The sequence below is a fragment of the Rhizomonospora bruguierae genome (assembly GCF_018397995.1).
Taxonomy (GTDB): Bacteria; Actinomycetota; Actinomycetes; order Mycobacteriales; family Micromonosporaceae; genus Rhizomonospora; species Rhizomonospora bruguierae.
The window spans coordinates 1-55,931 of the sequence record NZ_BBQH01000020.1 but is presented as its reverse complement, the minus strand read 5'-3'; the positions used below and the strand labels follow the sequence as shown (position 1 = coordinate 55,931).

The following is a 55,931-nucleotide window of genomic DNA, read 5'->3' as shown; positions in this document are numbered from 1 at the left end:
AACCGGGCGCCGGTGGCCGGCCGGGTGGTCGACTTCTTCGTCGAGGACGGCGGCTTCGCCGCGGCGATGAAGCCGGCCGCGGAGCACAACGTCGCCGCGTACACGGTGCTGGACACCGCCCGCGGGCGGGTCGTGGTGGCGCAGCGGACCGGGTTGATCGCGCGCCGGATCGTGCAGCGGGCGCCGGCCGGCGCGGTGCTGGCCAAGGGCGAGCGGATGGGGTTGATCCGGTTCGGCTCGCGCACCGACGTGTACCTGCCCGCCGACGCGGCGGACGCGACCGTGGGGGCCGGCGACCGGGTGGTCGGCGGCAGCACGGTCATCGCCCACTGGCGCTGACTGGGCAAATACGAAAGGGGGCGCCCCGGGCGGGGCGCCCCCTTTGCGTATCCGTCTCAGGCGGTGCGGCGTTGGCGCAGCCAGAGCACCGGCCCGCTGGCCAGGTAGCCGGCGACCACCACCGCGAACGTGATCCGCACGTCCAGCAGGCCGCCGAGCAGCGGCGCCAGGTACAGCCAGCGCGGCAGCCGGGCCAGCCGGGCCAGCTTCGCGTACGGGAAGCTGGAGACCATCGCGAACGCCAGCAGCACCACGCCGGCCAGCAGGACGACGCCGGGGACCGGCATGCCGATCAGCACGGTGAGGGCGAGCACGGCGGCGGCCATCGTGGTGGGCACGCCGCAGAAGAAGCGCCCGTCCTTCGGCGAGACGTTGAACCGGGCCAGCCGGATCGCGGCGCAGCCGGCGACCAGGGCGCAGGCGACGGCCGCGGCGGCGGTGGGCACCGTGCCGGCCAGCGAGGCGTACACGACGATCGGCGCGGCCAGGCCGAACGAGCACATGTCCGCCAGCGAGTCCATCTGGGCGCCGAACGGGCTGGAGACGCCGAACCGGCGGGCGAGCGCGCCGTCCATCCCGTCGAACGCCACGCAGGCGATGAGGCAGCCGGCGGCGGTCTGGGTGTCGCCCCGCATGGCGAGCAGGATCGCCGCCAGGCCCAGCCCGAGACTGCTCAGGGTGCAGGCGTTGACCAGGGCGAACTTGACCCGGCGGGCCAGCGTGTGCGGACCGGGTAGCAGCGGGATCGGTGCCGGCGGGGCCTCGGCCTCGGCGACCGGCGCCGGGCCGGGGACCGGAAGCTGCGCGGGCAGCGGCGGGCTGATCGGTGCGATCAGGGACACGGGCGCTCCGCGGCCGTCACGGCCCGGGATGTGGTCGTAGCCGGGGTAGCTGCCGGACAGGGCCAGGGCCGAGCCGCGACCGGGCGCGCGCCGCCGACCGACGCGGATCAGCAGCACATCCCGGGCGAGCGATCCGCCGCGACGCAGCCGACCCCACGGACGAGCGCCGGGGCGGGGGCTGTCAGTTGTGCGGGGCCGACGCCATAGGGCTCTCGGCACGTGATCCCTCCATCAGGGGTCGGGCGGCCCGTCCGCGGGGGCCGTTTGTCGGCGAGGGGCGTGATGCGGCATACACCATCGCATAGGAGTCGGTGCCTTGGCGATAGCCGACTGTGCAACCTTACGGACCGACGGGCATCAACCGGTCGAGTGGGTCCGAAATTCGGATTTAATGGTTTACGGACGACCTTCCCATTATACCGGGTCGATCATTTCAGGCCGCCCGGTCGAGCGTCCGCACCCACTGGGCGGCCAGCCCGGTGAGCGGGAGGTCGGCGGCACCCTCCGGGGTGAGCCACCGGGCGTCGGCGGTGGAGCCGCCCACCTCGGTCACGCGCGGCGGTGTGGGCACCGCCACGAACACCCGGTAGACCACGCGGACGACGTGCCAGTCCCAGAACCGGCCCCGCCACAGCTCGGCCGGGTTGTGCCGGGAGTCGACGCCCAGCAGGTCGGCGACCCGGCCGACCTGGTCGGTCTCCTCCGCCAGCTCCCGCAGCAGGGCGGCCCGCGGCTGCTCGCCGTGGTCGGTGCCGCCACCGGGCAGGTGCCACTGCCCGCCACCGGGGTACCCGGGCGAGATCAGCGACAGCAGGACCCGGCCCTGCGGGTCGGTGGCGAGCGCGTACGCACCGAAGCGCTGGCCGAACGCCGGCGGCTCGGCGTCGGAGGCCGGCGGCTCCGGGGACGGCGCCTCGGGGGCCGGCCCGGCGTCGGAGGTGGACGGCCTTGGGGGCGGGGGCCCGGGGGCCGGCCCGGCGTCGGAGGTGGGCGGCGCCAGCGGGCTGGCCGGCAGCGGCGTGACGGGCAGCCCGAGGATCTCGGCGGTCATCGGCATCAGCCGCAGCCCCGGCAACTGCTCCGGGGCGAACCAGGCCGCCCGGTCGATGGTGCCCGCCGCCTCGTCCCGCAGCGTGCCGCCGGTCACCGTCAGCCGGTAGATGACCCGGTCGTGGTGCAGCGCCACCTCGTCGGTCCGGGCGTCGCCGGTGCGGTGGGTGACGTCCGCCACCACGTCGTGCACCGCCGCGACCGTCACCGCCAGGCCGGTCTCCTCTCCGACCTCCCGGACCACCGCGTCGGCCGGGTGCTCGCCCTGGCCGACGCCGCCGCCGGGCAACTGCCACACGCCGGGGAACTCGCACTGCGGCGAGCCGCGGGTGAGCAGCACCCGGTCGCCGTCGCGGATGATCCCGTAAGCGCCGATCCGGCGCAGCCGTAGCACCGCGCCAATCTAGCGGGCGCGGGTTCGGCCGCAGGCGGCCGGCACCACCCGCCCGACGGCACACCAGCGGCCGGCCGGCACCCAGCACAAGCGGGCTCAGCACAAGCGGCCCGCGCCACCGGCCCCGCGGCACCAGCCGCGGCCCAACGGAAGCGGGTTCAGCACAGGCGAGCGACGCCACCGGCCCCGCGGCACCAGCGGACGGCGCCAGCGGGTTCAGCGCAGGCGGGCGGCGCGGGTCGCCTCGGCGGTCACCTCGGTCAGCTCGTCCTCGCCGAGGGTGGCCAGCTCGGCGGTGCCGAACCAGTGCGCCTCGCTGGTCGAGCCGCCCTCGTCGTGCACCCGCGGCGCGGTCGGCTCGTCCACCGCGACCCGGTAGAACGCGCGCACGCCGTGCCAGTCGATCGGGTAGCCCTCGGGGCCGAGCGAGGCCGCGTCCCGGTGGCTGGCCACCCCGAGCAGCTCGACCAGCCGGCCACGCTGGCCGGTCTCCTCCAGCAGTTCGCGGATCAGCGCGGCGCCGGGCTGCTCGCCGTAGTCGGTGCCGCCGCCGGGCAGGTGCCAGCGCCCGGCGCCCGGGTACCCCGGCGCGATCCGGGTCAGCAGCACCCGGTTCGCCGGATCGCTGGCGACCGCGTACGCGGCGAACCGCTGGGCCCGGTGCAGCCCGTCCGGCCCCGGAACGGCGTAGAACGACGGGAACTCGGGCGGCTCCTCCGGCCGCAGGTCGATCGGGGCGGGCGGCAGGCCGAGCGCGGCCGCGGTGAACGGGCGCAGCGACAGGCGGGCCATCTCCGCCGGGTTCAGCCAGCGGGCCAGGTCCGTGGGCTGCCCGACCCGGTCGCAGAGTGTGCCGCCGCGCACGGTCACCTCGTACAGCAGGCGGTCGGTGTGGATGGTGACGCCGCGGTGCGGCATGGACCGCATGTCGGCCAACACGTCCCGCAGCCCCCGGACCGCCACCGAGAGCCCCGTCTCGGCGGCCGTCTCGCGGACCACCGTGTCGTTCGGGTTCTCGCCGTGCGCCACGGCGCCGCCGGGCAGCGACCAGACGCCCGGGGTCCCCGACCGGGGGGATGCCCGGACCAGGAGGTACCGGCCCTCGGGGTCGGTGCAGACGGCGTAGGCCGCGATGCGACGCAGCGGCTCCAGCGCGGGGGTCACGGCCCGGAGTCTGCCCGACATATGTGACATCTTTCCGTCGATTGTCGGATTCCTGACAAGACATGATCACCGAAACCGGTCCGGTGATCACCGTGTGCCGTCCGGCGGAAATCAGGGCCCCACTCGGGGCGGTCACCGAGGCCACCGGGGTACCCGGCGGGGACCGTTGGAGCCATGACCGAGACCTACCGCCGCCTCGCCCGCCCGCACACCGACCGGATGCTCGCCGGCGTGCTGGCCGGCGTCGCCCGCTACGTCGGCGCGGACGTCACCGCGATCCGCGTCATTTTCGCCGTCGGCGTCCTGCTCACCTGGGGCACGCTGGCGCTCGCCTACCCCATCGCCTGGCTGCTGATGCCGGAGGACCCGCCGCCGGCCGGCTCGTGAACGCCCTCCGTGGTGCTCACTCCCACTCGATGGTGCCCGGTGGCTTGCTCGTCACGTCCAGGACCACCCGGTTCACCTCCGGCACCTCGTTCGTGATCCGGGTGGAGATCCGGGCGATCAGGTCGTACGGCAGCCGGGACCAGTCGGCCGTCATCGCGTCCTCGCTGGCGACCGGGCGCAGCACCACCGGGTGGCCGTAGGTGCGCCCGTCGCCCTGCACCCCGACCGAGCGCACGTCCGCCAGCAGCACCACCGGGAACTGCCAGACCTCCCGGTCCAGCCCGGCGGCGGTCAGCTCGGTGCGGGCGATCAGGTCGGCGGCGCGCAGCAGCGCCAGCCGCTCCCGGGTCACCTCGCCGATGATCCGGATGGCCAGGCCGGGCCCGGGGAACGGATGCCGCCAGACCATCGCTTCGGGCAGCCCGAGCTGGGCGCCGACCGCCCGCACCTCGTCCTTGAACAGCGTCCGCAGCGGCTCGACCAGGTGGAACTGGAGATCCTCCGGGAGCCCGCCCACATTGTGGTGGGACTTGATGTTCGCGGTGCCCGACCCGCCGCCGCTCTCCACCACGTCCGGGTAGAGCGTCCCCTGGACCAGGAACTCCACGTCGCCGTGCGCGGCCAGCTCGCGGGCGGCGCCCTCGAAGGCGCGGATGAACTCCCGACCGATGATCTTCCGCTTGGCCTCCGGGTCGGTCACGCCCGCCAGGGCGGCGAGGAACGTCTCGGACGCGTCCACCACCTTCAGCCGGATGCCGGTGGCGGCGACGTAGTCCTTCTCGACCTGCTCGGCCTCGCCGGCGCGCAGCAGCCCGTGGTCGACGAACACGCAGGTGAGCTGGTCGCCGACGGCCCGGTGCACCAGGGCGGCGGCGACCGCGGAGTCCACACCGCCGGAGAGCCCGCAGATCACCTGCTTGTCGCCCACCCGGGCGCGGACCGCGGCGACCTGCTCCTCGATCATGTTGCCGGTGGTCCAGGTCGGCTCGATCCCGGCGATGTCGTACAGGAACCGGGTGAGCACGGTCTGGCCGTGCTCGGTGTGCGCCACCTCGGGGTGGAACTGCACCCCCGCGCGGCGCCCGGCCGTGTCCTCGAAGGCGGCCACCGGCGCGCCCGCGGAGCCCGCCGTGACGGCGAAGCCGGTCGGCGCCTCCGTGACGCAGTCCCCGTGGCTCATCCAGACCGGCAGCTCGCCGGGCAGGTCGCGCAGGAGCACGCCCGCCTCCGGGCGGGCGGTCAACCGGGTACCGCCGAACTCCCGCTGCCCGGTGTGCGCCACCGTCCCGCCCAGCGCCAGCGCCATCGCCTGGAACCCGTAGCAGATGCCGAACACGGGCACGCCGGTCTCGAACAGGCCCACGTCCACCCGGGGCGCCCCCGGCTCGTACACGCTGGAGGGGCCGCCGGAGAGGATGATCGCGGCCGGGTTCTTCGCCAGCATGTCGGCGACCGGCATGGTGTGCGGCACGATCTCCGAGTAGACCCGCGCCTCGCGCACCCGCCGGGCGATCAGCTGGGCGTACTGGGCACCGAAGTCGACCACCAGGACGGGACGGGGCAGGCTCATGTCCGCCAAGCCTACCGATCCGGTGCGTCACCGATTCGCAGGGCCGCCGGGGCGCCGGCCGGGACGGCGGGGTGTCGCGGCGGCACCGGGGCGACCCGGCGGTACGGCTCGCCCTGGGCGGGGCGCGGGTCGGGCTCGCCCCGGTTGGGCCACATCGACATCACGCGTTCCGCCTGGGCGGTGATGGTGAGCGACGGGTTGACGCCGAGGTTGGCCGAGACGGCGGCACCGTCCACCACGTGCAGGCCCGGGTACCCGTACACCCGGTGGTGCGGGTCGACCACGCCGGTCTCCGGGTCACCGCGCCGCCCGGCACGCCGCCGATCTCCTCGGCGAGCAGGCGCACCGCCCGGTTGCCGGCGGGGATCCAGGTGGGGTTGGGTGCGCCGTGCCCCCGGGTCGCCACCAGCCGCCGCCGGCCCAGCCAACCGCGCCGGTACCGGGTGGTGAGCGAGTTGTCGGCGGACTGCATGACCAGGGCGATCACGGTGCGGCGGGACCAGTCCCGCACCGACAGCAGCCGCAGGGAGGTCAGCGGGCGCCCGGCGAGGGTGCCGAGCCACCGCAGGACCCGGTGCGGCCCGCCGTCGGTGAGCGCGGACTGGAGCAGGCCCATCGCGTTGGCGCCGCGCCCGTACCGGACCGGCTCGATGTGGGTCTGCGGGTCGGGGTGGAAGGAACTGGTGATGGCGACGCCGCCGGTGAAGTCGAGACCGCGCCGGCGGGCGTCCGGGCGCGGCACGGCGGCGCCGAGGATGGCCAGCCGGCGCGCTCGGGGCCCGCGCCGCCGAAGTACGGGTCGGGCACGACCTCGCCTCGTCCGATGTGGGCTCCGACCGGGGCGCGGTGGACCGTGTGTCCCAGGCCCATCCGCTCGGCGACCGCGCGCATCGCCCGGTCCGCCTCGGTCTCCACCGGGTACGTGGTGACGCCGAGCGTCCGCTTCGCCCGGTCGTAGTGCGGGGCCAGTTCGGCGCACCAGTCCGTGATGTCCCGCCACTGCGGGTCGGCGTAGAACTCGGGCAGCGGCTCGTAGAGCGTGTTGGCGTAGACCAGCGAGCCGCCGCCGACGCCCGCGCCGGAGAGCACCAGCACCCCGGCGCCGCGCCCGCCGGCCCGCCGCCCCGCGGAGCGGAGCAGGTCGATGCGCTGGATGCCGTACCAGCCCAGCCGGGGCGCCCAGAGGAACCGGGGCAGCCGCCACGAGGTTCGCGGAAACTCCCCGTCCGCGTACCGCCGGCCCGCCTCCAGCACCGCGACCGAGTAGCCCTTCTCCACCAGTCGCAGCGCGGTGACCGCGCCGCCGAACCCGGAACCGACGACCACGACGTCGAACTCCATGACCGCATCATTACCGACCGGTAGCCCCCCGGCCACCACCCGATGGAGAGGGCGTGTCCCCCTCGCGCCATCGGCGTCCGTTACATTCGGCGCCACGCGAGAGGGGTTCAGCATGACGTGGACGCACCGGCGAGCCATCCTCCTGGCCGCGACGCTGGTCGCCGCGGTGGCGATCGGCGGCACGGCGGTGGCGGTGGCCGTGCACCGGTACGGCGTGCCGCAGGAGGACCTGCTCGGCGAGGCCGGCGCGACCCCGGCGGCCACCACGGCGAGCCCCACCCCCAGCCCGACCCCACCGCCCGGCGCGCGGATCACGGGTCCGCTGAACATCCTGCTCGTCGGGGTGGACACCCGGGAGAGCGTCCCCGGGTGGGAGCCACACTCGGACTCCGTCGTCGTCATGCACGTCGACGAGACCCTGGGCAGCGCGTACCTCACCTCGCTCCCCCGCGACCTGGTCGTCGACATCCCGGCGTTCCCGAAGGCCAACTTCCCCGGCGAACGCACCAAGCTGACGCACGCGATGAGCTACGGCAGCCGGGTGCCCGGCGACCGCCAGCACCCGAACACCGCGCAGGGCTTCCAGCTGCTGGCCAAGACCGTCAGCGCGTACACCGGGATCAAGACCTTCAACGCCGGCGCCGTGCTCACCTTCCGCGGGCTGCGCACCCTCGTCGACGCGGTCGACGGCATCGACCTGTACGTGGACCAGCGCACCCCGTCGATCCACCTGCAGCCGAACGGCAAGGGCCGGCCGCCGGGCGGCGACCACGGGTACAGCGGCCCGAAGATGGTGTACGAGAAGGGCAACCGGCACCTGGTCGGCTGGCAGGCGCTGGACTTCGCGCGGCAGCGGTACCTGCCCGGCGGCGACTACACCCGGCAGCGCCACCACCAGCAGGTCATCGCCGCGCTGATCCGCAAGATCTTCTCGTTCGACGTGGTGGCCAACCCGGTCAAGCTGGACGCCGTGCTGCACGCGATCAAGGCCGGGTTCACCTTCGACGGGCGCGGCTACACCGTCGCGGACTGGGCGTACGCGCTGCGGAACCTGCGACCGGAGAACCTGACCATGGTGGCGCTGCCCGGCGGCGGCGTCGGCTCGGGCGGCGGCTACCGGGGCGAACGGCTCGAACCGGTGGCCAAGGACTACTTCAAGGCGGTACGCGGCGATGCGGTGGCCGGCTTCGTCGCCACCCACCCGAAGCTGGTGGTAAAGCGTTAGGGGCGCGGCGGCCGGGCGGGCCGGTACAGCCAGGCGTCGAACAGCGGGCCGAGTTTCTTGCCGGACACCCGCTCGGCCAGGGCGACGAACTCCTGGGTGGCGCCGTTGCCGTCCCGCCGCTGCTCCAGCCAGGCCCGCACGATGCCGGAGAACGCCGCGTCGCCGACGGCCCTCCGCAGGGCGTGCACGGTCATCGCGCCGCGCTGGTACACGGCCCGGTCGAAGAGTCGCTCCGGGCCCGGGTCGCCGGGCGGCACGGCCCAACCGGCCCCGTCGTACGCGCGGTCGAACATCTGCTGCACGGTCGGGCCGCCGGTGTGCTCGGACCACAACCACTCGGCGTAGGTGGCGAAGCCCTCGTTCAGCCAGATGTCCCGCCAGCCGTGGATCGACACGCTGTCGCCGAACCACTGGTGGGCCAGTTCATGCGCCACCACCCCGAGCCCGTCGCCGCCACCGTCGAAGAACGACGCCGCGTAGACCGGCCGGGACTGCGTCTCCAGCGCGTACCGGATCCGATCGTCGTTGATCACGATGCCGCCGTACGCGTCGAACGGGTACGGGCCGAACTGGCTGCTCAGGTAGTCCACGACCAGCCCGGTCCGGGCCATCGCCCGGTCCGCCACGCCGCCCTCGGGCAGCGACTCGGCCACCGCGGTCACCATCGGCTTGCCGGCGTGCTCCCCGGTCGTCACCCGGTACCTCCCGATGACCGCCGTGACCAGGTAGCTGGCCATCGGCGCGGACTCCGACCACCGCCACGTGGTCCAGCCACCGGACCTGCTGGTGCCGGTCAGCACGCCGTTGCTGAGCGCGGCCAGTCCGTCCGGGACGGTGAGTTCCAGCCGGTACGTGGCCTTGTCCAGCGGGTGGTCATTCACCGGGAACCAGGTGCTCGCCGACTCGGGCTGGCCGAGCGCGATCGCGCCGTCCGCGGTGCGCTGGAAGCCGCCCGTGCCGAGGCTGGGGTTGGTGAAGGGGCGGGGCCGGCCGCCGTACCTGACCTCGGTGGTAAAGGTGGCGCCGGTGGGGATGCCCGCCGCCGGCGTGATGATCAGTTCGCCGGCCTCGGACCGGTGCGCCGCCGCCGCGCCGTCCACCGTCACCGCGGACACCGGCTGGTTGGACAGGTCCAGGTTGAAGCGGGACAGGTTCTGTGTCGCCGTGGCGGTGATCGTGGCGTCCCCGGCGAGGGTGTCCCGCGCCGGGTCGTACCGCACCTTCAGCAGGTAGCTGAGGACGTCGTACCCGCCGTTGCCGTAGGTGGGGAAGTACGGGTCGCCGATGCCGGCCGCCCCGGGCTTGAACTCCCGCCCGTCGCCGGCGGCGGACGAGGGCCCGCCGCCGGGCGTGCTGGCGGGCGCCTCCGTGCAGCCGGCGACGAGCACGACCACCGCGACCAGCGCCGCGAGGGCGCCCCGCCGGGCGGCCGGCAGGGCCGCCCGGGCGCCCCGATCAACGGTCAAGGACGAGGCCCACCCGCTGGAACTCCTTCAGGTCCCGGTAGCCGGTCTTAGCCATCGCCCGGCGCAGGCCGCCGAACAGGTTGAGCTGACCGTCCGGCTCGTCGGCCGGCCCGTACAGCAGCTTCTCCATCGGGCCCAGCGCCTCGCCCGCCACGCCGAACGCCCCGCGCGGCAGCTGCGGGTGGCTGGCCGCCGAATGCCACCACGCGCCGCCGGCCGGGGCCTCCGCGGCCAGCGACAGCGGCTCGCCCAGCATCACCGCGTCCGCGCCACAGCCCAGCGCCTTCGCGATGTCGCCGGAGGTCTGCACGTCGCCGTCCGCGATCAGGTGCACGTACCGGCCGCCGGTCTCGTCCAGGTAGTCCCGCCGGGCGGCGGCCGCGTCGGCGATCGCCGTCGCCATCGGCACCCGGATGCCGAGCACCGTCTCGGTCGTGGACCACTCGTCGCCGCCGATGCCGACGATCACGCCGGCCGCGCCGGTGCGCATCAGGTGCAGGGCGGTCTTGTAGTCCGTGCAGCCGCCGGCGACCACCGGCAGGTCCAGGTCCGCGATGAACTCCTTGAGGTTCAGCGGCTCGTCCGTGGTCGACACGTGCTCCGCGGAGACCAGCGTGCCCTGGATGACCAGGATGTCCACCCCGGCGTCCAGGATCACCGGGGCCAGCGCGAGGGTGTGCTGCGGGGAGACCCGCACCGCCACGGTCACGCCGCCCGCACGGATCTGCCGGACCCGCTCGCCGATCAGCTCCGGCTTGATCGGCTCGGCGTAGACCTCCTGGAGCCGCCGGGTCGCCGGCGCGTCCTCGTCCAGGGCGGCCAACTCCTCCAGGAGCTTGGTTGGGTCCTCGTACCGGGTCCACAGCCCCTCGACGTTGAGCACGCCGAGACCGCCGAGCCGGCCGAGCATGACCGCCGTCTCCGGGCTCATCGTGGCGTCCGACGGGTGCGCCACGCACGGGATCCGGAACGGGTACGCGTCGAGCTGCCAGGCGGTGGAGACGTCGTCCACGTCCCGGGTGCGCCGGCTCGGGACGATCGCGACGTCGTCCAGGTGGTACCCGCGCTGTGCGGTCTTGCCGAGGCCGATCTCGACCACGTCTCGCATCGGTTCTCCTCTTAGCGGGAGTGGTAGTTGGGCGCCTCGACGGTCATCTGGATGTCGTGCGGATGGCTCTCCTTGAGCCCCGCCGCGGTGATCCGGATCAGCCGGCCGCGGCGCTGCAGCTCGACGATCGACTCCGCGCCCACGTAGAACTGCGCCTGGCGCAGGCCACCGACCAGCTGGTGGGCCACGGAGGCGAGCGGTCCCCGGTACGGCACCTGGCCCTCGATCCCCTCCGGGATCAGCTTGTCGGCCTGGTGCACGTCCGCCTGGAAGTAGCGGTCCTTCGAGTACGACTGGGCCGCCGAGCCGCGGGCCAGCATGGCGCCCAGCGAACCCATCCCCCGGTACGACTTGTACTGCTTGCCGTTCATGAAGATCAGCTCGCCGGGGCTCTCCTCGCAGCCGGCGAGTAGCTGGCCGACCATGACGGTGTCGGCGCCCGCGACGATCGCCTTGGCGATGTCGCCCGAGTACTGGATCCCGCCGTCGGCGATGACCGGCACGCCAGCCGGGCGGCAGGCGCTGGCGGCCTCCATGATCGCGGTGATCTGCGGGACGCCCACCCCGGCGACCACCCGGGTGGTGCAGATGGCGCCCGGACCCACGCCCACCTTCACCGCGTCGACGCCGGCCTCGACGAGCACCTTCGCGCCCGCGTAGGTGGCCACGTTGCCGCCGACGAGCTGCACGCCGGTGTCCTTCTTCAGGCGCCGGATCAGCTCCGGCACCGCGCGGTTGTGGCCGTGCGCGGTGTCCACCATGATCACGTCCACGCCGGCGTCGACCAGCACGCGGGCCCGCTTGTACCCGTCCTCGCCCACGCCCACGGCGGCCGCGACCCGCAGCCGGCCGGCGTCGTCCTTGGCGGCGAGGGGGAACTGCTCGCTCTTGGCGAAGTCCTTGACCGTGATCAGGCCGCGCAGCCGGCCGGCCTCGTCCACCAGCGGCAGCTTCTCCACCTTGTGCCGCTGGAGCAGGGCCAGCGCCTCGTCCTTGGCGACCCCGACCGGCGCGGTCACCAGCGGCATCGGGGTCATCACGTCCCGGACCAGGGTGGACTGGTGGTCGGCGACGAAGCGCATGTCCCGGTTGGTGACGATGCCGACCAGGTACCCCTCCGCGTCGGTCACCGGCAGGCCGGAGATGCGGTACCGGCCGCACAGCGCGTCCACGTCCCGCAGCGAGTGCTCGGGCGAGCAGGTCACCGGGTGGGTGATCATGCCGGATTCGGAGCGCTTCACCAGGTCGACCTGGGCGGCCTGGTCCTCGACGGACAGGTTCCGGTGCAGCACGCCGATGCCGCCCTGCCGGGCCATGGCGATCGCCATGCGCGCCTCGGTCACCGTGTCCATCGCGCTGGAGGCCAGCGGGATGTTCAGCCGGACCTCGCGGGTCAGTCGGGTCGCCGTGGTCACCTGGCTCGGGATCAGGTCGCTCTCCGCCGGCAGCAGCAGCACGTCGTCGAACGTCAGGCCCATCGGCAGCCCGTCGGCGAGGCCGGCCACGGCACCGCCGGGCGGCAGGTCCGCGGTCTGGTCGGCGGTCCGGGCGGCGAGGTCGGCAGTGCGGTGATCGGGCGAAAACTCCACTATTCTGTCCCCTCGGCGGCGTAGCGTTCATCGTACCCACTGACCTGGGCGGCCTCGCGTCCCATGCGCCCCGTGGCGGGCCGGCACGGGGCGGCTGGCGGGGCTAACGTGGAGTCGTGCACGATGAGCCGATCGATCCCTTCACCGGAGATCCCGCCGATCCCGCCGCGGAACTGGCCGACCCGGGCGATGACGCGCGCCCGGATCCGCTGACCTCGGCGGAGCGGCAGGACGTCCTGGAGGATCTGGCGGACCTGGAGATCTACCAGGCGCTGCTGTCCCCGATCGGCATCCGCGGCCTCATGATCGAGTGCGAGGACTGCCACGAGCCGCACTACTTCGACTGGGACCTGCTGCGCGGCAACCTGCGCCACCTGCTCGACTCCGGCCGCCCGCGGGTGCACGAGCCGGCCTACGACCCCGACCCGGAGCACTACGTGACGTGGGAGTACGCGCGGGGGTACGCCGACGGCGTGCACGACGCCCTCAGCGACGACTCCGACGACGATTCCGGCGACGGCGACCCGGCCGACGGCGATCGCGCCTGACCACTCCCACCCCACGCACGCCGCACCCACGCGAACGCCCCGCGTCTCCAGCGGGGCGTGAGGGGTGATGCGAGAGGGGGTACGAGGGGTGGGCGGGCGCTAGGAGACCAGCCCGGCGCGGAAGCCCGCCGCCACCGCATGCGCCCGGTCCCGCGCGCCGAGCTTGCGGAACAGCCGCCGCGCGTGGGTCTTGACGGTGTCCTCCGAGACGTACAGCTCCCGGCCGATCTCGGCGTTGCTCTTGCCGTCCGCCATGCCGTGGAGCACCTGTAGTTCCCGCTCGGTCAGCGCCACCCGGCGGGCCGTGGCGCCCACGGCGTCGCCGCGCTGGGCCGGGACGACCGGCGAGCTGAGCCGACCGGTGACCGACGGGCCCGGCTCCGCGTCGTCCAGCTTCATCGGCCCGCCGGGCAGGACCGGCGGGGTCAGGCCGCGGGTGCCGGCGGTGGAGCCGGCGGCGGCGGGCAGCGGGGTGATCGGCACGGCGGTGGCGCGCTGCGGCGGGCAGAGCAGCAGCAGCGCCCGGGCCACCACGCTGACCAACTCGTGCTCGCCGCCGCGGATGACCCCTCGGGCACCGGCGGCGACCGCGCCGGCGGCGACCCGCGGGTCCTCCGAGCCGAACAGGACGACCAGCGCCCGCGGCGCCCGCGCCAACACCCGCCGGGTGAACCCGATCGTGTCGGGGCGGCTGACCGCCGTGTCGGCGAGCACGACATCCACCGACCGCTCGGCCAGCCGCGCCATCGCCTCCGTCTCAGACAGGGCGGTTCTGACACCGGCACTGACCCCCAGCCGGGCGGCGCAACTGAGCACCGTCTGAGCCGCCATCGCCGTTCGAACGCACACCAGGACCGTACGCACTGTGATCCCTCATCTCCGGAGCGAATCCTCTCATTCAGAAGGACCAACGAGAGGTCGGATCATTGCGCGGCGGGTTGACGGGGGTCGGAAAACAGTGCACGAGTTCAAACATTACTTGGAGTATCAGTTTGACTACAAAATCGGTACGTGTGAGCACGAGATCCCGGGGGTAACAGGAGGGGCGCACGTCGGACCGACGCGTCCCGCGCGGCTCGCGACTGCCCGACAGCACGGTGCGCCGCGTGGGAGGAGGGTGCTCAATGTCAAACGTACGGAGACTGCCGGGCCCTATTTCGGACAAGTGGGACTGGCAGCGCCTGGGTGCGTGCCGCGGGCGGGACAGCGCCCAGTTCTTCCACCCCGACGGGGAGCGCGGCTCCTCCCGGAACCGGCGGGAGGCCAAGGCCAAGACGGTCTGCGGGGCCTGCCCGGTCCGCTCGGAGTGCGCGGCGCACGCCCTTTCGGTACGGGAACCATATGGGGTGTGGGGCGGGTTTTCCGAGGCAGAGCGGCTGCGGCTGCTGGCGATCGGCTGGGAGGACCTGGCCGACCGGTGGCAGCACCGGGTCGACCTGGCCCGGCTTGAGGCACGCCTGGGCAAGCCGCACAAGGCAGTACCCGCGCAGCGCCGCACCGAAGCGGCGTAGATCCCCCATACGCAGAGCGAGGCCGGCTCCGGATTCCCCCTCCGGAGCCGGCCGTCATGCTGTCACCGTCACCCGCACGGTGTGCCATCCGGTGGCCCCGTTGGGCGCCGGATCCGCCCGCGCCTCCGTCTGGACCTCGCCGGTCCCGTCGGTCGCGCGCACCTGGAGTTGGTGCTCGCCCGGGGTGGCCTCCCACCGCCAGGACCACTGCCGCCACGTGTCGGTCGAGACGGTGCCCGCCGGTCGCGCCTCATTCCACGGTCCACCGTCCACCCGGACCTCCACCCTGGAAACCCCCCGGTGTTGGGCCCACGCGACCCCGGCGACCATCACCTGCCCGGCCCGCACCGGGCCCCCCGGGCGCGGCGTGTCGATCCTGGACCCGGTCTTGACCGGCGCCTGGGCGGACCAGCCGCGCGGCACCCAGTACGCGTCGAAGTCGGCGAAGCTGGTCAGCTCCAGCTCCGTCACCCACTTGCACGCGGAGACGTAGCCGTACAGCCCCGGTACCACCATCCGGGCCGGGAAGCCATGCTCCAGCGGCAACGGCTCCCCGTTCATGCCGATCGCGAGCAGCGCGTCCCGCCCGTCCCGCAGCAGGGCGGTCGGCGCGCCGCAGGTGAACCCGTCCACCGAGCGGCCGACGACCTGGTCGGCGCCCGGCAGCGGGTCGGCCTCGTCGAGCAGTTCCCCGAGCGGGACACCCAGCCAGCGCGCGTTGCCGATCAGGTCGCCACCCACCTCGTTGGACACGCACGCCAGCGTCACCCAGCGCTCCACCATCGGCCGGGCCATGAGCTGGTCGAAGGTGAGCGTGAACGGGTGGCGCACCCGTCCGTGCACCCGCAGCGTCCACCGCGCCGGCGGCACCTGCGGCACGACGAGCGCCGTGTCGATGCGGTAGAAGGTCGCGTTCGAGGTGGCGTAGGGGGCGAGCTGCCGGATCCCGAGGTCGGCGCCCGGCGGCGGCGCCGGGGCCGGGCTCACCGGGGCGGGCAGCCGGATCCCTTCGCGGGCGGCGATCACCTCCCGCCGGGCCGCCAGCTGCCGGCCCACGTAGCCGACCACCGCCGCCCCGGCCAGCGTGCCGCCGACCAGCCAGAGGAACCGGCGCCGGCCGGGTTCGTCCCGGATCACCGGGCGGGGGCCCAGGTACCCCAGCGCCAGCACGGCGCCGGCGACCAGCCCGCCCGCCAGCGACGGCAGCGCCGCCGCCGGTCCGGCGTTGGGCCGGCTCGCCGCGGCCAGCACGCCGATCGCCGTGAACAGGGCCAGCCCGGCCATCCCGGACCAGAAGTGGCGCACCGCGAGGACGCCGACGGCGGCGGCGTAGGCGGCCAGCAGCACCGCCGTTCCGGCGATCAGGGCCTGCTTGTCGTGCACGCCGAACAGGTCGATCGCGAAGCTCTTGACCGGCTCCGGCACGTGGTCGACCACCACTCCGCCGACCGCGACCAGCGGCGCCGACCGGGGTCCGGTCGCCACGGCGACCGCCTCCGCCGCACCCAGCGCCGCGGCGGCCGCCGCGATACCCGTCAGCGCGCCCCGCGCCCACATCCGCATGGCTCACAGTCTGCGTCGCCGGGCGCGGAATCGTCCGCAACGATTGCGCCTGGACGCGAAAGGGCCCGCGCCAGCCGTGGCGCGGGCCCCTCGTGGTGCGGTCCTTCGTGTGTGGGCCCTTCTCGTGCGGGGCCCTCGTGCTGCTGTGGTGCTGCGGGCCGTGGTGCTGCGGGCCGTGGTGCGGGTCAGAAGCCCGGGCCGTGCTGGTGGCCGTGACCGTGGCCGTGGCCACCCGCGGGCGCCGGGGCCGGCGCCTCGGGCTTCTCGACCACCAGGCTCTCGGTGGTCAGCAGCAGCCCGGCGATCGACGCGGCGTTGGCGACCGCGTTGCGGGTCACCTTCACCGGGTCCAGCACGCCGGCCTTGGCCAGGTCGCCGAAGTCGCCGGTGGCGGCGTTGAGGCCGTAGCCCCAGTCGCCGTCGGCCACCCGGTTCACCACGACGCGGCCGTCGTGGCCCGCGTTCTCGGCGATCCAGCGCAGCGGCTCGGCCAGCGCCTTGCGGACGATCGACACGCCGACCGCCTCGTCGCCGGTCCGGCCGAGGCCCTCCGCCAGCACCGAGCCGACCTGGACGAGCGCGGCGCCGCCGCCGGGGACGGTGCCCTCCTCCACGGCCGCCTTGGTCGCCGCGATGGCGTCCTCGATGCGGTGCTTGCGCTCCTTCATCTCGACCTCGGTGGCCGCGCCGACCTTGACCACGGCGATGCCGCCGGAGAGCTTCGCCAGCCGCTCCTGCAACTTCTCCCGGTCCCAGTCGGAGTCGGATGCCTCGATCTCCTTGCGGATCTGCGCGACCCGGTCGGCGATCTCGCTCTCCTCGCCGCCACCGTCCACGATGGTGGTGTTGGCGTTGTCGACCACCACCCGGCGGGCGGTGCCGAGCACCTCCAGGCCGACGCTGTCCAGCTTGTAGCCCAGCTCGGCGGCGACCACGGCGCCGCCGGTCAGCAGCGCGATGTCCTGGAGCATGGCCTTGCGCCGGTCACCGAAGCCCGGCGCCTTGACCGCGACGACCTTGAAGGTCTTGCGGATCGCGTTCACCACCAGGGTCGCCAGGGCCTGACCCTCGACGTCCTCGGCGATGATCAGCAGCGGCTTGCCGGTCTGGGTGATCTTCTCCAGCAGCGGCAGCAGCTCCTCGACGGAGGAGATCTTCTGGGTGGTGATGAGGACGTGGGCGTCCTCGAGCACCGCCTCCTGCCCCTCCGCGTCGGTCACGAAGTGCGGGGAGATGAAGCCCTTGTCGAACTGCAGGCCCTCGGTGACCTCCAGCTCGGTGCCGAGCGTCGAGCCCTCCTCGACGGTGATCACACCGTCCTGGCCGACCCGCTCCATCGCCTCGCCGATCAGCTCGCCGATCGTGGCATCCTGCGCGGAGACGGTCGCCACATGGGCGACGGACTCCTTGCCGGTGACCGCGACCGCCCTGTCCAGCAGGGCCTGGGAGACGGCCTCGACGGCCGCGTCCATGCCCCGCTTGAGGCCGGTCGGGCTGGCGCCCGCGGCCACGTTGCGCAGGCCCTCGCGGACCATCGCCTGGGCCAGCACGGTCGCGGTGGTGGTCCCGTCGCCGGCGACGTCGTTGGTCTTGGTCGCCACCTCCTTGACCAGCTGCGCGCCGAGGTTCTCGTACGGGTTGGTGAGCTCGATCTCCTTGGCGATGGTCACGCCGTCGTTGGTGATCGTCGGGGCGCCGAACTTCTTGTCCAGCACCACGTTGCGCCCGCGCGGGCCAAGGGTCACCTTGACCGCGTCGGCGAGCGCGTTCACGCCGTGCTCGAGCAGGTGGCGGGCGTCATCCGAGAAGCTCAGGATCTTCGCCATCTATGTCCCTTCACGTACCAACGCCCCGGAGCCCCGCGATGGGGTCCGGGGCGTTGCGCACTGTCAGTTGGTCACTTCTCGATGACCGCGAGGACGTCGCGGGCGGAGAGCACCAGGTACTCCTCGCCGGCGTACTTGACCTCGGTGCCGCCGTACTTCGAGTAGATGACCGTGTCGCCGACCTTGACGTCAACCGGGATCCGGTTGCCGTGGTCGTCGACCCGGCCGGGGCCGACAGCGAGGACGGTGCCCTCCTGCGGCTTCTCCTTGGCGGTGTCGGGGATCACGATGCCCGACGCCGTGGTCGTCTCAGCCTCGTTCGCCTGGACCAGAATCCGGTCCTCGAGCGGCTTGATCGCAACCTTGGTCGCGGTAGTCACGGGCATACCCTCCTGGGGTACTTGGTTCGTCCCGCCGGGCGCCGCCCGGCGAATTCACACTGCCTCATGCCACCGGGCGGTGCCGTCGTCGCGGGTGCCGGTCCGCCTGGCGCTCAGCGCACCGGCGAGCGCCGGACACGCTGGCACCCTCGAAGGGAGAGTGCTAACCGAAGGTTATGCCGCCCGCTAGCACTCCGTCAAGGAGAGTGCCAGCCGTCATCCCCTAGTGTCGTGGTCGTGCGCCCCGAACTGTTCGCCCGGCTCGCCGCCCCGGAGGGCGAGCCGGTCCTGGCCGCGGCCACCCACGTGAGCCGGGGCGACCCGCTCGCCGCCGCCCAGGCGCTGCGCGCCCGCGGGGTACCCGCGGACCTGGGCGCCGCCGCCCTCACCCAGGTGGAGCTGCGGTCCCGCGCCGGGGCCAAGTTCGGCGCCGACGCGGCGCGCATGTTCTTCACCCGCGCCGGCCTCGAACAGGCCACCCGGGGGCCGGTCGCGGCCCGGCACGCCGCCCGCCTGGCCGCGGCGGGCGTGGGCACGCTGGTGGACCTCGGCTGCGGCATCGGCGCGGACACCCTCGCCGCCGCCCGCGCCGGCATCGCCGTCACCGCCGTCGAGGCCGACCCGCTCACGGCCGCGGTCGCGGCGGCCAACGCGGCCGCACTGGGCCTCGCGGACCGGGTCACGGTCCGGTGCGCGGATGCCACGGAGGTCGACCTGGCCGGCGCCGACGCGGTCTTCTGCGACCCGGCCCGCCGCACCGGCACCACCCGCGTCTTCGACCCGGCCGCGTACTCCCCACCCTGGGCGTTCGTCGCCGACCTGCCCCGCCGGGTCCCCCGGACGGTGCTGAAACTGGCGCCCGGCATCGACCACGCGCTGATCCCGGCCGGCGCCGAGGCGGAGTGGGTCAGCGTCAACGGGGACGTGGTGGAGGCCGCCGCCTGGTGCGGCCCGCTCGCCCGGGTACCGCGCCGCGCCACGCTGCTCGGCCGCGCCGAACTGACCGGCAGCGGCACCGCCGGGGCGCCGGTCGGACCCCCGCGCCGGTACCTGCACGACCCCGACGGGGCCGTGGTGCGGTCCCACCTGGTGGCCGAGTTCGCCGCGACGATCGGCGGGACCCTCGCCGACCCGTCCATCGCGTACGTGTACACCGACGAACCGGCGGCCACCCCGTACGCCCGCTGCCTGGAGATCGCCGAGCGGCTGCCCTTCTCGCTGAAGCGACTGCGCGCGGCCCTGCGCGAGCGCGGGGTCGGCCGGGTGGAGATCCTCAAGCGCGGCTCGGCGGTGGACGTGCAGCGGCTGCGCCGCGACCTGCGCCTGTCCGGCCCCGCCGCCGCCTCCGTCGTGCTGACCCGGGTGGCCGGCGCTCCGGTCGCGCTGATCGGCTCGCCGGTACCCTGACGTCCCGTGGCATCCAAGGGCACCCCGGCGACCGCGCTGCTGACCAAGCAGAAGGTGTCGTTCACCGCGCACACCTACCGGGTCGACCCGCGCGCCGCGTCGTACGGCGAGGCCGCCGCCGAGGCCCTCGGCGTGCACCCGGGCCGCCTGTTCAAGACCCTGGTCGCCACCGTGGACGGCCGGCTGTGCGTGGGCATCGTCCCGGTCGCCGCCACCCTGAACCTCAAGGCGCTGGCCACCGCGCTCGGCGGCAAGCGCGCGGCCATGGCCGAGCCGGCCGCCGCCGAGCGGGCCACCGGCTACGTCACCGGCGGCATCTCCCCGTTCGGCCAGCGCACCCGCCTGCCCAGCGCCCTGGACGCGTCGGCGAACGAGTGGCCCACGATCTACGTGTCGGGCGGCCGCCGCGGGCTCCAGGTGGAGGTCGCGCCCGCGGATCTCATCCGGCTGACTTCCGCCGCCGTCGCCCCCATCGCCACCGCCCGCTAACCCCCACCCCGCCCTTCCTGATCGTCGATCGTGGACTTGCGCTGGGCGAAAACGCCCTGAATCCGGCCGAACTAGGCGCCACAACTCCAAGCTCGGCGGGGTGGGGACGGGATGGGAGCTACGTTGCTGAATTGTTATGCCGGGCAACAAATTCGCGCCTGAGCGCGTCTTGCGGGGCATCGGTCCCGCGGAATACGTTGCCGGACACAACAAAACGCTTCGATCCCGAGCGGCGCCACCCGGGCCGGCACACCCGGAAGCGACGGATCGCGGCCGCGCGACCAGAGCAAGGCAACCCGAGCGCCACCCGCCGCCGCCCCCGGCAGCACAGCACACCACCCCACCCACCGAAAGGATCCAGCAATGCGCAGAGGGATGTTTGCCCTCGCCGCCGCCGGCCTGCTGGTCACGGGCACGCTTGCCGCCTGTGGCGACAGCGGGTCGGACGGCAGCGGCTCCGGCGACAACGCCAAGGAGCCCAAGATCGGCGTCATCCTCCCCGACAGCGCCTCGTCGGACCGCTGGGAGACCGCCGACCGCAAGTACCTGGAGGAGGCATTCAAGGCCGCCGGCGTCAAGTACGAGATCCAGAACGCGCAGGGCGACGTGGAGGCGTTCCAGCGCCTGGCCGACCAGATGATCACCAACGGCGCGACCGTCCTGATGATCACCAACCTGGACTCCGGCACCGGCAAGACCGTGCTCGACAAGGCCAAGTCGCAGGGCGTGGCCACCATCGACTACGACCGGCTCACGCTGGGTGGCTCCGCGCAGTACTACGTCAGCTTCGACAACGAGGCGGTCGGCCAACTGCAGGGCGAGGGCCTGGTGAAGTGCCTGACCGACGCGGGCGTCAAGACCCCGACGGTGGCCGAGCTGAACGGCGCGCAGACCGACAACAACGCCACCCTGTTCAAGAACGGCTACGACGGCGTGCTGCAGCCCAAGTACGACTCCGGCGAGTTCACGAAGGGCCCGGACCAGTGGGTCCCGAAGTGGGACAACGCCCAGGCGGGCACGCTGTTCGAGCAGATGCTGACCCAGACCGGCGGCAAGATCGACGGCGTGCTGGCGGCCAACGACGGCCTCGGCAACGCGGTCATCTCGGTGCTGAAGAAGAACAAGCTGAACGGCCGGGTCCCGGTGACCGGCCAGGACGCCACCGTGCAGGGCCTGCAGAACATCCTCGCCGGCGACCAGTGCATGACCGTCTACAAGGCGATCAAGAAGGAGGCGGACGCGGCGTCCGAGCTGGCGATCTCGCTGGCCAAGGGCACGCCGAAGCAGGTCGACGGCAAGGTGCACGACCCGGACGGCAACCGTGACGTCCCGTCGGTGCTGCTGACCCCGGTCGCCATCACCAAGGAAAACGTCAAGGACGTGGTGGCCGACGGCTTCGTCACCAAGGAGGAGCTGTGCACCGCGGCCTACGCGGCGGCCTGCACCGCGGCCGGCATCAGCTGACCCGGTAACCCTGCGATCCGGCGCCGCCCGGGCACGTCGACCGTGCCGGGCGGCGCCGGGCCCGGTGCCGGCGCCGGTACCGCGCCAGCCGCCGCCGGGAGAAGGACACCAGCGAAGGAGAGCACCGACGTGTCCGCGACACCCCTGTTGGAACTGCGCGGGATCGACAAGAGCTTCGGCCCGGTCCAGGTTCTGCGCGACGTCGCCCTGTCCGCCTACCCGGGCGAGGTGACCGCGCTCGTCGGCGACAACGGCGCCGGCAAGTCCACGCTCGTCAAGTGCATCAGCGGGATCTACGCCACCGACGCCGGCGAGTTCTTCTTCGAGGGCCAGCCCGTGCAGATCAACAGCCCGCGGGACGCGTCGGCGCTGGGCATCGAGGTCGTCTACCAGGACCTCGCGCTCTGCGACAACCTCGACATCGTGCAGAACATGTTCCTGGGCCGGGAGAAGCGCTCCGGCCTGGTCCTGGACGAGGCCACGATGGAGCAGCTGGCCGGGCAGACCCTGGCCGGGCTGTCGGTGCGTACGGTCAAGTCGCTGCGCCAGCACGTGTCCAGCCTCTCCGGCGGCCAGCGGCAGACCGTGGCGATCGCCAAGGCCGTGCTGTGGAACAGCAAGCTGGTCATCCTCGACGAGCCCACGGCGGCGCTCGGCGTGGCGCAGACCGCGCAGGTCCTCGAACTGGTCCGCCGGCTCGCCGACCGGGGGCTGGCGGTCATCCTGATCTCGCACAACATGAACGACGTGTTCGCCGTCTCGGACCGGATCGCCGCGCTCTACCTGGGCCGGATGGCCGCGCAGGTCAAGACCAACGAGATCACCCACGCGCAGGTGGTGGAGCTGATCACGGCGGGGCGCAGCGGCCAGCTCGGCCTGCGCGACGAGAACGGCACCGAGTACGCGGACCTCACCACCCCGGGAGCCGACGCATGACCGCCCTCGCCGAGAAGGACCCGGCCCCGATCGCCGCGCCGCAGGCGACGGTCGGCGGCCACGTCCGGGACTACATCGGCCGCGTGCGCGGCGGGGACATCGGCCCCCTGCCGGCCATCATCGGCCTGCTGGTGCTGTGCACGTTCTTCTCGATCGTGCGGCCGGCGTTCCTGACCCCGCGCAACTTCGCCAACCTGTTCACCCAGGGCGCCCCGGTCGCGATCATCGCGATGGGGCTGATCTTCGTGCTGCTGCTCGGCGAGATCGACCTGTCCGCGGGGTTCACCAGCGGCGTCTGCGCCGCCGTGCTGGCGGTCCTGCTGACGTACCACGGCTGGCCCTGGTACGGCGCGGTGCTGGCCGCGATCCTCACCGGCGTCGTGATCGGCTTCGTGCTGGGCTTCCTGGTGTCCAAGGTGGGCGTGCCGTCGTTCGTCGTCACGCTGGCGGCATTCCTGGGCTTCCAGGGCGTCCTGCTGCTGCTGATCCGCGGCGGCACCAACGTCAGCGTCGCGGACCCGGTGATCCGGGCGATCGAGAACAACAACCTGCCGCCGTGGCTGGGCTGGGCGCTGACCGTGTTGGCCATCGCCGGCTTCGCCGCCGTGCAGCTCGTGCGGTACGGCAACCGGGCCAAGCGCGGGCTGACCACCGAACCGCTACCGGTCGTGCTGTTCCGGGTGGCGGTGCTGGGCGGGCTGCTGCTGTTCGCGATGTACGTGCTCAACCTCGAGCGCAGCATCAATACGATCATCACCTCGGTGAAGGGCGCACCCATCGTCATCGTGCTGGTCGGACTGCTGCTGGTGCTCGGCACGTTCGTGCTGTCCCGGACCACCTACGGCCGGCACGTGTACGCGGTCGGCGGCAACGCCGAGGCGGCCCGCCGCGCCGGCATCAACGTGGACCGCATCCGCATCTCGGCGTTCGTCGTCGGCTCGAGCCTGGCGTCCATCGGCGGCATCGTGCTGGCCAGCAAGGGCGGCTCGGTCGACCCGAACACCGGCGGCAGCAACACCCTGCTGTACGCGGTGGGCGCGGCCGTCATCGGCGGTACCAGCCTGTTCGGCGGCAAGGGCAAGATCCGGGACGCGGTGCTCGGCGGCGCGGTCGTGGCGGTCATCGACAACGGCATGGGCCTGCTGGACTTCAGCTCCGGCGTCAAGTTCTGCACCACGGGCGTCGTGCTGCTCGCGTACGCCGGCGTGGATGCGCTGTCCCGCCGCAGGGCCGCGGCCACCGGTAACCGATGAACGCGCGCTCCGCAGCGTGGCGGGCGCGGCGATAGGCGGTAGGACGGCGATGCGTGCCGGCCCCAGCCAGGAAGAGATCCGGCGGCAGAACCTCGGGGCGCTGCTGCGGTACGTGCACGTGCACGGTGCCACGGCGCGCAGTGAGCTGACCACCATGCTCCGGCTCAACCGCAGCACGATCGGCGCGCTCACCGCCGACCTGGCCGCGGCCGGCCTGGTCGGCGAGGGCCTGCCGAACCAGACCGGCCGGGCCGGGCGACCGTCGCTGGTCGTCCGGCCCGAATCGGAGCGGGTCTACGCGTACGCGCTGAGCATCGAGGTGGACCGGCTGCTGGCGGCCCGGGTCGGGCTGGGCGGGCGGATCCTGGACCAGCGCCAGGCCGACCGCCCCCGGGGCAGCGCACCGGGCGACGCGGTCGCCCCGCTGGCCGCCTTCGTCAAGGAGATGCACCACGCGGTGCCGCCCGGCTCCCGGTACGTGGGCGCCGGCGTGGCCGTCTGCGGGTTGGTCCGCCGGGCCGACGGGATGGTCCTGCTCACCCCGGGCGGCGGCTGGGTGGACCGGCCGCTGGGCGCCGCTCTCGCCGCCGAGCTGGACGGGGACGGGACGATCACGGTCGGCAACGCGGCGGACGTGGCGGCGCTGGCCGAGTACACCCGGGGTGCCGCCGCCGGCTGCGAGAACTTCATCTACCTGTACGGGGACGTGGGCATCGGCGCCGGCATCCTGGCCGGGGGCCGGCGGGTGACCGGGCACGGCGGGTACGGCGGCGAGGTGGGCCACATGGTGGTCCACCCCGGCGGGTGGCCGTGCGGCTGCGGGTCCCGCGGCTGCTGGGAGACGGAGATCGGCGAGTACGGGCTGCTCCAGGCGACGGGGCGGCAGGGCGGCAGCGGCCGGGAGGCGGTGCTGGCGGTGCTGGACGCGGCCGCCCGCGGCGACGCCCAGGCGCAGACCGGGGTCCGCCACGTCGGCGACTGGCTGGGCTTCGGCGTGGCGAACCTGGTCAACATCTTCAACCCGGAGATGGTCATCTTCGGCGGCACCCTGCGGGACGTGTACCTCGCCGCGGCCGCCCAGGTGCGCAGCCGGCTGAACTCGATGGCGCTGCCCGCCTGCCGGGAGCACGTCCGGCTGCGCACGCCCGGGCTCGGCGACGACGCGCCGCTGCTGGGCGCCGCCGAGCTGGCGTTCGAGCAGTTCCTCGCCGATCCGCTGGCCAGCGAGGGTGAGCCGGCCGCCTGACCCGGGCGCTACCCGAGCCCGTGACCCGGGAGCTACGCCCGAGCCCGGCCGCCTGACCCGGGAAACCTACCCGCCGAGCCGGCCGGCGGCATCGGAACCGCCGCCGGTCACGGCGACGAGTTGCTCGTCACCCTCGCCATCGCCGGGGCGGCGCCGCTGCTGGTCGTCCTCGTACGGCAGCGCCTCGGCGGCGGGCCACCAGGCCGGTCCGCGCCGCGCTGTCGGTGGTGACCAGCACCAAGATGTCTTTGCAATGGGTTCTTTGCCATCGACGGCGCGGCCGACCCCGTGACCGCGAACGGTTGTCAGCGGTCGACGGGGGTGAAGTCCCAGGAACGGGGCTCGCGGGCGACCAGGCCGGCCGGCGGCGCGGCCAGCTCGACCGGCTGCATGCGCCACCGGGAGACCACCACGATCCGGTGGTCGGTGGACGAGAACACCTCGCTGGCCACGTGCTGCGGCAGCACCTCCACCCCGGGCAGCGCGGTGTCGCACACCCACGACAGCAGTTCGTTGAAGCGCTCCGGCCGCGCCCGGACCTCCCACATGCGCGCGATCACGTCGCGCGACATTACACGCTCACCACGGTCAGCGGCATGGCCGAATCGGCGGGCAGGTCCAGCCGGCTGGGCGCCACCCCGGCGGCGACCAGATGCGACCCGAGCGCCGCCACCATCGCCCCGTTGTCCGTGCACAGCTTGGGCCGCGGCACCCGCACGGTGATCCCGTGCTTCGCGCAGCGATCCTCGGCCAGCGCCCGCAGCCGCGAGTTCGCCGCCACCCCACCGCCGATCACCAGCGTCCCGATCCCGTGCGCGCGGCAGGCGTCGATCGCCTTCGCGGTCAGCACGTCGCAGACCGCCTCCTGGAAGCTGGCCGCCACGTCCGGCACCGGCACCGGCTCGCCGGCCCGCTCGCGCGCCTCCACCCAGCGGGCGACCGCGGTCTTCAGCCCGGAGAACGAGAAGTCGAACCGGTGCGCCGCGAGATCCTTCGGCGCGGTGAGCCCGCGCGGGAACCCGATCGCGTCCGGCTCGCCCTCCCGGGCCGCCCGGTCGATCGGCGGGCCGCCCGGGAACGGCAGCCCGAGCAGGCGGGCCACCTTGTCGAACGCCTCGCCGGCCGCGTCGTCGATGGTGGCGCCGAGCGGCTGGACACCGCCGGCCAGGTCGTCCACCAGCAGCAGCGACGAGTGCCCGCCGGAAACCAGCAACGCGATCGCCGGCTCCGGCAGCGGGCCATGCTCCAGCCTGTCCACGGCCACGTGCGCGGCGAGATGGTTCACGCCGTAGATCGGCTTCTCGGCGGCCACCGCGTACCCCTTGGCCGCCGCCACCCCGACCAGCAGCGCCCCGGCCAGCCCCGGCCCGGCGGTCACGGCGATCGCGTCCACGTCGGCGAGGGTCACCCCGGCCTCGTCCAGCGCCCGCCGCATCGTCGGGACGATCGCCTCCAGGTGCGCGCGGCTGGCCACCTCGGGCACCACCCCGCCGAACCTGGCGTGTTCGTCCACGCTGGACGCGAGCGCGTCGGCGAGCAGGGTGTGCCCGCGCACCACGCCCACGCCCGTCTCGTCGCAGGACGTCTCGATTCCCAGCACCAACGGTTCGTCAGCCATCACGCATCATCACCAGAGCATCCGTATTACTCGGCTGGTAGTAGCCCCTGCGCACGCCCACCGGCTCGAAGCCGTGCGCGGCGTACAACTTCTGCGCCGGGGCGTTGGTCACGGCCACCTCCAGCAGGACCCGGCGCGTGTCGCGCCGCTCCGCCTCGGCCAGCAACTCGCCAAGCAGCGCCCGCCCGATCCCGCCCCGCTGCGCGTTCCGGCGCACCGCGAGGTTCTGCACCCACGCCTCGTCCGGCGGGCTCACCGCCAGCCCCGCGTACCCCAGCAGGCTCTCGTCCTCATCGACGGCGGCCACGTAGTGGTGCCCGTTGGCCAACTCGCTCCAGAACATCGCCGCCGACCACCGCTCCTGGCCGAACAGGTCCGCCTCGATGGGCAGCACGTCCGAGATGTGCCACCAGCGGAACCGCTGGATCCTCATGCCTGGAGGACGGGTTTCCGCCCCGCCGCCGCCACCGCGTCCGGCCGCCGCAGGTACAGCGGCGTCAACCGCTCGCCGGGCCGCCCCGCACGCACCCGCTCCGCCGCCAGCGCGGCGAGCGCCTCCGCCGTCGGGTACCGCGGCTCGTCCAGCAGCGCGAGCGGCAGCACCGCGGCGTACTTGTGGGCGCCCTCCCCGATCGCGCTCAGCACGCCCATCCGGGCCACCGCCGCCGCCACGTCGACGGGCCGCCCCACCTGCGGCTCGGTCACCCGCACCCGGTCCGCGTACACGGCCCAGTAGATCTCCCGTCGCCGTGCGTCGGTCGCCGCGAGCACCTTCCCCGGGGCCGCTCTCCCCGGGCCGTTGACCCGCGCCGCGGACCACCCGAGCGCGTCCAGCGAGCACACGCCGTAGGTGGGAATGTCCAACGCCTGGCCCATCCCGGCCGCGGTGACCAGACCCACCCGCAGCCCGGTGAACGGCCCCGGCCCCAGCCCGGCGACGATCGCCGCCAGGTCCCGCGGCCGCGCGCCGATCTCCCGGAGGACCGAATCCACCTGGGGCGCCAGCAGTTCCCCGTGTGCGCGCGCGTCCACCGCGCTGCGCCCGGCCCGCACCACAACGCCGGGGTCCCCCACACCGGGCTCCCCGACCTCGACCACCGCCGCGGTCACCGCCGGGGTCGCCGAATCCAGCACCAGTACGAGCACAGCTATCCACCCTAGCGCCCGCCCCGCCCGCCCCCTCGCCGGAGCCCGCCCCCTACGCCCGACCGGCCCGCGTCCCCACGCCCGCGACCGGCCCGCTTCCGGTGGACATTCTGTTCTCAAACCCTGTGCGTCGCACGCACAAGAACTGCGCGGGACGCACAGTCCCCAGCAGACACATGTCATCCCCGGCGGAGCGGCCGGCGGTGCCAGGAGATCGGGCGGTGACCGGCCGCGAGGATCCGCCTCGCCGCACCGACTTTATCCACAGCTCCATCCACAGGACGGAAGCTGTGGATGACGTCGGCCGCCGAGCGGTGGCAGCCTCGGGGCGTGGGGCGGCTGAGCGACGAGATGCGGGCCGTGCTGCGCAGCGAGCGCGAGCGCACGGGGTTGAGCCAGGTGCGGCTGGCCCGCCGGGCGGGGGTGTCGGCGTCGCTGGTCTCGCGGATCGAGTCCGGTCGGGTGCGGCCCACGATCGCCCAGGCCGAGCGCCTGCTCGCGGCGCTGAACCGCCAGCTCGTGCTGGCGACCGAGCCGCTGGGCGCCGACCTGGACGCCGAGTTCGACGCCGTGGCCTCGCTCAGTCTGGCGGACCGGCTCGCACCGCTGCTAGAACCGGGCGTCTACCACGACCTGGCGGTACTCCTCCCCGCCGTCGTGGAGGGGCCGCTCGCCGCGCTGATCCAGGGCGTTCCGCTGCCCGTCGCCGGGCTCGACCTGGTGATCGAGCACGGCAGCGCCGCCGCGCTGGCCGAGTGGCTCAAGCGGCGGGGCGCGCAGCGCTGGCATCCCCGCTGGCGGGAGTTCCGGCTGCTGCCGTTCGATCCGCTGGCGCCGCTGCCGCCGCGGTACCGGATCGGGTTCGTCGAGCTGCGGGTGCGGCTGTGCGAGCGACTGCCGGAGGCGCTGGAGGTCCGGGTGCCGCCCCGGCGCGGCGTGGCGGACGCGGTGATCCGCGTGCTGCCGCTGGCGGAGGTGGAACTCGCCGACCCGCACTGCGCCCGGATGCTCCGGCGCTACCGGGAGCGGCAGGGCGGCTAGAGGAGGCGGTCCGGGGCGCTGAGATCCCAGTCGACCGGCGGCAGGCCGGCGTCGGCCAGGGCCTTGTTGGCGGCGCTGAACGGCCGGCAGCCGAGGAACCCGCGCGGGTTCAGCGGACTGGGGTGCCCCGCTTCCAGGACCACGTGCGCCGGGTTGGTGATCAGGGCGGCCTTGCGGCGGGCGAAGGCGCCCCAGAGCAGGAAGACGACGCGGCGGTCGCGGTCGTTGAGGGCGGCGATCGTGGCGTCGGTGAACTCCTCCCAGCCACGGCCGGCGTGCGAGCCGGCGGCGCCCGCACGGACGGTCAGGACCGCGTTGAGCAGCAGCACCCCCTGGGTGGTCCAACCCGTGAGGTCGCCGTGGCGGGGCGGCGGGCAGCCGACGTCGGCGACCAGCTCCTTGAATATGTTGCGCAGGCTCGGCGGTACCGGCACACCGGGGCGGACGCTGAAGCTCAACCCGTGCGCCTGCCCGGCGCGGTGGTACGGGTCCTGGCCAAGGATGAGCACCCGGGTCTCCGCCGGCGCGCACCGGCGGTACGCGGCGAACAGGTCCTCGACCGGCGGGTACACGGTGTGGTCGGCGTACTCGGCGGCGACGAAGGCGGACAGGTCGGCCAGCGCGGCCGGGGCGAGCCGGGGCTCGATCAGCCCCCACCACGCGGGCGGGACCCGGCCGGCGAGGTCGGGGGTCACCGGCGGGCCGCCGGGGTGAGGGCGCCGATCCGGCCGGCCCAGTCGCCGCCGCAGGGCACGAGTTCGACGACGCGGGAGTCGTCCGGGCGGCGGTCGATGCGGACCTGGAGGTGGGCGTCGGCGAGCTGCTCCACCATGCCCTCGCCCCACTCGACCACGGTGACCGAGTCGTCCAGGGAGGCGTCCAGGTCCAGGTCGTCCACCTCGGCGCGCGGGTCCGAGACGGCGCCCAGCCGGTACGCGTCCACGTGGACCAGCGGGATGCCGCCGCCGTGGGCGGTGTCCGGGCGGTGCACCCGGGCGATGACGAAGGTGGGCGACGTGACGTCGCCGGTGACCTTCAACCCGGCGCCGATGCCCTGGGTGAGGGCGGTCTTGCCGGCGCCCAGCGGGCCGGTGAGCAGCACCAGGTCGCCGGGGCGCAGCACCTGGGCGAGGCGCCGCCCGTACGCCCGGGTCTCCTCCACCGTGGACAGTCTCGTCATCCCTCGACCTTCTCCAGGAAGTCGGCCAGCGCCGCGTTCACCTCGCCGGCGTGCTCCAGCATCACCACGTGCCCGCTGTTCGGGACCACCACGAACTCCGCTTCCGGGAGGTACTTGACGATCTCCTGGGAGTGGGCGAGCGGCGTGATCAGATCCTGGTCCCCGACGATGACCAGGGTGGGCGTGTCGCGCAGGGCGACCAGCGCCGGGTACCGCGCGTGAGTGTAGAGGGTGCGCAGGTACCGGGCGACCGTGTCCGTGGTGGTGTGCCCGTTCATCTGCTCGACGAACGTCACCAGCGCCGGGCTGGGCCGGTGCGTGCCGAAGCCGTACCGGCGGGTGAGCAGCCAGGCCAGGTCGGAGGATGCCTGGCGGGCCCGGTCCAGGGCGCTGCCGGTGAACCGGGCGGCGCCGCCGAGCAGCGGCAGCAGCGGCCCGCCGGCCCGGGCGATCAGCGCCGGAAGGCCCATCTTGGCCTGCTCCAGCGCGCCGCCCGAGGTGGCGATCAGCACCACCCCGGCCACCCGGTCCTCGAAGTACTCGGGGTACAACTCGGCGAAGGCCATGACGGTCATGCCGCCCATGGAGTGGCCGACCAGGATGACCTTGCCGGTCGGGACGATCTGGTCCAGCACCGCGCGCAGCGACTCGCCGAGCGCCGGCAGTTCGTACTCGCCGCTCTCCAGCCGCCCGGAGCGGCCGTGGCCGGGCTGGTCGTAGAAGACCAGGCGACGGCCGCCGCGGGCGGCCAGCAGCTTGCGCTGGAAGTAGAACGTGCCCATGTCGAGGCAGAAGCCGTGCACGAAGACGATCGTGGGGGCGGCCGGCGTGCGGGCGGTCGGCTCCCCCGCCACGACCTCCACGTAGAGGTCCGTGCCGTCCGGCGCCTCGATCATCCGGGACTCGTCGAACGGCTGGCTCCCGAACGGCTCGTCCGCGTACGGGTCGGCGGTGCCGCGCTTGGTGCGGCGCACCACGGCGCGCTCGGCGGCGATACCGGCGGCCACCCCGGCCGCCGCGATGCCGAGGGCCGCGCCGAGGACGCCGGCGCGGCGCCTGGCCTTCGACGCGCGGGCGCGGCCGGGGTGGGTCACGGCTGGTCCCCGGCGTAGACGCGGGGCACCCGGACCCCCCCGAACCGGGTGACGATCTCGTAGTTGATGGTGTCGGCGGCCGCCGCCCAGTCGTCGGCGGTCGGCTCGCCGCCGCGGCCGTCGCCGAACAGCACCGCCACGTCGCCGGGCCGGACCCGGGTGTCGCCGCAGTCCACCACGATCTGGTCCATGCAGACCCGGCCGGCGATCCGGTGGACCTCGCCGCCCAGCAGCACCGGACCGGAGTTGGACGCGTGCCGGGGCACCCCGTCCCCGTAGCCGAGCGGGACCACGGCGAGCGTGGTCTCCCGCTCCGTGGTGTAGGTGTGGCCGTAGGAGACGCCGGTGCCCGGCGGGACCCGCTTGGTGAGCAGCACCCGGGCCCGGGCGGTCATCGCGGGGCGCAGGCCGAACGTCTCGCCGGCCACCGGGGAGAGCCCGTAGACGGCGATCCCCGCCCGGACCAGGTCGAAGTGGGTGTCCGGGCGGGTGAGCGTGGCCGCCGAGTTGGCGATGTGCCGCAGCCGCGGGGTGATCCCGTGCCGCTCGGCCCGCTCCAGGCCCTCCCGGAACAGGTGCAGTTGCCGGTCGATCGTGGGGTGGCCGGGCGCGTCCGCGTAGGCGAAGTGGCTCCACGCGCCGACGACCTCGACGGCGCCGTCCGCCTGCGCCTTCGCGGCCGCCTCCAGCAGGACCGGCCAGTCGCCGCCGGCGGCGCCGCCCCGGGACAGGCCCGTGTCGATCTTCAGGTGCAGGCGTGCGGGGCGCCCGGCGGCCCGCGCCGCGCCGACCGCCTCGGCCAGCAGTTCGGGGCCGCCGACGCCCAGGTCGACGCCGGCCGCGACGGCGCGGTCGAGCGGCACGCCCGGGGTGAGCAGCCAGGCCAGCACCGGCGCGGTGATCCCCGCCCCGCGCAGGGCCAGCGCCTCGTCCAGCGTGCAGACGCCCAGCCAGGTGGCCCCGCCCGCCAGGGCGGCCCGGGCGGCGGGCAGCATTCCGTGGCCGTACGCGTCGGCCTTCACCACCGCCATCACCTCGGCGGTGGTGCCGGCGCGCAGCCGCGTCACGTTCTCGCGGATCGCGTCCAGGTCGACGCGGACCTCGGCCTGCCACATGCTTTCCACAGTACTGGCGGCCTTTGCGCAGTACCGGTGGGGCTAGCGACCCAGCCGCCGCGGTCCGACGAGCGCGGCGATCGTGGGGCGCAGGGCGGCGGCCACGTCGGCCGCGGAGACCGGGCCCGACCGGGCCGCCTCCCGCCCGGCCAGGCCGTGCGCGTACGCGGCGGCGACGGCGGCGCGCTCGGGCTCCAGGCCGGCGGCGAGCAGCGAGCCGAGCAGGCCGGCGAGCACGTCACCGGTGCCGCCGGTGGCCAGCGCGGGCGTGCCGGTCGGGTTCGCCCACGCCCGCCCATCCGGCGTCGCCACGACGGTCCGGTCCCCCTTGAGCAGCACCACGGCGTTGACCCAGGCGGCGAGGCGCAGCGCGGCCGCGACCCGGTCCGCGCCCGGCGCCTCCCCCGCCAACCGGGCGAACTCCCGGTCGTGCGGGGTCAGCACGATCGGCGCCTGCCGGCGCAGCACCTCGGCCATCGACCCGTCCACCAGCAGGCTGATCGCGTCCGCGTCCAGCACGACGGGCAGCGAACTGGACAGCACGGTCCGGACCGCGGCGGCGGCCTGCTCGTCGGTGCCGATCCCGGAGCCGCAGACCCACGCCTGCACCCGTCCGGCCTCGGCGACCCGCTCGACGGCGACCGCGGACGGGTGGCTGGCGAGCACGTGCTCCCTCGCCCCGCCCGCGTACCGGACCATGCCCGCCGGGCCGGCGAGCGCCCCGCCGACGGACAGCACCCCGGCTCCGGGGTAGGTCGCGGAGCCGGTCGCCACCCCGACCACGCCCCGGCTGTACTTCTCCGAACCGGCGCCCGGGGTCGGCCACCACGCCGCGACGTCCGCCGCCTCCGGCACCCGCACCGCCGGCGCACCGCGCAGCCACGGTTCCAGGCCGATGTCGACCAGTTCCACCTGGCCCGCGTGCGGCGCCGCCGGGCCCACCACCAGTGCCGGCTTGAGGCAGCCGAACGTCACGGTCACGTCCGCGCGCACCGCCACGCCGGGCAGGTCGCCGGTGTCCACGGCGACGCCGCTCGGCACGTCCACCGCCACGACCGGCGCCCCCAGCGCGGCGACCCGCTCCACCGCGGCGGCTGCCGGATCGCGCAGGCCACCGGAGCCGCCGATCCCGACGATGCCGTCGACCACCAGGTCCGCGGCGGGTGGAACCTCCCGCACGACCCGGCCGCCGGCGCGGCGCAACGCCGCCAGGCCCTCCAGGTGGACCCGCTCGGGGGCCAGCAGGTGCGCCAGTACCGACGCACCGCGTTCAGCGAGCCGGGCGCCCGCGTACAGGGCGTCCCCGCCGTTGTTGCCGGCGCCGACGAGCAGCAGCACCGTGGCGCCGTAGACGCCGCCGCCGTCCTGGAGCAGCAGCGCGCACCGCCGGGCCAACCCGGCCGCCGCCCGCTGCATCAGAATTCCCGGCGGCAGGGTGGCCATCAGGGCCTCCTCGGCCGCCCGCACATCCGCCGCCCGCCAAGCGCCGCGCACAGGCCCACCCTCCCCGTTGTTGTGGTACCGCTGGGCGCCCGTCACCGCTCGGCGACGACCACAGCGGAGGCGATGCCGCCGTCATGGGACAGCGATAGGTGCCAGTGGATGACCCCGCGCTCCGCGGCGGCCGCCGCGACCGTCCCCGACACGGCCAGCCAGGGCCGGCCGTCCGGGTCCGCCACGATCTCGCAGTCGTGCCAGTGCAGCCCGCCCGGCGCGCCCAGCGACTTGGCGACCGCCTCCTTCGCCGCGAACCGCGCCGCCAGCGACTCCACCGACCGCGGGCTTCCCGACGGGGTGAACCGCTCGCCCTCGGTGAACAGCCGGTCCGCCAGCGGGGGCGTGCGCGCCAGCGCCCGGCCGAACCGCTCGACCGGCACGACATCGATGCCGACAGCCACGATCACCCGCTCACCGTACCGGCCGGAACGTCCTACTCGACCGTGACGGACTTGGCGAGGTTGCGGGGCTGGTCCACGTCGTGGCCGCGGGCGGCGGCGATCTCGCAGGCGAGCACCTGGAGCGGCACGGCGGTGACCAGCGGGGCGAGCAGGGTCGGCGTCCTGGGCACCCGGATCAGGTGGTCGGCGTACCGCTCGACCGCGGCGTCGCCCTCCTCGGCGATGACGATCGTGCGGGCACCCCGGGCGCGGACCTCCTGGATGTTCGACACGATCTTGTCGTGCAGGACCCCCCGGCCGGCGGGCGAGGGGACGATGCAGACGACCGGGCAGCCCTGGTCGATCAGGGCGATCGGCCCGTGCTTCAGCTCGCCGGCGGCGAAGCCCTCGGCGTGCATGTAGGCCAGTTCCTTGAGCTTGAGGGCACCCTCCAGGGCGACCGGGTAGCCGACGTGCCGGCCGATGAACAGCACCGTGCGGCTGGCGGCCAGGTCGCGGGCGAGTTCGCGGACCGGCTCCATCCGGTCCAGGACCGTCTCCACGGCCGCCGGGGTGGCGCGCAACTGGTGGACCACCGCCGCCACCTCGTCCGCGTACTTGATGCCGCGCACCTGGGCCAGGTGCAGGCCGACCAGGTAGCAGGCGACGAGTTGGGTGATGAACGCCTTGGTGGACGCGACCGCCACCTCGGGCCCGCCGTGGGTGTAGAGCACCGCGTCGGACTCGCGCGGGATGGTCGACCCGTTGGTGTTGCAGATGGCCAGCACCCGGGCCTTCTGCTCCTTCGCGTGGCGCAGCGCCATCAGGGTGTCCATCGTCTCGCCGGACTGGCTGATCGCCACGACCAGGGTGGACCGGTCCAGCACCGGGTCGCGGTAGCGGAACTCGCTGGCCAACTCGACCTCGCACGGGACGCGGGTCCAGTGCTCGATGGCGTACTTGGCGACCAGGCCGGCGTGGTACGCGGTACCGCAGGCGACGATGAAGACCTTGTCGACGTCGCGCAGGTCCTGGTCGCTGAGGCGGACCTCGTCCAGCAGGATCTCGCCGGTCTCGCCGAGCCGGCCGCGCAGCGTGTCGGCCATCGCCTGCGGCTGCTCGGCGATCTCCTTGAGCATGAAGTAGTCGTAGCCGCCCTTTTCGGCGGCGGAGGCGTCCCAGTCGATGTGGAAGTCCTTGCCGGCCGCCTCGGCGCCGCGGAAGTCGGTGATCTCGATGGCCTCCGGCGTGATCAGCACGACCTGGTCCTGGCCCAGTTCGACCGCGTCCCGGGTGTGCTCGATGAACGCGGCCACGTCGCTGGCGAGGTAGTTCTCGCCGGCGCCGCGGCCCACCACGAGCGGGGAGTTGCGCCGGGCGCCGACGACCGCGCCGGGCGCGTCGGTCGAGACGGCGAGCAGCGTGAAGGCGCCCTCGAGCCGGCTGGCGGTGCGCCGCATGGCCGCCGCGAGGCGCCGGCCCGGGTCGGGCTCGCCGTCCAGGTCGGCCCAGGCCGCGGCGAGCAGGTGCGCCACGCACTCGGTGTCGGTGTCGCTGGCGAACTCCACACCGCACGCCTCGATCTCGGCGCGCAGCTTGGCGAAGTTCTCGATGATGCCGTTGTGGATGACGGCGACCCGGCCATCGGCGGACAGGTGGGGGTGCGCGTTGCGGTCGGTCGGCCCGCCGTGGGTGGCCCACCGGGTGTGCCCGATGGCGGTGGCGCCGGTGCGGATCGCCTCGGTGTCGCCGGCGGCCGTCTCGCCGAGGGCCTTCTCCAGGTTGCCGAGCTTGCCGGCCTTCTTCAGGGTGCGCAGCTCACCGTCGCCGATGACCGCGACGCCGGCCGAGTCGTAGCCGCGGTACTCCAGCCGCCGCAGTCCGTCCAGCACGATGCCCAGTGCCGGCCGCCCGCCGACATAGCCCACTATTCCGCACATGGCCCGCAGCCTAACCCAGTTTCGCTCAGTGCACGTGTTCGGAAACCGCCCTTTCAATCAAAGTTGGTGCGCGATTCGCCCGGGGCGGTGCGTCGCCTTCGCGACAGTGGGTGCCGGTGGGGCGTCCGGGGGCTGGACGGGGAGCCCACCGCCTGGCCGGCACGCGCTACTTTGATCGGCGCGCCCGGAGCACGGGCCCGCTGTTGTTTCCGGGGAGGAAACCACCCATGTCGTACCCGCCGCCGCCCCCGTTCGACCCGAACCAGCCGAACCAGAACGACCCGAACGCGCCGTACCAGCCACCCGCTCCGTACCAGCCCTCCTCGCCCTACCAGCCGCCGGCGCAGCCCGGCCAGGGGCAGGAGCCGCCGACGATGCCGTACGGGCAGCCACCGCAGTCGGTGCCCCCGGCGCCGCCGCCGTACGACCCGCAGGCCGCTCCCCCGCCTCCGTACGACCCGCAGGCCGCGCCGCCACCGCCCGGGTACCAGCCGGGCCAGGGCGCGCCGTCGTACGCCCCACCGCCGGGCTACCCGCCCACACCCGAGTACGGCGCGCAGCCCGGGTACCCGCCGGTGCCGGGGGCGCCGGGTGTCCAGCCGCCGAAGAAGTCCAAGGCCCCGATGATCATCTCGATCGTGGTCGGTGTGGTGCTGGTGCTCTGCCTCGGCTGCGTCGGCGCCGGCTACCTCTGGTTCAAACAGGCCAAGGACACGCTCGAGTCGCTGCCGACCGCGCCGCCCACGTTCGACCTGCCGACCGGGGGACCGGGCACGGAGTCCGGCGGCGGCAGCGGCACGGGCAGCGGCAAGACCGTCCGGTACGAGGTGACCGGCAGCGGCGAGGCCACCGTCACCTACGCCGGCAGCGATGGGCACATCAAGCAGGAGAAGGTCACCCTGCCGTGGAGCAAGGAGGTCACCGCGGCGAACGACTTCTTCTTCGCCAGCCTGGTCGTGCTCCAGCTCGGCGAGAACAAGACGCTGGGCTGCAAGGTCTCGGCGGACGGCAAGGAGATCCGCAGCAAGGAGAGCCAGGGCGTGGTGAGCTGCTCCGGGATCGTGGAGTAAGCCGCCTTGACCGATCCACTGGTGCGCCGGATGCGCCCGTTCGGCACCACCATCTTCGCGGAGATGTCGGCGCTGGCGGTGCGCACCGGCGCGGTGAACCTGGGGCAGGGCTTCCCGGACACGGACGGGCCGGCGCAGATGCTGGCCGCGGCGGCCGAGGCGCTGCGCGGCGGCCGCAACCAGTACCCGCCGGGTCCGGGCATTCCGGAGCTGCGCGCCGCGGTCGCCGCCCACCAGCGCCGGTTCTGGGGGCTGGAGTACGACCCGGACGGCGAGGTGCTGATCACGGCCGGCGCGACCGAGGCGGTCGCCGCCGCGATCCTGGCGCTCTGCGAGCCCGGCGACGAGGTGGTCTGCTTCGAGCCGTACTACGACTCGTACGCCGCCTCGATCGCGCTGGCGGGCGCCGTGCGCCGCCCGGTGACCCTGTATCCCGGCCCGGAGGGGCGGTACCAGTTCGATCCGGCGGCCCTGCGCGCCGCGTTCGGCCCGCGTACCCGCCTCGTGCTGGTCAACTCGCCCCACAACCCGACCGGCAAGGTGTTCACCCGGGAGGAACTGGCGCTGGTCGCGCGGTTGTGTCAGGAGTTCGACGCGTACGCGGTGACCGACGAGGTGTACGAGCACCTGATCTTCACCGACGCGGCCACGCCGCACCTGCCGCTGGCCACGCTGCCCGGCATGCGCGAGCGCACCGTGCGCATCTCGTCCGCCGGCAAGACCTTCTCCTGTACCGGCTGGAAGATCGGCTGGGCGAGCGGGCCGGCGCCGCTGGTCTCCGCCGTGACCCGGGTCAAGCAGTTCCTCACCTACGTCAACGGCGCGCCGTTGCAGCCGGCGGTGGCCGTGGCGCTCGGCCTGGGCGACGACTACTACACCGCGTTCCGCGACGGCCTCCAGGCGCGGCGGGACCAGCTCCTGAGCGGCCTCGCGGACGCCGGCTTCGGGGTGCTGCGCCCGGAGGGCACCTACTTCGTGACGGCGGACATCACCCCGCTCGGCGGCACGGACGGGGTGGAGTTCTGCCGGTCGCTGCCGGAGCGGTGCGGCGTGGTGGCGGTGCCGACGCAGGTGTTCTACGACGACGCGGACGCCGGCCGCCGGCTGGTGCGGTTCGCGTTCTGCAAGCGGCCGGAGGTGCTCGCCGAGGCCGCCGACCGGCTGCGCGGCTACGCGAAGTCGTAGCGGTCCCGGTCGGCTCCCCGGAGCCGGACCGCAAGCGACTGACCCGCCGGGCTGGGTGCACCCGGTCCGGCGGGAGCGCCCGTCAGGTGGCGGGGCTGGCGGCGCGGACCGCGTCGGCGAGGCGCTCGGCGACGGCGCGAGCGGCGTCCTCGCTGCCCGCCTCCACCATCACCCGCACCAGCGGCTCCGTCCCGGACGGGCGCAGCAGCACCCGGCCTTTCTCACCCAGTTCGGCCTCGGCCGCCTCGGCGACGGCCAGCACCTCCGGGACCGAGGCGGCGACGGTCCGGTCGCCCACCCGGACGTTGATCAGCACCTGGGGCAGCTTGGTCATCACCCCGGCCAGGTCGGCCAGGGACCGGCCGGTGGCCGCCATCCGGGCCATGACGTGCAGGGCGGTGAGGACGCCGTCGCCGGTGGTCGCGTACGCGGGCAGCACCAGGTGGCCGCTCTGCTCGCCGCCCAGCGCCAGCGCCGAGGCGCGCAACTCCTCCAGCACGTACCGGTCGCCGACCTTCGTCTCGACCAGCCGGATGCCCTCCCGGGCCATCGCCAGGCGCAGCCCCAGGTTGCTCATCACCGTGGCGACCAGGGTGTCCGCGGTCAGCGCGCCGGCCTCCCGCATCGCCACCGCCAGGATCGCCATGAGCTGGTCGCCGTCCACCTCCGCGCCGGTGGCGTCGATCGCCAGGCAGCGGTCGGCGTCCCCGTCGTGGGCGACGCCCAGGGCGGCACCGTGCTCCCGGACCGCCGCGCGCAGGCTCTCCAGGTGGGTGGAGCCGCAGTCGTCGTTGATGTTCAACCCGTCCGGTTCGGCGTGGATCGCGATGACCTCGGCGCCGGCCTGCCGGTACGCCTCGGGGGCGACCCCGGACGCGGCACCGTTCGCGCAGTCCACCACGACCTTCAGCCCGTCGAGCCGGTGCGGCGCGGAGTCGACCAGGTGGCGCACGTAGTGGTCCGCGCCGTCCAGCAGGTCGTGCACCCGGCCGATCGCCGCGCCGGTCGGGCGCCGCCACCCGGCTCCGCCGGCCGCCACGGCCGCCTCGATGGCCAGTTCCACGTCGTCGGGGAGCTTGTGCCCACCCGGGGCGAACAGTTTGATGCCGTTGTCGGGCATCGGGTTGTGCGAGGCGGAGAGCATCACGCCCAGGTCTGCCTTGGTCTCGGCGACCAGGTACGCCACGGCGGGGGTGGGCAGCACGCCCACCCGCACGACCGTCGCGCCCGCGCTGGCCAGGCCCGCCACGACGGCGGCCTCCAGCATCTCGCCGCTGGCCCGCGGGTCGCGACCCACGATCGCCACCGGCGGGTGGCTGTGGTCCTGTTCAGCGAGCGTGTGCGCGGCCGCGACCGCGACCGTGAGCGCCAACTCCGGCGTGAGGTCGGCATTCGCCAGACCGCGCACCCCGTCGGTGCCGAAGAGCCGACCCATGGCTGTCCTCCTAGACGCCGTATCGAGGGGCGACGCGCGCCGGCCGGGCCACGCACCCCCATGGGGAGGTGCGTACCCGGCCGTCGGCACATTCAGCGCTTGGAGTACTGCGGAGCCTTACGGGCCTTCTTGAGGCCATACTTCTTGCTCTCCTTGACCCGGGCGTCCCGGGTGAGGAAGCCGGCCTTCTTCAGCGCCGGGCGGTCCTCGGTGTCGTTGGCGACCAGGGCCCGGGCGATGGCCAGGCGGAGCGCGCCGGCCTGGCCGGTGATGCCGCCGCCGCGCAGGTTTGCGATCACGTCAAAGGACTCGGCCTTCTCGGCGGTGACCAGCGGCTCCTTGATCAGCTGCTGGTGCACCTTGCTCGGGAAGTACGCCTCCAGCTGGCGCCCGTTGCAGGTAACGGTGCCGGTGCCGGGGACGATGCGCACCCGGACGATGGCCTCCTTGCGGCGGCCGACGGTCTGGATCGGGCGGTCCCCGCGGGGCACCCGGACCGGCGCCGAGGCGGGCGCCGCGGGCGGCTCGGCGACGGCGACAGCCGAGGGCACAGTGACGGAAGTGTCGGTCATGCTGCTAGTTCCTTCGCCCGCGCTCACTGCGCGATCTGCTTGATCTCGAACGGCACCGGCTGCTGCGCCGCGTGCGGGTGCTCGGCGCCGGGGTAGACCTTGAGCTTCTTGATCAGCTTCCGGCCCAGCCGGTTGTGCGGGAGCATGCCCTTGACGGCCAGCTCCACCGCGCGCTCGGGGCGCTTGGTCAGCAGCTCGTCGTACCCGACCTGCTTGAGGCCGCCCGGGTAGCCGGAGTGCCGGTACGCGACCTTGGTGTGCCGCTTGTTCCCGGTCAGCGCGACCTTCCCGGCGTTGATGACGATGACGAAGTCACCGGTGTCCACGTGCGGGGCGAACGTCGGCTTGTGCTTGCCGCGCAGCAGCGTGGCGGCGTGGGTGGCGAGCCGGCCCAGCACGACGTCGGAAGCGTCGATGACGTGCCACTGCCGCTCGATCTCACCCGGCTTAGGGCTGTACGTACGCACAGGTCTACCTTGTCTCGTCGTCGGTCTGGGGGCGCGCATCGGTCAAGCGGCTTTGCTACGCCCTCGACTGTCGCACAACAGCAGACAACGATACTCGCCCGCCGGGGCGGCGGCAAAACGGGGTCTCAGCCGAGATCCTGGATGATCCGCAGGGCCCGCGAGACCTTGACCATGGTGGTGGAGTCGACCACGTCCACGCACTCGGTGAACCACTTCTTCATCGGTGAGGAGAGCCGGTCCGGCATGATCACGTAGTCGCCCATCGGCACGGCCAGCGGCGAATCCCGCAGCAACTGCTCGTCCACGACCTCGGCGACCACGGCGATCGGCACGGCGGTGCCGTTGTAGACGTCCGATGAGATGATCAGGCCGAGCCGTTCGCGGGCGCCCTCGATGCGCCAGACCTCGCCCCTACGCAGCACCGTGCTCCCCGAACATGGCCCGGTGCACCATCGCCGCCTCCCGCTCGTCGGCGAGCGCGTCGGCCTCCAGGTCCAGGTTCGCGTGGGCGGCCGCCCGGCGGACCGCGTCGGCGTGCGCGCCGAACAGTTCGCGCAGCGCCTTCTCCCGGGCCGCGCGGTCCATCCACGCGGACAGGGAGAGCCCCTCCCGGCGGGCAAACCTGCGCGCCTCCGCGATCGTCTCGTCCGAGAAGGAGAGCGTCACCTTGGCGGTCATGCCGCCAACCATACCGACGGTATGACTGATCGTCATTCCGCCGGGGGTGGTACCGGCCCTCATGCCGACGGGTTGGTGCCGGTGAAGACGGCGAACCGCCACGCCTTGAACACGGTGTCGACCTCGGCGTACCCGAGGTCGCGCAGCCAGTCGCACTGCGCCCGCACGGGCGCGGGGCGGTCGTGGGACATCCGCTCCCGGGCGGCCGCGATCTCCGCGGCGTCGGAGCCGCGCGCGCCGATCTGCGCGAGCCAGACCTCGTGGTACCGCCGGTCCAGCGCCGGGGTCGGCCCGGCCACCTGCTCGGCGTTCACGAACACCCCGCCGGGTACCAGCGCCTCGCGCACCCGGCGGTACAGATCCCGCTTGCCGGCGTCGTCGAGGTGGTGGATCGCCAGGGCGGAGACGACCGCGTCGTACGGGCCGGGCGGCAGCGGGTCGCAGAGGTCGGCGACGTGGATCTCGTGGTCGATCCCGCGGGCGCTCAGGTGGCCGACGGCGACCGCCAGCATGGCCGGGGCGCCGTCCAGCAGGGTGACGCGCGCGCCCGGTACCGCTGTGCCCACCAGGACGGAGACGAGCCCGGTACCCGCGCCGAGGTCCAGCACCCGCGGCGTGCGCCCCGCCGCGGCGGCCGCGCGCAGCGGCGGGACCGCGAGGTCGACCGCCGTGCCGTAGAAGTCGTCGAAGCACGGCACCAGGCGCCGCCGGGCCTGGTCGTACGTGCCGGCGGCGGCGTCGAACACGCCCGGCGCGGTCATCGCGACCTCCTAGATTTTGAGACAGAATTCCCGGATCCTGAGCAGCCTACGCCGCCGTCGCCACCCGGGCCAGAGTGACGCCGGCAGTTCCGCCAGGGTCACGCTCAGCACTGGGCAGGCTCAGCACTGGGCAGGCTCAGCGCCGGGATCGGCCTTAGGGGACTCTTAAGCAATCTGGCCTTCGCCCGGGGCCGGGCCGTAACCTGCCCCGCATGGCTAAACGCAGCCCGTCCGGGCCGCCCCGGTCGACCCTGCCGGCCTGGGGCAGCGCGCTGCTCACCGCGCTGGGTGCGGCGGCCCTCGCCGGCGCCGGCCAACTGGGCGTCGCCTACGGGCTGGGGATCGTCCAACTCGCGCGGCAGTTCGAGGCGTCCGCGCCGGACGAGTGGAACTCCCAACTCACCTGGATCGCCTGGATCACCATGGTCGCCGCGCTCATCGGCGGGTACGCCGCGCGGCGGGTCGCCACGGGCCGGGGACTGACCGCGGGCTCCGGTCTACGGATCGCGCTCGCGGCCGCGGCGGGCGTGGGTTCCGCGGTGGTCGCGCCGCTCACCATGCTGCCGGCGCGCGGCGCGCAGCTGTACGCCACCATCGACCCGGTCCTGGTCACCGGCATCACGGCGCTGTGCGGCGCCGCCGCCGGCACGATGTTCGTCGCGTTGACGCTCGGCAAGGCCGGGGCCCGGTTGGGTGCCGGCCTGGTCACCGGGGCCACCTGGCTGCTCGCGCTGGCCTCCACGGCGCCCTCGCTCGGCCCCGGCGACCCGCTGCCGCACATCCGTCTCGGCGTCCTCGACGCCGCCGGCATCCCCGCCGGTACCACCCAGCGGCTCGCGCTCGTCGGCATCCCGGTGATCGCCCTGCTCACGGGGGTGGCGGTCGGCGCGGCGGCCCGCGCCCGGGGTCGAAGCGCCACCGCGGGCGCGCTCACCGGGCTGGCCGGCCCGGTGCTGCTCGCGCTCGCGTACGTGATCGCCGGGCCGGGCGGCGGCGGCGCGAAGACCCAGGCCGCGCCGTACTGGGGAGCCCTGATCGGGGTCGCCGCCGGCGTGCTGGGCTCGATCCTGCCCGCCGTCCTGCGCCGGGCCGATGCCACCCCGGAACCGTCGACCGCAACCTCCTCCTCGACCCCCGTGGCCTCCTCAGTGGACGGTGAAGCGGCGCCGGCCGAGCCCGCCGACTCAAGCGGGTCCGGGCGCGGGACGGCGGACGCGCCCTCGACCGGCGACCTCCCTGGCCGGGTTTCGCTCGGCGCGGCGCTGGCCGCGAGCGCGTCGCCGACCCACCCGACCGCGCCCATAGTGGACACTCCCGGCGACCGGTGGTCCGGTCTCACCGACACGTTCGCCGGTCACCCGGCCACCCCCGGCGACGCACGCGGCCCGGGCAGCGCGAGCGGCCCGTCGTTCGAGTGGTCGCCGCAGTCGGGCACGGCCGCCGCGCCCGCGCCGGCACCCACCTCCCCGGCGGCCTCCCGGTCGGCCCAGGATCCGAAGGCCCAGGGCCGGCGGGCCAAGGCTCGGCATGCCCAGACCCCGTCGACCCAGACCCCGAAGGCCCAAACCCCGAAGGCCCAGACCCCGAAGGCCCAGACCCCGAAGGCCCAGACCCCGCCAGCCCAGACCCCGCCCGCTCCGGCTCCGCAGGCCCAGACCTCGCCCGCTCGGGCTCCGCAGGCCACGGCTCAGCCGCCCGTAACGCCACCGGCCGCACGTTCCGCCACCCGGACGGCCGCACGGTCCGAGACCCCGGCGGCTGGCTCGCGGCCCGAGGCATCGCGGTCGGAGGCCGCGCGGTCCGGCGCGCAGGCGTCGGGGTCCGGCGCGCAGGCGTCGCAGTCGGCCGGGCCGGCGTCGCAGTCGGCCGGGCCGGCCGAGGAGCCGAAGCGGCGACGGGGCCGCGACGGCGCCGCGAAGCCGCCGAAGAAGCAGCCCAAGCCCGCCACCGCCGGGGGCAAGGCCCACGCCCGGGACGAGGAGTACGTGGACTGGGTCAGCGGACTCGGCAACAAATAGGCCCTCGACCGGCCAAACCCCGACCGGCCAAACCCCGCCGCCGCTACGCCAGCGGCAGGTAGACCTGGCCACCGGCGGCGAGGAACTCGGCCGACTTCTCGCCCATGCCGCGCTCGGCGTACTCCCGCAGGTCCTGGCTGATCTTCATCGAGCAGAACTTGGGGCCGCACATCGAGCAGAAGTGCGCGGTCTTGGCGGGCGCCGCGGGCAGGGTCTCGTCGTGGTAGGCGCGCGCCGTCTCCGGGTCCAGGGCCAGGGCGAACTGGTCCGCCCAGCGGAACTCGAACCGGGCCCTGGACAGCGCGTCGTCCCACGCCTGGGCGCCCGGGTGCCCCTTGGCCAGGTCCGCCGCGTGCGCCGCGATCTTGTACGCGACCACGCCGGCCTTCACGTCGTCCCGGTCCGGCAGGCCGAGGTGCTCCTTCGGGGTGACGTAGCAGAGCATCGCGGTGCCGTGCATGGCGATCATCGCGGCGCCGATCGCCGAGGTGATGTGGTCGTAGGCGGGGGCGATGTCGGTGGTCAGCGGGCCGAGGGTGTAGAACGGCGCCCCGTCGCACCACTCCTGCTGAAGGTCCACGTTCTCCTTGATCTTGTGCATCGGCACGTGGCCGGGGCCCTCGACCATCACCTGCGCGCCCCGCTCCCGGGCGATCCGGGTCAGTTCGCCGAGCGTGCGCAACTCCGCGAACTGGGCCTCGTCGTTGGCGTCCGCGATGGAGCCGGGACGCAGGCCGTCGCCGAGCGAGAACGTCACGTCGTACCGGGCGAGGATCTCGGCCAGTTCGGCGAAGTTCGTGTAGAGGAAGTTCTCCTCGTGGTGCGCCAGACACCAGGCGGCCATGATCGAGCCGCCCCGGGAGACGATCCCGGTGACCCGGCGCACCGCCATCGGCACGTACCGCAGGAGCACGCCGGCGTGCACGGTCATGTAGTCGACCCCCTGCTCCGCCTGGTCGATGACGGTGTCCCGGTACACCGGCCAGGACAGCTTCACCGGGTCGCCGCCGACCCGCTCCAGGGCCTCGTAGATCGGCACGGTCCCGACCGGTACCGGGGAGTTGCGGATGACCGCCTCGCGGGTCTCGGCGATCCGCTTGCCGGTGGACAGGTCCATCACGGTGTCGGCGCCCCAGCGGGTGGCCCAGGTGAGCTTCTCCACCTCCTCGGCGACTGAGGAGGAGACGGCGGAGGTGCCGATGTTCGCGTTCACCTTCACCAGGAAGCGCTGGCCGATCACCATCGGCTCCGACTCCGGATGGTTGACGTTCGCCGGCAGCACGGCCCGGCCGGCGGCCACCTCGTCGCGGACCAGGTCGGGCGCCACGCCCTCGCGGATGGCGGCGAACTCCATCTCCGCGGTGATGATCCCGGCGCGGGCGTAGGCGAGCTGGGTGGGCCGGTGCCCGGCCAGCGGGGTGCCGGCGCCGCGGGCGGGCGCGACGTCGCCGCGGGCGGCGATCCACTCGCCCCGGCGGGGTGGCAGGCCGGCGGCCGGGTCGCCGCCGGGGCCGGACGTGTCGTACAGCCGTACCGGCGGCTGCCCCCCGGACAGCTCCACCTCGGCGAACGGCACCCTCAGGTCGGAGACGTAGACCTTGCGTCGCACAGCCACTCCTCTCAGGTCATCCCGCCGGACCAGCCGAAGTGGTCCAGCGGGCCGTTGCCGGCGCCGAGCTTCCAGTCGGCCGCGCCGGTGATCGCCCGGGTGACGTACTCCTTCGCGTAGTCGATCGCGGCGAGGGCGGGATCGCCGAGGGCCAGTCGCACGGCGACCGCTGCCGAGAACGAGCAGCCGGAGCCGTGGGCGTTGCGGGTGCGCACCCGGGGTGCGCGCAGGAACCGGGCGCCCTGGTCGGCCCAGACGGCGTCCACGGACTCCTCGCCGGGCAGGTCGCCGCCGGTCACCACCACGTACTTGGGGCCGTTGGAGGCCAGTTGCGCGGCGGCGCCGGCCATGTCGGTCGGGGTGTCGATGCGCCAGCCGACCAGCGCCGACGCCTCGTCCACATTGGGTGTCGCGACGAGCGCCAGCGGGAGCAGCCGCTCGACGGCGCTGGTCACACCGAGCCGGCTGCCGGTCGTGGCGGTGAGGACCGGGTCCACGACGAGGTTGGGCAGGGCGCCCGCGCGGGCCTTGGCGGCCACCACGCCGGCCACCTCGGCGCTGCCCAGCATCCCGACCTTGGTCGCGGCCGGGGGCAGATCCTCCAGGACCGCGGCCAACTGGGTGCCGACGACGTTGCCCGGAAGCTGGTAGACGTCCAGTATGTCGCGGGTGTTCTGCGCGGTCACGGCCGTGATGACCGAGGCCCCGTACGCGCGCAGCGCGGCAAACACCTTCAGGTCCGCCTGGACCCCGGCGCCGCCACCCGAGTCGGAGCCCGCGATCGTCAATACCACCGGTGGTGTCATGCGTCCTCCCTGTCTCTGGCTACAGCCGTAGCAGGCGCGGTACGGCGCACGACGGACTTTGTCACACCGGCCGCCGGCACACCGGCCGCCGAGACAAGGGCCGCCACCAGACCCGCGGGATCGGCCGCCCGCATGACGGCGCCCATCACCGCCACCCCGGCGGCGCCCGCCGCGCGGCAGGCCGCCACCTCGTCGGCGGTGGTGATGCCGCCCAGCGCCAGGACGGGCCCCGGCGCGGCCGCTACCAGCGTGCGGAGCCCGGCGGTACCCAGCGGCGGCCCGTACCCGGGTTTGGCGGCGGTCGGGAACACCGGCGAGAGGGTCGCGAAGTCCTCGGTGGTGAGCCGGCCCAGTTCGGCGGTGCCGTGGCAGGAGCGGCCGACCAGTCCCAGCCGCGGCGGCGGGTACGGGCCGGCGGCGGGCAGGTGGATCGCGTCGCCGTCCAGCGGGTCCGGCCCGGCGACGATCAGCCGGCCGCCCGCCGCCGCGAGCAGGGCACGCAGCCGCCCGGCCAGGGCCAGCCGCCGCGGGCGGGGCAGGTCGCGCTCGCGGAGCAGCACGTGCCGCGCCCCGCCGTCGATCGCCGCGCGGACCACGTCCTCAACCGGACGGCGGGCGGACCGCCGGTCGGTGAGCAGGAGAAACCGCGGCACCCCGGCGTCGTCCGCCCGGTCGCGCCCCGGTGCGCCGCCCGCCGTCACAGCAGCGCCCGCCCCTCGTCCGGAGTGGACGCGAGCGCGTGCGAGCGGCGGGGTATCCGGCCCGCGCGGGCGGCGAGCCGGCCGGCGATCACGGCGTGCCGCATCGCCTCCGCCATCCGGGCCGGCTCCGCTGCGCGGGTCACCGCGGTCGCCAGCATGACCCCGTCGCAGCCCAGCTCCATCGCCAGCGCGGCGTCCGACGCGGTGCCCACGCCCGCGTCCAGGATGACCGGTACGGCGACCGCCTGCTGGATGAGTCCGATGTGGTGCGGGTTGAGGATGCCGAGCCCGGAGCCGATCGGGGCGCCCGCCGGCATGACCGCCGCGCAGCCGGCGTGCGCCAGGCGGCGGGCCAGAGCGGGGTCGTCGCTGCTGTAGGGCAGCACCGTGAAGCCGTCGGCGACCAGGCGCTCCGCCGCGCGGACCAGTTCGACCCCGTCCGGCAGCAGGGTGCGCTCGTCGCCGATCACCTCCAGCTTGACCCACGAGGTGCCGAACGCCTCCCGCGCCAGGTGCGCCGTGCGGATCGCCTCGGCCGCCGTGAAGCAGCCCGCCGTGTTCGGCAGCAGCCGCAGCCCCCGCCGTGCCAGCAGGTCCAGCAGGCCGCCCGGGGTTCCCTCGGTACCGACCCGGCGCAGCGCGACGGTCACCATCTCGGCGCCGGACGCGTCGATCGCCGCCGCCAACGCGTGCAGGCTCGCGGCGCCGCCCGTCCCGAGAATGAGCCGGCTGCCGAAGGACTCCCCCGCGATGACCAGTCGGTCCATCTCAGCCACCCTGCGCGGCGGTCAGCACCTCGACCCGGTCGCCGGGCGACAGGCCGGTGGTGGACCAGGCGGAACGCGGCACCACCTCGCCGTTGACCGCCACCGCGACGCCGCGCCGGGCCGGGTCGGCGAGCACCCTGCCGACCGCGTCGGTCACGCGGGCACCCTCGTCCACCGTGGCCCGGACCCCGTTGATCGTGATGGTCATCCTCGCACCGCCTCCGCGAACCGGTCGGGCGTGAACGGCGATGGCGCCGCGCCGCCCTCGATCAGGTCGACGACCAGGTCGGCCGTGACCGGGGTGAGCACGATCCCGTGCCGGTGGTGCCCGGCGGCCACGATCACGCCGGGGCGCCCGGGCAGCGGGCCGATGACCGGCGCGTTGTCCGGTGTGCCGGGCCGGTGCCCCACGCCGGTCTCCACCAGCGCGTACTCCGCCAGGTCCGGGACCAGGTCGGTGGCGGCGCGCAGCAGGTCCCGAACCGCGCCGGCGGTCACCTGGGCGTCCGCGCGCTCCTCCTCGGTGGCGCCGACCACCACCTCGCCGCCGCGCCGGGGTACCAGGTAGACGCTGGACCCGTCGGCGTGCCCGCGGATCACGTGCCGGAACCCGGGCTCGCCGCCCGGCGCCGCCAGCCGGAGCACCTGCCCCTTGACCGGCCGGATCGGCAGCCCCGTCAGCGCGGCGGTACCGCAGCCCGCGGCGACCACGACCGTCTCGGAATCCACGGTGGACAGATCGGTGACCGCGCCGGCCCGGATCGTCACGCCCGCCGCTACGGCCGCCCGGCGCAGGGCCGGTACCAGCCGGCGCGGGTCCACCTGGTGGTCCGTCGGCGCGTGGGCGCCACCGCGCACCCCCGGGGCGAGCAGCGGTTCGCGCTCCCGCAGCGCGCTGCCGACCAGCGGCTCGATCGGCAGCCCCAGGCCCGCCTGGTACCCCCGCAGCCGGTCGACGGCGGCCAGGTCGTCCGCGGTGAGGGCGACGACGAGGGTGCCCTCGGCGCGGTACCCGACATCCACGCCCGCCGCCTCGCCGAGTTCCGCCGCGAAGGCGGGCCACCGGGCGGCGGAGTCGACGAGCAGCGCGGTCAGCTCCCGCTCGCCGAAGTACGACTCGGAGACCGGCGACAGCATCCCGGCCGCGACCGACGAGGCGCCGGAGCCGGGCGCCGGATCCAGCACGGTCACCCGCCGGCCACGCTGGACGCAGCGCCAGGCGACGGCCAGGCCGATCGGTCCGGCACCGACGATCGCGACGTCGCCCCGCCCGGTCATGCCGGCCCCGCCCCGGCCGCGGCGGGCTCGGGCGATGGCGGCGGGAGGGCGGCGAGCAGCGCCACCGCGGCGCGGCCCGGATCGGCGGCGGCGGACACCGCGCCGACCACGGCCACCCCGTACGCGCCGGCCGCCAGCAGGTCACCGACCCGGCCTGCGGTCACCCCGCCGATCGCGATCACGGGTACCGCCGGGACCGCGGCGGCCACCGCGGCCACCCCCGCCGGCCCCAACGGCGCCGGCAGGCCGGTCTTGGTCGAGGTGGGGTAGGCCGGACCCACCCCGAGGTACGTGGCGCCGGCCGCGACCGCCGCGCGGGCCGCCGCGGGGGTACGCGCGGTGGCGCCGAGCACCGCGGCCGGGCCGAGCAGCCGGCGGGCCACCTCGACCGGCAGGTCCTCGGCGCCGACGTGCACCCCGTCCGCGCCGGCCGCCAGGGCCACGTCCACCCGGTCGTTGACCAGGCAGGTGGCGCCGTGCCGGCGGCACAGGTCGAGGATCCGGCGGGTCAGCCCGTACGCCTCCCGGTCGGTCGTGCCGTCGTCCACCCGCACCTGCACCACCGGCGTACCGGCGGAGAGGGCGGCGCGCACGACGGGCAGCGCGTCGGTGACGAGGTGCAGACGCCCCAGAGCGGGCATGGCGACTCCTCCCTGCGCCGGCATTACCCGGATCAGGTTCGACGGTCGGGGGCAGCAGCCCCCCTCTCAGCCCGGTCCCCGGGCTCCCGTGGTTGCGTCAGTCACCGTACGGCTACCCGCCGTCCATCGTCAACCGCTGATCAAGGTCCGGACGGCACCCTTTCGGGGGGTTAGCGGGATGGTGGACCGGACCCGCCCGGTCGACGCTGAAGATCTCGGGGGGTGATGGCGTGATCACCGGAGTGGCGGAGCCCGTCCTGCGGACGCTGGCCGAACTGGACCCGCCGGTGCTCGCGGCCGCGGCCGGCGGCATGGCGGCACTGGAGGCGACGGCCCTGCTCGGCCTGGTCCTCCCCGGCGACCTGGTCGTGCTGCTGGCCGCCACGACGGCGGCCACGACCGGCGGCCGCCACCTGGCCCTGGTACTGCTGGCGGCGGCGGTCGGCACCTGGCTCGGCGAGTTGGGCGGCTACGCGATCGGCCGGGCGGCCGGCGAGCGGCTACGCACGGGCCGGCTCGGGCGCCGGGTCGGTGACCGGCACTGGGCCACGGCCGAGCGGTACCTGCACGGGCGGGGTGCCCGGGCGCTCGTGCCGGCCCGGTTCGTGGCCGTGGTGCACGCGGTGGCGCCGCTGGTCGCCGGCACGGTCCGAATGCCCGCACGCCGGTTCGCCCTCTGGTCCGGCGTGGGCGCCGCCGTGTGGGCCTGCTGCTACACGGCGGCCGGCGCCGCGGCCGGGCAGGCCTACCGGCAGTACGGCGACCTGGGGCTGGTCACCTCCGCGGGGGTGCTGGCGGCGACGGCGGCCGCGCTGGCGGTCCGCCGTCGCCGCCGCCTCACTCGTCGTCCGGCTCGCCCGCCCCGGTCAGCTCTGCCGCCACCAGCTCGGCGAGCTGGACGGCGTTGAGCGCCGCGCCCTTGCGCAGGTTGTCGTTCGAGCAGAAGAACGCCAGGCCGTTCTCCACGGTCTCGTCCCGGCGGATGCGGCCGACGTAGGTCGGGTCCTGCCCGGCCGCCTGCAGCGGCGTGGGCACGTCCGACAGCGCCACGCCCGGCGCCTCGGCGAGCAGTTCGCGGGCCCGCTCCACGGTGACCGGGCGGGCGAAGCGGGCGTTGATCTGCAGCGAGTGGCCGGTGAACACGGGCACCCGCACGCAGGTACCGGAGACCTTCAACTGCGGAATGCCCAGGATCTTGCGGCTCTCGTGCCGGAGCTTCTGCTCCTCGTCGGTCTCGTACGAGCCGTCGTCGACGATCGAGCCGGCCAGCGGCAGCACGTTGAACGCGATCGGCCGGGCGAACTTGTGATGCGGCGGGAACTCCACCGCCGACCCGTCGAAGGCCAGCTCACGGGCCCGGTCCACCACCTTGCGGGCCTGGTCGTCCAGCTCCGCCACCCCGGACAGCCCGGCCCCGGAAACCGCCTGGTACGTGGCGGTCACCATGCTGACCAGCCCGGCCTCGACGTGTAGCGGCCTGAGGACCGGCATGGCCGCCATCGTGGTGCAGTTGGGGTTGGCGACGATCCCGCGCGGTCGGTGCGCCAGCGCGCCGGGGTTGACCTCGGCCACCACCAGCGGCACGTCCGGGTCCATCCGCCACGCGGACGAGTTGTCGATCACCACGGCGCCGGACGCGGCGACCCGCGGCGCGAGCTGCTTGGCGGTCTGCTTGCCGGCGGAGAACAGCACGATGTCCAGCCGGGAGAAATCGGCCGTGGCCGCGTCCTCCACCGTGACCGGCGCACCCTGCCAGTCGATCGTCCGGCCGGCCGACCGGGCCGACGCGAACAGCCGCAACCGCTCCACCGGGAATCCCCGCTCCGCGAGCACGCGGAGTGTGACGCCGCCGACCTGGCCGGTGGCGCCAACGATGCCGATCCTCATGCAGGCGAGGCTACCGACCACCCGGCCCGGGCCGGAGTCCAATTCCCAACTGATGAGTACGTTGTTTCGCAGGCGTTACGGAAGGGAACACGCGGGCCGGGCGACACCCGCCCACGACGTCACCCGCGTTGGCGTAGGCGGGCAGGCCCAGCGGGTGAACCGGCCGGAAACCGACCCGGTCAGCGGACGTCCCACACCGGCTCGGGGGTCTCGACCACCTCGCCGTCGCCCCGGAACAGCACGAACCGGTCGAAGGAGCGGGTGAACCACCGGTCGTGGGTGACCGCCAGCACCGTGCCCTCGAACCCCTTCAGCCCCTCCTCGAGCGCCTCCGCCGAGGCCAGGTCCAGGTTGTCGGTCGGCTCGTCGAGCAGCAGCAGGGTCGCCCCGGACAGCTCCAGCAGCAGGACCAGGAAGCGCGCCTGCTGCCCGCCGGAGAGCGTGCCGAACCGCTGGTCGCCCTGGCCGGCCAGTTCGTACCGGTTGAGCGCCTTCATCGCGCCGGCCCGGTCCAGCCCGCTGCGGTGCTCGTCGCCCCGCCAGAGGATCTCCACCAGCGCGCGGTCCCGCAGGTCCGGCCGGTCGTGGGTCTGCGAGAAGTGGCCCGGCCGGACCCGGGCGCCGAGCCGCGCCACGCCGTCGTGCGCCACCGGGGCCAGCCGCAGGCCGCTGTCCACCGGCAGGCTCGCCGGGTCGGGGTCGGTGCCGCCCCGCGCCATCAGCCGCAGGAAGTGCGACTTGCCGGTGCCGTTGGCGCCGAGCACGGCCACCCGGTCCCCGTACCAGATCTCCAGGTCGAACGGGTAGGTCAGGCCGTCAAGTTCCAGCCCCTCGCAGATCACCGCGCGCTTGCCGGTGCGGCCGCCGCGCAGCCGCATCTTGATCTCCTGGTCGCGGGGCGGCAGCGGCGGCGGCCCGGCCTCCTCGAACTTGCGCAGCCGGGTCAGCGCGGCCTGGTACCGCGAGGCCATGTCCGAGTTGTACGCCGCCTTCTGCTTGTACATCAGCATCTGCTGGCGCAGCTTCTCGCGCTCCTCGTCCCAGCGCCGCCGGTTCTCCTCCAGCCGCTCGTGCCGGGCCACCCGCGCCTCGTGCCACGAGGCGAAACCACCCGGGTGGACCCACGCCGAACCGCCCTCCACGGCCACCACCCGATCGGCGGTGCGGGCCAGCAGTTCCCGGTCGTGGGAGACGTACAGCACGGACTTACGGGACTCCCGCAGCCGGCTCTCCAGCCAGCGCTTCGCCGGCACGTCCAGGAAGTTGTCCGGCTCGTCGAGCAGCAGCACCTCGTCCGGGCCCTGGAGCAGCAACTCCAGCGCGAACCGCTTCTGCTGGCCGCCCGAGAGGGTGCGCACCGGCCGGTCCCGGGTCTTCTCCCAGGGCAGCTCCAGCACCAGCGTGGACACCGTGTCGAACTGCACCTCGGCGTCGTACCCGCCGGCCTCGCCCCAGGCGGTCAGCGCGTCCGCGTACGCGATCTGCGCCTTGTGCGCGGCGGCGGACTGCGAACCGTAGCCCTCGGCGGCGTGCAGCGCCGCCTCCGCCCTGGCCAGCCGATCCCCGGCCGCGCGCAGCCGGGGCGGTGCGAGCGACAGCGCCAGGCCGGTGAGCGTGGTCTCGTCGCCGATCATGCCGATGAACTGCCGCATCACGCCCAGCCCACCGGAGCGCGCGATCGCACCCTCGGGCGTCGGCGCGTCGCCGGCCACCATCCGCAGGAGCGTGGTCTTGCCGGCGCCGTTCGGACCCACCAGCGCCACCTTGGCGCCCTCGCCGACCCGGAACGACACGTCGCCGAACAGCCGGCGTCCGTCCGGCAGCGTGAACCCGACCCCGGCGACGTCTACGTAACCCACGGGCACCATGCTCCCCGACCTCCGGGGGCGCCGTCGCCGGGTTTTTCAGCCGCTCTCGCGGCCCACCCGCAGGATCCGGTAGCCCTTCTGGCTGGCGTGCCGGGCGACGCTCCACCCGGCGTCGGTCAGCCACCGCTGGAGCGAGTCGCCGCCGAGGTGCCGGGCGACCACCAGCCAGGCGACCCCGCCGGGCGCGAGGCGCGGCAGCCACCGGCCGAGCAGGTCGTGCAGGTCCGCCTTGCCGACCCGGATCGGCGGATTGCTCCAGATCTGGGAAAACGTCACTTCTTCCGGTACCTCGTCCGGCCGGGCGGCCCGGACGCGCCGTCCGGCCGCGTTCTCCCGCACCAGCTCCAGCGCCCGGGTGTTGACGTCGACCGCGTAGACGGTCGCGCTGGGCGCCCGGTCCGCCAGTACCACCGCGATGGGGCCGTATCCACAGCCCAGGTCCAGCAGCGTCCCCGCCTCGTCCGGGGCCGGCTGCGCCACTTTCCGTAACAGCACCGCGGTCCCCGGATCGAGCCGGTCGCCGGAGAACACGCCGGCCGCAGCGGCCAGCCGATATTCTCTACCGTCGATACTGAACCCGATCTCCCGGCGGCGTTCCGGTGCCCCCGGTACCGCGGTGAAGTAGTGCTCCCCGGTCACCCACCGCATTCTGCCCGGGATCGCGGGAGTCCATTTTGGCGGGGGCGAGGATGTGGGGCGGGGGCCGGTAGTCGGTTACCCTGTGCGACATGGCGTACGGCCAGGAATCCGGTCCGGGCGGGTGGAATCCCCCGCCCCGGCGCGAGCCCGCACCTCGCCGCGCCGGGGCTGACGCCATCACCGACCAGGCGGACGACGACGTGCGCCGCGCCGAATCGGCCACCCGCGCGAAGCCGTGGAACGGCTTCGCCACCGCCAACCAACCGATCATCCGCCCCACCGGAGGGCCCGACTACCCGCCCGAGCCCGGCCCGGCCCGCGACCCCGGCCCGGCCGGCAGTGGGCGGCACAGCCGGCTGGGGCAGGCGCCGCCGGCCGGGCGGCACTCCACCGAGGTGGGATACGCGCCGGGCGGGGTGAGCGCCGCCCCCCACCCGTACGAGAGCCCGCCGCGACCCGCCGCCACTCCCCCGCCATCGGCCGCTCCCCGGCCGGGCACCTCGCCCCGATCGGCCCTGCCGCCGGCCGCGCCCCCACCCGGCACCTCGCCCGGATTCGCCCCGCCACCGGCCGCGCCCCCACCCGGCGCCTCGCCCCGATCCGCCGCGGCGCCGCGTCGGCCGGCCGCGGAGCGCTATGCCCCACCGCCCAGTAGCCGCCCCGCCAGCCCAGCGTCACCGCCCTACGACCCGCCCGCGGCGGGTCGTAGGCGCGCCCGGGGTCCCGCGCCCGCGCCGGCGTCCGATGCCTCCCCGTACGGCAACGGCCACGGTCCGGCGTCCACCAGCGGCTTCGGCCCCGAGCCCACCGACGCGATGCCGGGTCGCCCTGACGGGCCCGCGGGTCGGGCCGGCGCGACGGGTTCCCGTACCGCCACCCCGCCGCCGGGCCGGTACGGCGACCAGGCGACCCCACCGCCCACGGGTCACCCCGGTGGCGCCCGCTTCGCCGGGCAGGTGTCCGGCGGTGTGGGGCGCACCGGTCCCGTGTCCGCGCCGCCGCCCGAGGGTTCGCTAGCGCCCCCGACGGCGCCCGGGCGGCCCGGCGGGGGTGCACCGGCCGCCCCCCGGCGCCTGAGCGAGCCCGCCCGGCCGCCTTACGAGATCCACGACCTGCGCGACTCCGCCCGGCCCCCGCTCGGCCCCGCCAACGGTCGCCACAGCGGCCACGACCACGGCGCCCATGACGCCGCCCACGAACCGGGCGCCGCCGCCATGCGCCCACTCCGCCGCGAGCCTGGCCCGGGTGCCGGTGCGCCGGGTGGCCGGCGCGCCCGCCGGCCCAACGGCTCCGACCCCGAACCGGGGGTCCCCGCGCCGCACCCGCCGCGCCGCGACCCGGGGGCCGGCCCGGCATCGCTCGCGACCCCGGACGGCCGCCACGGCACCCACGACTTCGAGCCGGGGACGGCGGCCCCGCGCCGACCGAACGGCGCCGGCC

54 protein-coding genes, 2 pseudogenes and 1 riboswitch (1 of these 57 running past the window's edge) are annotated in these 55,931 nt (G+C 74.5%); of the genes and pseudogenes, 17 read left to right on the top strand and 39 right to left on the bottom strand.

What is annotated here, in order from left to right:
• Positions 1-339, top strand: partial view of a phosphatidylserine decarboxylase gene (locus KJS59_RS11360; RefSeq protein ID WP_213452799.1) — the final stretch only. The gene continues 912 nt to the left of window position 1, outside the view; the window shows 339 of its 1,251 coding nt (coding positions 913-1,251); its start codon lies beyond the left edge, outside the window; its stop codon occupies positions 337-339.
• 56 nt (positions 340-395) lie between these two features.
• Here KJS59_RS11360 and KJS59_RS11355 read toward each other — a convergent pair whose 3' ends face one another.
• The 3 genes from KJS59_RS11355 to KJS59_RS11345 all read right to left on the bottom strand — a co-directional run bounded on the left by KJS59_RS11355 (position 396) and on the right by KJS59_RS11345 (position 3,789).
• Positions 396-1,328, bottom strand: coding sequence for a CDP-alcohol phosphatidyltransferase family protein (locus tag KJS59_RS11355; RefSeq protein ID WP_213452909.1), 933 nt, complete (start codon positions 1,326-1,328; stop codon positions 396-398).
• A gap of 286 nt (positions 1,329-1,614) precedes the next feature.
• Positions 1,615-2,625, bottom strand: a complete 1,011-nt coding sequence (locus KJS59_RS11350) for an NUDIX hydrolase (protein ID WP_213452798.1) — start codon at positions 2,623-2,625, stop codon at positions 1,615-1,617.
• Positions 2,626-2,841: 216 nt separating this feature from the next.
• Complete coding sequence (locus KJS59_RS11345) at positions 2,842-3,789, bottom strand: NUDIX hydrolase (protein WP_213452797.1); 948 nt, start codon at positions 3,787-3,789, stop codon at positions 2,842-2,844.
• 174 nt (positions 3,790-3,963) lie between these two features.
• Between KJS59_RS11345 and KJS59_RS11340 the strand changes: the two genes are divergently transcribed.
• Positions 3,964-4,176 carry a PspC domain-containing protein gene (locus tag KJS59_RS11340; RefSeq protein WP_213452796.1) on the top strand — a complete coding sequence of 71 codons (213 nt, stop codon included), beginning with the start codon at positions 3,964-3,966 and terminating at the stop codon, positions 4,174-4,176.
• 16 nt (positions 4,177-4,192) lie between these two features.
• Here KJS59_RS11340 and guaA read toward each other — a convergent pair whose 3' ends face one another.
• Both guaA and KJS59_RS11330 read right to left on the bottom strand, forming a co-directional pair.
• A complete protein-coding gene (guaA, locus tag KJS59_RS11335) occupies positions 4,193-5,746 on the bottom strand; it encodes a glutamine-hydrolyzing GMP synthase (RefSeq protein WP_213452795.1) in 1,554 nt (517 codons plus the stop codon).
• An 11-nt stretch (positions 5,747-5,757) separates the two neighbouring features.
• Positions 5,758-7,087 (bottom strand): annotated as a pseudogene (locus KJS59_RS11330) (FAD-dependent oxidoreductase).
• 112 nt (positions 7,088-7,199) lie between these two features.
• Between KJS59_RS11330 and KJS59_RS11325 the strand changes: the two are divergent.
• Complete coding sequence (locus KJS59_RS11325; protein ID WP_213452794.1) at positions 7,200-8,312, top strand: LCP family protein; 1,113 nt, start codon at positions 7,200-7,202, stop codon at positions 8,310-8,312.
• Here the strand turns inward: KJS59_RS11325 and KJS59_RS11320 are convergent.
• The 3 genes from KJS59_RS11320 to guaB are packed head-to-tail and all read right to left on the bottom strand — an operon-like array spanning position 8,309 to position 12,364.
• Positions 8,309-9,778 carry a M1 family metallopeptidase gene (locus KJS59_RS11320; RefSeq protein ID WP_249714052.1) on the bottom strand — a complete coding sequence of 490 codons (1,470 nt, stop codon included), beginning with the start codon at positions 9,776-9,778 and terminating at the stop codon, positions 8,309-8,311. The two genes, KJS59_RS11325 and KJS59_RS11320, sit on opposite strands and share 4 nt — an antisense overlap.
• Entirely contained in the window at positions 9,768-10,886 is a 1,119-nt protein-coding gene (locus KJS59_RS11315; protein WP_213452793.1) for a GuaB3 family IMP dehydrogenase-related protein, read from the bottom strand. The genes KJS59_RS11320 and KJS59_RS11315 overlap by 11 nt, the downstream gene beginning before the upstream one ends.
• An 11-nt stretch (positions 10,887-10,897) precedes the next feature.
• Positions 10,898-12,364 (bottom strand): IMP dehydrogenase, encoded by a 1,467-nt coding sequence (gene guaB / locus KJS59_RS11310; protein WP_213452907.1) that lies wholly within the window; start codon positions 12,362-12,364, stop codon positions 10,898-10,900.
• Positions 12,365-12,591: 227 nt separating this feature from the next.
• Between guaB and KJS59_RS11305 the strand changes: the two genes are divergently transcribed.
• Positions 12,592-13,023 carry a DUF5319 domain-containing protein gene (locus KJS59_RS11305; RefSeq protein WP_213452792.1) on the top strand — a complete coding sequence of 144 codons (432 nt, stop codon included), beginning with the start codon at positions 12,592-12,594 and terminating at the stop codon, positions 13,021-13,023.
• 99 nt (positions 13,024-13,122) lie between these two features.
• Here KJS59_RS11305 and KJS59_RS11300 read toward each other — a convergent pair whose 3' ends face one another.
• Positions 13,123-13,887 carry a helix-turn-helix transcriptional regulator gene (locus KJS59_RS11300; protein ID WP_249714051.1) on the bottom strand — a complete coding sequence of 255 codons (765 nt, stop codon included), beginning with the start codon at positions 13,885-13,887 and terminating at the stop codon, positions 13,123-13,125.
• A gap of 260 nt (positions 13,888-14,147) precedes the next feature.
• Between KJS59_RS11300 and KJS59_RS11295 the strand changes: the two genes are divergently transcribed.
• On the top strand, positions 14,148-14,534 hold the full coding sequence (locus KJS59_RS11295; protein WP_213452790.1) for a WhiB family transcriptional regulator: 387 nt from the start codon (positions 14,148-14,150) through the stop codon (positions 14,532-14,534).
• Positions 14,535-14,588: 54 nt separating this feature from the next.
• On the opposite strand, the gene KJS59_RS11290 is transcribed toward KJS59_RS11295, so the two are convergent.
• The 3 genes from KJS59_RS11290 to groES form a co-directional block, all read right to left on the bottom strand.
• Entirely contained in the window at positions 14,589-16,097 is a 1,509-nt protein-coding gene (locus tag KJS59_RS11290; protein WP_213452789.1) for a molybdopterin-dependent oxidoreductase, read from the bottom strand.
• 185 nt (positions 16,098-16,282) lie between these two features.
• Positions 16,283-17,923: a chaperonin GroEL gene (gene groL / locus KJS59_RS11285; RefSeq protein WP_213452788.1), complete on the bottom strand. Its 1,641-nt coding sequence runs from the start codon at positions 17,921-17,923 to the stop codon at positions 16,283-16,285.
• Positions 17,924-17,994: 71 nt separating this feature from the next.
• Positions 17,995-18,309, bottom strand: a complete 315-nt coding sequence (groES, locus tag KJS59_RS11280) for a co-chaperone GroES (RefSeq protein WP_213452787.1) — start codon at positions 18,307-18,309, stop codon at positions 17,995-17,997.
• 231 nt (positions 18,310-18,540) lie between these two features.
• Here groES and KJS59_RS11275 point away from each other — a divergent pair, with 231 nt between their 5' ends.
• The 6 genes from KJS59_RS11275 (at position 18,541) to KJS59_RS11250 (ending at position 25,098) form a co-directional block, all read left to right on the top strand.
• A complete protein-coding gene (locus KJS59_RS11275; protein WP_249714050.1) occupies positions 18,541-19,710 on the top strand; it encodes a class I SAM-dependent methyltransferase in 1,170 nt (389 codons plus the stop codon).
• A 6-nt stretch (positions 19,711-19,716) separates the two neighbouring features.
• On the top strand, positions 19,717-20,199 hold the full coding sequence (gene ybaK, locus KJS59_RS11270; RefSeq protein ID WP_213452785.1) for a Cys-tRNA(Pro) deacylase: 483 nt from the start codon (positions 19,717-19,719) through the stop codon (positions 20,197-20,199).
• Between the two features lie 363 nt (positions 20,200-20,562).
• Positions 20,563-21,663, top strand: coding sequence for a sugar ABC transporter substrate-binding protein (locus tag KJS59_RS11265; protein ID WP_213452784.1), 1,101 nt, complete (start codon positions 20,563-20,565; stop codon positions 21,661-21,663).
• A 129-nt stretch (positions 21,664-21,792) separates the two neighbouring features.
• The gene (locus KJS59_RS11260) at positions 21,793-22,599 is read left to right on the top strand and encodes an ATP-binding cassette domain-containing protein (RefSeq protein ID WP_213452783.1); all 807 of its coding nucleotides are present in this window, start codon (positions 21,793-21,795) and stop codon (positions 22,597-22,599) included.
• Positions 22,596-23,852, top strand: coding sequence for a sugar ABC transporter permease (locus tag KJS59_RS11255; RefSeq protein WP_213452782.1), 1,257 nt, complete (start codon positions 22,596-22,598; stop codon positions 23,850-23,852). Before KJS59_RS11260 ends, KJS59_RS11255 begins: the two co-directional genes overlap by 4 nt.
• 49 nt (positions 23,853-23,901) lie before the next feature.
• Entirely contained in the window at positions 23,902-25,098 is a 1,197-nt protein-coding gene (locus tag KJS59_RS11250; protein ID WP_213452781.1) for an ROK family protein, read from the top strand.
• 305 nt (positions 25,099-25,403) lie between these two features.
• On the opposite strand, the gene KJS59_RS11245 is transcribed toward KJS59_RS11250, so the two are convergent.
• Genes KJS59_RS11245 through tsaB form a run of 4 tightly spaced genes read right to left on the bottom strand, consistent with a single transcriptional unit; the run spans position 25,404 to position 27,862 of the window.
• Positions 25,404-25,658, bottom strand: coding sequence for a hypothetical protein (locus tag KJS59_RS11245; RefSeq protein ID WP_213452780.1), 255 nt, complete (start codon positions 25,656-25,658; stop codon positions 25,404-25,406).
• An 11-nt stretch (positions 25,659-25,669) separates the two neighbouring features.
• Positions 25,670-26,716, bottom strand: coding sequence for a tRNA (adenosine(37)-N6)-threonylcarbamoyltransferase complex transferase subunit TsaD (tsaD, locus tag KJS59_RS11240; RefSeq protein ID WP_213452779.1), 1,047 nt, complete (start codon positions 26,714-26,716; stop codon positions 25,670-25,672).
• On the bottom strand, positions 26,709-27,149 hold the full coding sequence (gene rimI / locus KJS59_RS11235; RefSeq protein ID WP_213452778.1) for a ribosomal protein S18-alanine N-acetyltransferase: 441 nt from the start codon (positions 27,147-27,149) through the stop codon (positions 26,709-26,711). Before rimI ends, tsaD begins: the two co-directional genes overlap by 8 nt.
• Complete coding sequence (tsaB, locus tag KJS59_RS11230) at positions 27,146-27,862, bottom strand: tRNA (adenosine(37)-N6)-threonylcarbamoyltransferase complex dimerization subunit type 1 TsaB (RefSeq protein WP_213452777.1); 717 nt, start codon at positions 27,860-27,862, stop codon at positions 27,146-27,148. Before tsaB ends, rimI begins: the two co-directional genes overlap by 4 nt.
• 294 nt (positions 27,863-28,156) lie before the next feature.
• Here tsaB and KJS59_RS11225 point away from each other — a divergent pair, with 294 nt between their 5' ends.
• Positions 28,157-28,903 (top strand): helix-turn-helix domain-containing protein, encoded by a 747-nt coding sequence (locus tag KJS59_RS11225; RefSeq protein ID WP_213452776.1) that lies wholly within the window; start codon positions 28,157-28,159, stop codon positions 28,901-28,903.
• Here the strand turns inward: KJS59_RS11225 and ung are convergent.
• The 7 genes from ung to glmS are packed head-to-tail and all read right to left on the bottom strand — an operon-like array spanning position 28,900 to position 36,109.
• Positions 28,900-29,598, bottom strand: a complete 699-nt coding sequence (ung, locus tag KJS59_RS11220) for a uracil-DNA glycosylase (RefSeq protein ID WP_213452775.1) — start codon at positions 29,596-29,598, stop codon at positions 28,900-28,902. The genes KJS59_RS11225 and ung overlap by 4 nt on opposite strands.
• Positions 29,595-30,083 (bottom strand): tRNA (adenosine(37)-N6)-threonylcarbamoyltransferase complex ATPase subunit type 1 TsaE, encoded by a 489-nt coding sequence (gene tsaE / locus KJS59_RS11215; protein WP_213452774.1) that lies wholly within the window; start codon positions 30,081-30,083, stop codon positions 29,595-29,597. The genes ung and tsaE overlap by 4 nt, the downstream gene beginning before the upstream one ends.
• Positions 30,080-31,177 (bottom strand): alpha/beta fold hydrolase, encoded by a 1,098-nt coding sequence (locus KJS59_RS11210; RefSeq protein WP_213452773.1) that lies wholly within the window; start codon positions 31,175-31,177, stop codon positions 30,080-30,082. Before KJS59_RS11210 ends, tsaE begins: the two co-directional genes overlap by 4 nt.
• A complete protein-coding gene (gene alr / locus KJS59_RS11205) occupies positions 31,174-32,292 on the bottom strand; it encodes an alanine racemase (protein WP_213452772.1) in 1,119 nt (372 codons plus the stop codon). Before alr ends, KJS59_RS11210 begins: the two co-directional genes overlap by 4 nt.
• A gap of 42 nt (positions 32,293-32,334) precedes the next feature.
• A complete protein-coding gene (locus KJS59_RS11200) occupies positions 32,335-33,786 on the bottom strand; it encodes an NAD(P)H-hydrate dehydratase (RefSeq protein WP_213452771.1) in 1,452 nt (483 codons plus the stop codon).
• 41 nt (positions 33,787-33,827) lie between these two features.
• Entirely contained in the window at positions 33,828-34,196 is a 369-nt protein-coding gene (locus tag KJS59_RS11195) for a holo-ACP synthase (RefSeq protein ID WP_213452770.1), read from the bottom strand.
• Positions 34,197-34,222: 26 nt separating this feature from the next.
• Positions 34,223-36,109: a glutamine--fructose-6-phosphate transaminase (isomerizing) gene (glmS, locus tag KJS59_RS11190; RefSeq protein WP_213452769.1), complete on the bottom strand. Its 1,887-nt coding sequence runs from the start codon at positions 36,107-36,109 to the stop codon at positions 34,223-34,225.
• Between the two features lie 227 nt (positions 36,110-36,336).
• Here glmS and KJS59_RS11185 point away from each other — a divergent pair, with 227 nt between their 5' ends.
• Positions 36,337-37,179, top strand: a complete 843-nt coding sequence (locus tag KJS59_RS11185; protein ID WP_213452768.1) for an MmpS family transport accessory protein — start codon at positions 36,337-36,339, stop codon at positions 37,177-37,179.
• 6 nt (positions 37,180-37,185) lie between these two features.
• Positions 37,186-38,364 carry a pyridoxal phosphate-dependent aminotransferase gene (locus KJS59_RS11180; RefSeq protein WP_283775769.1) on the top strand — a complete coding sequence of 393 codons (1,179 nt, stop codon included), beginning with the start codon at positions 37,186-37,188 and terminating at the stop codon, positions 38,362-38,364.
• Positions 38,365-38,446: 82 nt separating this feature from the next.
• On the opposite strand, the gene glmM is transcribed toward KJS59_RS11180, so the two are convergent.
• The 6 genes from glmM to KJS59_RS11150 all read right to left on the bottom strand — a co-directional run bounded on the left by glmM (position 38,447) and on the right by KJS59_RS11150 (position 42,277).
• Positions 38,447-39,799, bottom strand: a complete 1,353-nt coding sequence (glmM, locus tag KJS59_RS11175; protein WP_213452767.1) for a phosphoglucosamine mutase — start codon at positions 39,797-39,799, stop codon at positions 38,447-38,449.
• A gap of 92 nt (positions 39,800-39,891) precedes the next feature.
• Complete coding sequence (gene rpsI, locus KJS59_RS11170) at positions 39,892-40,371, bottom strand: 30S ribosomal protein S9 (protein WP_213452766.1); 480 nt, start codon at positions 40,369-40,371, stop codon at positions 39,892-39,894.
• A gap of 23 nt (positions 40,372-40,394) precedes the next feature.
• A complete protein-coding gene (gene rplM / locus KJS59_RS11165) occupies positions 40,395-40,838 on the bottom strand; it encodes a 50S ribosomal protein L13 (protein ID WP_213452765.1) in 444 nt (147 codons plus the stop codon).
• Positions 40,839-40,963: 125 nt separating this feature from the next.
• Complete coding sequence (locus KJS59_RS11160) at positions 40,964-41,260, bottom strand: hypothetical protein (protein ID WP_213452764.1); 297 nt, start codon at positions 41,258-41,260, stop codon at positions 40,964-40,966.
• Positions 41,250-41,516, bottom strand: a complete 267-nt coding sequence (locus tag KJS59_RS11155; protein WP_213452763.1) for a hypothetical protein — start codon at positions 41,514-41,516, stop codon at positions 41,250-41,252. The genes KJS59_RS11160 and KJS59_RS11155 overlap by 11 nt, the downstream gene beginning before the upstream one ends.
• A gap of 59 nt (positions 41,517-41,575) precedes the next feature.
• A complete protein-coding gene (locus KJS59_RS11150) occupies positions 41,576-42,277 on the bottom strand; it encodes a class I SAM-dependent methyltransferase (RefSeq protein ID WP_213452762.1) in 702 nt (233 codons plus the stop codon).
• A gap of 212 nt (positions 42,278-42,489) precedes the next feature.
• Here KJS59_RS11150 and KJS59_RS11145 point away from each other — a divergent pair, with 212 nt between their 5' ends.
• The gene (locus KJS59_RS11145) at positions 42,490-44,295 is read left to right on the top strand and encodes a hypothetical protein (RefSeq protein WP_213452761.1); all 1,806 of its coding nucleotides are present in this window, start codon (positions 42,490-42,492) and stop codon (positions 44,293-44,295) included.
• A 43-nt stretch (positions 44,296-44,338) separates the two neighbouring features.
• Here KJS59_RS11145 and thiC read toward each other — a convergent pair whose 3' ends face one another.
• From thiC to thiE, 7 genes are all read right to left on the bottom strand, one after another.
• Complete coding sequence (gene thiC, locus KJS59_RS11140) at positions 44,339-45,910, bottom strand: phosphomethylpyrimidine synthase ThiC (protein ID WP_213452760.1); 1,572 nt, start codon at positions 45,908-45,910, stop codon at positions 44,339-44,341.
• Between the two features lie 5 nt (positions 45,911-45,915).
• Positions 45,916-46,710, bottom strand: a complete 795-nt coding sequence (thiD, locus tag KJS59_RS11135; RefSeq protein WP_213452759.1) for a bifunctional hydroxymethylpyrimidine kinase/phosphomethylpyrimidine kinase — start codon at positions 46,708-46,710, stop codon at positions 45,916-45,918.
• Complete coding sequence (locus KJS59_RS11130; protein ID WP_213452758.1) at positions 46,707-47,363, bottom strand: thiamine phosphate synthase; 657 nt, start codon at positions 47,361-47,363, stop codon at positions 46,707-46,709. The genes thiD and KJS59_RS11130 overlap by 4 nt, the downstream gene beginning before the upstream one ends.
• 44 nt (positions 47,364-47,407) lie before the next feature.
• Complete coding sequence (locus KJS59_RS11125) at positions 47,408-48,178, bottom strand: thiazole synthase (protein ID WP_213452757.1); 771 nt, start codon at positions 48,176-48,178, stop codon at positions 47,408-47,410.
• A 1-nt stretch (position 48,179) separates the two neighbouring features.
• Complete coding sequence (gene thiS / locus KJS59_RS11120) at positions 48,180-48,386, bottom strand: sulfur carrier protein ThiS (RefSeq protein ID WP_213452756.1); 207 nt, start codon at positions 48,384-48,386, stop codon at positions 48,180-48,182.
• Positions 48,383-49,456 carry a glycine oxidase ThiO gene (gene thiO / locus KJS59_RS11115; protein WP_213452755.1) on the bottom strand — a complete coding sequence of 358 codons (1,074 nt, stop codon included), beginning with the start codon at positions 49,454-49,456 and terminating at the stop codon, positions 48,383-48,385. Before thiO ends, thiS begins: the two co-directional genes overlap by 4 nt.
• The gene (gene thiE, locus KJS59_RS11110) at positions 49,453-50,097 is read right to left on the bottom strand and encodes a thiamine phosphate synthase (RefSeq protein WP_213452754.1); all 645 of its coding nucleotides are present in this window, start codon (positions 50,095-50,097) and stop codon (positions 49,453-49,455) included. Before thiE ends, thiO begins: the two co-directional genes overlap by 4 nt.
• A riboswitch (TPP riboswitch) is annotated at positions 50,088-50,197 on the bottom strand. Its footprint overlaps the gene before it by 10 nt.
• A gap of 130 nt (positions 50,198-50,327) precedes the next feature.
• Here thiE and KJS59_RS11105 point away from each other — a divergent pair.
• Positions 50,328-51,005, top strand: a complete 678-nt coding sequence (locus tag KJS59_RS11105; protein ID WP_213452753.1) for a DedA family protein — start codon at positions 50,328-50,330, stop codon at positions 51,003-51,005.
• Here the strand turns inward: KJS59_RS11105 and KJS59_RS11100 are convergent.
• From KJS59_RS11100 to KJS59_RS11090, 3 genes are all read right to left on the bottom strand, one after another.
• Positions 50,935-51,984 carry an aspartate-semialdehyde dehydrogenase gene (locus tag KJS59_RS11100; protein WP_213452752.1) on the bottom strand — a complete coding sequence of 350 codons (1,050 nt, stop codon included), beginning with the start codon at positions 51,982-51,984 and terminating at the stop codon, positions 50,935-50,937. The two genes, KJS59_RS11105 and KJS59_RS11100, sit on opposite strands and share 71 nt — an antisense overlap.
• A 179-nt stretch (positions 51,985-52,163) precedes the next feature.
• Positions 52,164-53,843: an ABC-F family ATP-binding cassette domain-containing protein gene (locus tag KJS59_RS11095; RefSeq protein WP_213452751.1), complete on the bottom strand. Its 1,680-nt coding sequence runs from the start codon at positions 53,841-53,843 to the stop codon at positions 52,164-52,166.
• Between the two features lie 45 nt (positions 53,844-53,888).
• Positions 53,889-54,491: a class I SAM-dependent methyltransferase gene (locus tag KJS59_RS11090; RefSeq protein WP_213452750.1), complete on the bottom strand. Its 603-nt coding sequence runs from the start codon at positions 54,489-54,491 to the stop codon at positions 53,889-53,891.
• 89 nt (positions 54,492-54,580) lie between these two features.
• Between KJS59_RS11090 and KJS59_RS11085 the strand changes: the two are divergent.
• Positions 54,581-55,931 (top strand): annotated as a pseudogene (locus KJS59_RS11085) (hypothetical protein); the annotation flags it as partial.

What these genes read in the sequence shown, in the direction of transcription:
- KJS59_RS11325 (WP_213452794.1), top strand. Translation starts at nt 7,200, where the DNA reads ATGACGTGGACGCACCGGCGAGCCATCCTCCTGGCCGCGACGCTGGTC.
- groES (WP_213452787.1), bottom strand. Translation starts at nt 18,309, where the DNA reads ATGCCCGTGACTACCGCGACCAAGGTTGCGATCAAGCCGCTCGAGGAC.
- KJS59_RS11265 (WP_213452784.1), top strand. Translation starts at nt 20,563, where the DNA reads ATGCGCAGAGGGATGTTTGCCCTCGCCGCCGCCGGCCTGCTGGTCACG.
- KJS59_RS11155 (WP_213452763.1), bottom strand. Translation starts at nt 41,516, where the DNA reads ATGACCGCCAAGGTGACGCTCTCCTTCTCGGACGAGACGATCGCGGAG.
- tsaE (WP_213452774.1), bottom strand. Translation starts at nt 30,083, where the DNA reads ATGACGAGACTGTCCACGGTGGAGGAGACCCGGGCGTACGGGCGGCGC.
- KJS59_RS11255 (WP_213452782.1), top strand. Translation starts at nt 22,596, where the DNA reads ATGACCGCCCTCGCCGAGAAGGACCCGGCCCCGATCGCCGCGCCGCAG.
- KJS59_RS11145 (WP_213452761.1), top strand. Translation starts at nt 42,490, where the DNA reads ATGGCTAAACGCAGCCCGTCCGGGCCGCCCCGGTCGACCCTGCCGGCC.
- rpsI (WP_213452766.1), bottom strand. Translation starts at nt 40,371, where the DNA reads ATGACCGACACTTCCGTCACTGTGCCCTCGGCTGTCGCCGTCGCCGAG.
- KJS59_RS11125 (WP_213452757.1), bottom strand. Translation starts at nt 48,178, where the DNA reads ATGGACCGACTGGTCATCGCGGGGGAGTCCTTCGGCAGCCGGCTCATT.
- KJS59_RS11250 (WP_213452781.1), top strand. Translation starts at nt 23,902, where the DNA reads ATGCGTGCCGGCCCCAGCCAGGAAGAGATCCGGCGGCAGAACCTCGGG.
- thiS (WP_213452756.1), bottom strand. Translation starts at nt 48,386, where the DNA reads ATGACCATCACGATCAACGGGGTCCGGGCCACGGTGGACGAGGGTGCC.
- glmS (WP_213452769.1), bottom strand. Translation starts at nt 36,109, where the DNA reads ATGTGCGGAATAGTGGGCTATGTCGGCGGGCGGCCGGCACTGGGCATC.
- KJS59_RS11295 (WP_213452790.1), top strand. Translation starts at nt 14,148, where the DNA reads ATGTCAAACGTACGGAGACTGCCGGGCCCTATTTCGGACAAGTGGGAC.
- KJS59_RS11100 (WP_213452752.1), bottom strand. Translation starts at nt 51,984, where the DNA reads ATGAGGATCGGCATCGTTGGCGCCACCGGCCAGGTCGGCGGCGTCACA.
- thiO (WP_213452755.1), bottom strand. Translation starts at nt 49,456, where the DNA reads ATGACCGGGCGGGGCGACGTCGCGATCGTCGGTGCCGGACCGATCGGC.
- rimI (WP_213452778.1), bottom strand. Translation starts at nt 27,149, where the DNA reads ATGAGGATCCAGCGGTTCCGCTGGTGGCACATCTCGGACGTGCTGCCC.
- guaA (WP_213452795.1), bottom strand. Translation starts at nt 5,746, where the DNA reads ATGAGCCTGCCCCGTCCCGTCCTGGTGGTCGACTTCGGTGCCCAGTAC.
- thiE (WP_213452754.1), bottom strand. Translation starts at nt 50,097, where the DNA reads ATGCCCGCTCTGGGGCGTCTGCACCTCGTCACCGACGCGCTGCCCGTC.
- KJS59_RS11185 (WP_213452768.1), top strand. Translation starts at nt 36,337, where the DNA reads ATGTCGTACCCGCCGCCGCCCCCGTTCGACCCGAACCAGCCGAACCAG.
- guaB (WP_213452907.1), bottom strand. Translation starts at nt 12,364, where the DNA reads ATGGGCCTGACGTTCGACGACGTGCTGCTGCTGCCGGCGGAGAGCGAC.
- thiD (WP_213452759.1), bottom strand. Translation starts at nt 46,710, where the DNA reads ATGACACCACCGGTGGTATTGACGATCGCGGGCTCCGACTCGGGTGGC.
- KJS59_RS11340 (WP_213452796.1), top strand. Translation starts at nt 3,964, where the DNA reads ATGACCGAGACCTACCGCCGCCTCGCCCGCCCGCACACCGACCGGATG.
- glmM (WP_213452767.1), bottom strand. Translation starts at nt 39,799, where the DNA reads ATGGGTCGGCTCTTCGGCACCGACGGGGTGCGCGGTCTGGCGAATGCC.
- alr (WP_213452772.1), bottom strand. Translation starts at nt 32,292, where the DNA reads ATGTGGCAGGCCGAGGTCCGCGTCGACCTGGACGCGATCCGCGAGAAC.
- groL (WP_213452788.1), bottom strand. Translation starts at nt 17,923, where the DNA reads ATGGCGAAGATCCTGAGCTTCTCGGATGACGCCCGCCACCTGCTCGAG.
- KJS59_RS11315 (WP_213452793.1), bottom strand. Translation starts at nt 10,886, where the DNA reads ATGCGAGACGTGGTCGAGATCGGCCTCGGCAAGACCGCACAGCGCGGG.
- KJS59_RS11290 (WP_213452789.1), bottom strand. Translation starts at nt 16,097, where the DNA reads ATGCGGATGTGGGCGCGGGGCGCGCTGACGGGTATCGCGGCGGCCGCC.
- KJS59_RS11150 (WP_213452762.1), bottom strand. Translation starts at nt 42,277, where the DNA reads ATGACCGCGCCGGGCGTGTTCGACGCCGCCGCCGGCACGTACGACCAG.
- KJS59_RS11225 (WP_213452776.1), top strand. Translation starts at nt 28,157, where the DNA reads ATGACGTCGGCCGCCGAGCGGTGGCAGCCTCGGGGCGTGGGGCGGCTG.
- tsaD (WP_213452779.1), bottom strand. Translation starts at nt 26,716, where the DNA reads ATGGCTGACGAACCGTTGGTGCTGGGAATCGAGACGTCCTGCGACGAG.